Here is a 41,394-nt window from a genome sequence, read left to right as displayed (position 1 = left end):
AGGCCGGCGCGACTGAGCTCGGCGGCAGCCGAACACACGGGATCGTGGCACGCCGCGTGCATCCGCTCGATGAGCATGTGATCGAGGGCCGGTCGGGCCCACGGGCCCAGCGGGCGGCCGGTGCGCTGCGCGTAGCGCAGCAGATCATAGCCGAAATCGTGTGTGCGGCAAGCATTCTCAAACCGCTCGGGTAAGGGGATCGGCGATGAGCAGCCGCCGTCGGGGTTGGCCGGGTAGCCGTTCTCGAGCACTGGTCGATAACCCACGACGGCCGCGAAATCCGTGGGGAGAACACGCTGCACGCTCTCCGGATGGGGGCCGACGAGCACGCGAACCGTCTGCTCCGCGGCGGTGGCGTCGGTCGGGGAGTGATCGAGCACCGCCGATGCCCTTCCGGCGGCCATCACGTGCAACGCCATCACGGTCAGGCCGATCAGAATCCACATCACCGGACGGAAGCCACGTCGCCGCCGTGTTCGTCGAGCATCGTCAGAAGTCATGCCGCTGACGCTAGGAACGATGATCACGTGGGCACATCGCCCGCGCGAGCCGATCGGTGTCGGCTCCGTAGAGGGTGACTGTGGACCGGTCTGGCTCTTGGGTAGCGTGCGGATCCCACTCCGCAGTATGAGGACTTCGACCGATACGCCGCCTAGCGTGGAGGTCGAGGTGATCACATGATGGGACGGATGGTCCGAGCGGCGCGCGATGCGGCCGTGGATGAACTGCGCACGTTGCCGGTTGTTGCGCACCCGGGCGTGCGTGCCTGGGTGCGGTCTCCGGGTAACTGGTTCTTCGTGATCTTCGCGGTGGTGCTGTTCGCGGTGTCGTGGCCGACAATGCCTCTGACACTGGATGTTCCGGCGTACGCCTGGCCGATCCTGGCTGCGGTGGCGGCGTGGCCGGTGGCGATGGCGCGGAGTGCGCCGATGCTGGGCTGGGCGATCTCGGTGATCGGGGCGCAGCTCATCGGGCTGTTCATCCCCGCGGCACCGGGGTGGCCGTGGACGATTCAGGTCACCCACATCATCGCGTTCCTGATCCTGACGTTCATGGCGTATCTGCGCTGCCCGTTGCGGTTGCTCGCGCCGGTGTGGATCTGCGCGTCGCTGGTGATGGCGTTCGCGGCACCGCCGGGCGCGCGGGTCGGCTGGGTGGTCGGACTGACCTTCATGGCCGTCGTCGTGGCCCTGCTGCGCGGGTTGCTCACCTCGCGCAGGCAACTCGCCGTGCGCACCGAGGAGACCAAGGTCGCCGAGTCGACCAGTGCGGTGCTGCAGGAACGTGCCCGGATCGCTCGAGACCTGCACGACGTTGTGGCACATCGCATGTCGATGGTCGTCGTGATGGCCCAGACCGCGCGGTACCGGCTGCCCGACGTCGACGAGGTCTGCGCGGCCGAGTTCGAGGCGATCGCGCAGGCCGCGCGCACCTCACTCGACGAGGTGCGGCAATTGCTCGGCGTCCTGCGGGTGTCGGGAGCCGGCGATGGAGGGGAGGCGGCGCCCGCCCCGAGTCCCGGCCTCGCCGACATCGACGCGCTGATCAGCCAGACCCGCCGGGCCGGCGCGCGAATCGACTTCACCGACGAACTCGACCACCCGGTGTTCGCCGAGTCGTCGGCGCTGGTGATCTATCGCATCGTCCAGGAATGCCTGGCCAACGCGACGCGGCATGCGCCGGGCGGCGACATCGAGGTGCGTCTGACCCCGGTCGTCGGCGAGCCGTACGCGGGTCCCGCCGCACAGGTCAGCGTCGTCAACACCGCCCCGACCGAACCTCCCCTGCACCTGTCCGGGGCCGGGGTGGGTATCGCGGGCATGGGCGACCGGGCGCGGGCGGTGGCCGGATCCCTGACCGCCACACCCACATCCGACGGCGGATTCGCGGTGCGAGCCCACATCCCCGCCTCGGCACGGACTCCGGTGATGTCGTCGCTCGCGGTGTCGCATGGTGCGGTGCCGGAGCTCCCCGCCAACGGGTAACGTTGCGGCCGTGCCGATCACGCTCGTCGTCGCCGATGACCAGGCGATGGTCCGTCAAGGATTCTCGGCCCTGCTCGCCGCGCAACCCGATCTGTCGGTGCTCGGTGACGCCGCCGACGGCATCGAGGCCGTGGAATTGTGTCGCCGGGTCCATCCCGATGTGGTCCTGATGGATGTGCGGATGCCGCGCCGCGACGGGTTGTGGGCGGCCGCACAGATTCTCGGTGCGCGTGGCGCCGACGAGGTGCAACTACCCGCCGACGGCGTCGCAGGCCGCACGAAGGTGCTGATGTTGACCACCTTCGACATCGACGACTATGTGTACGAGGCGTTGCGGATCGGTGCGTCGGGTTTCTTGTTGAAGGACGCCCCCGCCGACGAACTCGTCCGGGCGGTTCGGGTGGTCGCCGCGGGCGAGGCACTGCTGGCGCCGTCGATCACCCGCCGCCTCATCCGTGAGGTCACCGGGCGCCGGGCGCGCCCCCGTTCCGACGCGGCGGTGGAGACGTTGACCCCGCGGGAGCGTGAGGTGCTCGATCTCGTCGCCGATGGCAAATCGAACCAGGAGATCGCCACCGACCTGTTCGTCGCCGAACAGACCGTGAAAACCCATGTGAGCAGCGTCCTGACCAAGTTGTCGTTGCGCGATCGCGCCCAGGCGGTCGTCTTCGCCTACGAGAACGGGCTCAAGTGAGGACCGCGAGCCCGCCGCGCGGGTCCCGACGGCGGGCACGAGGGCGCCGTCGGCACTAGATTGTGTGCAGACGCGGGGTCGCGCGGAATTCCGGCGATCCCGGCTCCAACGGGCAGGAGGCTCACAGCGGTATGGCCAAGAGATTCGGGATTCTCACATCCGGCGGCGACTGCCCCGGACTGAACGCGGTGATCCGCGGCGCAGTACTCAAGGGTGAGACGGTCTACGGCCACGAGTTCGTCGGCTTCCGCGACGGCTGGTACGGCCTCGTCTATGGCGACATCATGGAACTCGACCGCTCGGTGGTGCGCGGCCTGTCCAACCAGGGCGGCACCATCCTCGGCACGAGCCGCTTCGGCCCGTACTCCGAACCCGACGGTGGCCCCGACGCCATCAAGAAGGTTCTCAAGAACCTCGGGATCGACGGTGTCATCGCCATCGGCGGTGAGGGCACCGCATCGGCGGCCAAACGTCTCTACACCGACGGCATCAACATCGTCGGCGTCCCCAAGACGATCGACAACGACATCAACGCCACCGACTACACGTTCGGCTTCGACACCGCGGTCAACATCGCCACCGAGGCGATCGACCGGCTGCGGACCACGGGCAACTCGCACAAACGCTGCATGGTGCTCGAGGTGATGGGACGCCACGCGGGCTGGATCGCCCTGCATTCGGGGATCGCCGGCGGCGCGCACGCGATCCTGATCCCGGAGCAACCCGAGAGCATGAATCAGATCTGCGCGTGGGTGACCAGCGTCAAGAATCGCGGCCGCGCGCCGATGGTCGTCGTCGCCGAGGGCTTCAAGTTGCCCGACATGGGAGAAGCCCACTCCACCAAGGGGCTCGACGGTTTCAACCGTCCGCGCCTCGGCGGTATCGCCGAGGTGCTGGCACCGATGATCGAGGAGCGCACCGGCATCGAGACCCGCGCGACCGTGCTCGGACACATCCAGCGCGGCGGCACGCCCACCTCGTTCGACCGGGTGCTGGCCACTCGCATGGGTATGGCCACCGCCGACCTCGTCGCCGACAAGTACTGGGGTCACATGATCGCGCTGCGCGGCACCGAGATGCACCGGATCACCTTCGACGAGGCGCTGGCCAACCCCAAGACGGTGCCGCTGGACCAGTATCAGGAGATCCGGGTCATCTTCGGCTGAGGTGCGGCCCGGTTCACGCCGGGTCGCGGGGGATCACGATCCACAGCAGCAGATACAGCAGCACCTGCGGACCGGGCAGAAGGATCGAGGCGACGAACGCCGCGCGGACCAGCGTCGCGTCCCATCCATAGCGTGCGGCGATGCCGCCGCACACCCCGCCGAGCCAGGCGTCGCCGCGTGAGCGGGTGAGCCGCCGTGCCGGGGGAACAGGTGTGGTGTGCGGTGTCTGGTGAATGGTCATCGATCGTCCTCTCACTGAGTGTTCTGACACCTGAAACGATAGGAGTCGGCGGCGCCGATGGCATCGGGGACGTCCCTGCTTTCGTCCCCGAGATTTGTCCCGACCCGCGGCCGCATAAAGTGGTGGCCATGACTGCCGCAGCTGCCGAATTGATGGACTACGACCAGGTCATCGACGAATTCGATCCGGTGATGGGACTCGAGGTCCACGTCGAACTCGGTACCACGACCAAGATGTTCTGCGGCTGCCCCACAGCGTTCGGGGCCGACCCCAACACCCAGGTCTGCCCGGTGTGCATCGGCCTGCCGGGCTCACTCCCGGTGGTCAACGCCACCGCCATCGAATACGCGATCCGTATCGGTCTCGCACTGAACTGCTCGATTCGTCCCTCGAGCGTGTTCGCCCGCAAGAACTACTTCTATCCCGATCAGCCGAAGAACTACCAGATCAGTCAGTACGACGAGCCGATCGCCTACGAAGGTCACCTCGACGTCGCACTCTCCGATGGCACCACCTGGCGCGTGGAGATCGAGCGCGCACACATGGAGGAGGACACCGGCAAGTCGCTGCACATCGGTGGCGCCGGGCGCATCCACGGGGCCGATCACTCCTTGCTCGACTACAACCGGGCCGGGGTGCCACTCGTGGAGATCGTCACCAAACCCATCGTCGGTGCCGGAGCGCGCGCGCCCGAGGTGGCCCGCGCCTATGTGACCGCGCTTCGGGATCTGCTGAAGTCGCTCGGGGTCTCCGACGTGCGGATGGATCAGGGGTCGCTGCGTTGCGACGCCAACGTGTCCCTGATGCGCAAGGGCGCAAGCGAATTCGGTACCCGTACCGAAACCAAGAACGTCAACTCGCTCAAGAGTGTCGAGACGGCGGTGACCTTCGAGATGCGCAGGCAGGCCGCGGTGCTCACCGCCGGCGGACAGATCGTGCAGGAGACCCGGCACTACCACGAGACCGACGGCACCACCTCGCCCGGACGACGCAAGGAGACCGCCGAGGACTATCGCTACTTCCCCGAGCCCGACCTGCCGCCGGTGCAGCCGGCCGCGGAGTGGATCGAGGAGATCCGCGCGACCCTGCCGGAGTTGCCGTGGGTGCGCCGCGCCCGTATCCAGCAGGAGTGGGGCGTGTCCGACGAGGTCATGCGTGACCTGGTCAACGTCGGGGCGGTCGACCTGATCATCGCAACCGTCGACGCCGGCGCCGCACCGGAAGCCGCACGCGGGTGGTGGGTGTCGTTCCTGGCCCAGCAGGCCAACAGTCGCGGTAGCGACCTCGCCGATCTGCCCATCACCCCCGAGCAGGTCGCCGAGATCATCGGACTCGTCGACGAGGGCAAGCTGACCACCAAACTCGCCCAGCAGGTGGCCGTCGCGGTACTCGACGGCGAAGGCCAACCGGCACAGATCGTCGCCGATCGCGGGCTCGAGGTGGTACGCGACGACTCGGCGTTGCAGAAGGCCATCGACGACGCATTGGCCGCCAACCCCGACATCGTCGAGAAGATCCGCGGGGGCAAGGTGAAAGCAGCCGGCAAGATCGTCGGCGATGTCATGAAAGCTACGCGCGGACAAGCGGATCCGGCGCGCGTTCAGGAGCTCGTGCTGGCCGCCTGCCAGTAGGGGCCCGGGGCGGCTCGACTCAGGTGTTGCTCTCCGACCCCGCCGGCGGGATGAACCGTACGACGCGGTCGTCGGTGCTCACCGGCTGCCCGTAGGCGCGGTTCACCGTCGCGAATTGCACGACCCCGTTGTCCAGCGCGGTGATCCGGCCCAGCGCTCCGTAGCGTTTCTCCAGCACGACGGTCGGCGGAGTGATGGTCGGGCGCTGCCTGGTGGGTTCGTTGATCGCTTCGATGCGCTGGGTCCGCGTCTCGGTGACGAAGATCTGTCCGCCGGTCGCGGCGCAGCCGGCGATCTGCGGTTTGTCGGGCCAGGTCCACAGCACCGTCGTCGCCCCCGACTCCTCGACCGATTGCAGGCGGTCCTCGGTCGGACCCTGATCCGTCATGTACAGACCACCGGAGGCGCTCGGGCACAACGCGACATTCGCGCCGAGGCCGGAGGCCAGGATCTTGGGCCGGGTGGTCGATCCGGAGGAGAGGTCGGTGACCGCGAGGAGTTTGCCGGCGAGCGATCCGGGATCGCCGGCGGCCGCGGGGTTGCCGGCGTTTCCGGTCGCCACCAGCAACTCCGAGGGCGAGGCGAACAGCAGCGCGCCCATGTTTCCGGTGGCGCCCTTGGGGATTCCGGTCAGGATCGGTTTGGCGACGTCACCGGGGGCGAGGCGTACCACCCGATTATCGGTGGGCGTGGTGATCAACGCGTAGATCAGCTGATCCTGCTGATAGGTCGGGGAGAAGGCGAAGTCGATCAACCCCCCGTCACCCGATTCGTCCACGTCGAAGGACGCCAGGACCCGTTGTGGCCCATACCTTTTGGTGGTGATGATCTTGCCGGTCGTGCGTTCGGCGACGACGGTGACCGCGCCCTCGTCGTCGCCCGCGCGCACGCCGCCGGTGGAGGCGAGGCACGTCGCGATCACGGCGGGATCGGGATCGACGCAGGGTCCCGGCGGGGGAGGGCTCTCCTGTCCCGGGTTCTCCGGTGTCGACTGCGGAGGCTGGGTCGACTGCACTTCGAACGACTCGTTGTTCGGGCTGAACGGACCAGCGGCCTGATCACGATCCTGCTGCGAGAAATCCGCACAGGCGGCGACGGTCAGCATCACTGCGAGGACACCGACCAGCACGGTCACCCGGTGGCGACACGCGACGAGCATCCGACGACGCCGACCGGGCCCGGCCCCTCGTCGCTGCATTCGCCGCCCCTCTCGCATGCCCACCACAGTAGGCGATTGCGATGCGCCGACCGCGCGGCGATCGGCCGCCCGAGGGTCGGAAACCTTTAGCATCGGCCATGTGACCGATCGCGAACATCCCGACGCGCCGGACAAGACGTTCCAGCCACCGAGCCCCTACGACGAACCGACGGGAGCGTTTCGCCGACCCGAGGGCGCCAGACCCGAGAGCGCCACACCCGAGATCAGCGACGCCGACCGCGACGCCTTCTATGAGCGGCACCATCGTCGACCCGGACGGTTGTCGCGGGTGGATTCGCTCGACGACCTCGACCCGGGTGAGGTGGAGACCCGGCCGATCGGCATACCGCAGCAGCGCCCACCGCGCCGCAATCCCGTGCCGATCCCACCCGTGATGGCTGAAAACCCGGGGGCTGCAGCGGACGCGGAGACGGCGGCCATCGAGAAGCCGACCGGCGCGACATCGACTGGTGCGACATCGACCCAGCCGGAGCCGGCGACCGAGAAACTTCCCGCGACACCGATCCCGTCGGTGGAGGAGACGTTCCCCGAGCTGTCGCGCAAACGCGCGCAGCCGGCGGAGACGCCCACCCGAGCACTCCTGCACGGTGAGGAGCCGTTGCCGACCACCCGGGCGCTGGGTGAGCAAGAGCCGGCCGGCGACGATCTCGACGGCGACGTCGCGGGTACCGACGATGATGCGCGGGCCGGTACCGATCGCGACGATCAGCCCGAGACCGGCCGCCGGCGCCGGGGTCTGTTCGGCCGGCGCGCCGCCGACCTCGATGCCGCCGACCTCGATGCTGCCGACGCCGACCATGCCGACGATGCACCCACTGTCGAGGCCGCCCGTGCCGAACCGATCACCGTGACGGCCCCGCGCGGCACCCTCGATCTGGGCCTGCTGCTGCTGCGGGTGGCCATCGGCATCGTCGCCGTCGCGCATGGTCTGCAAAAGCTGTTCGGGCTCTGGGGTGGTCCGGGATTGTCGGGATATCAGGAGATGCTCGCCAACAATCCCAACCCGACGATCGGGTTCCACTCCGACGTCACCCGGCCGCTGGCGATCGTCGGCGCGCTGGCCGAGACCATCGGCGGCGCGATGGTCGTCCTGGGCCTGTTCACCCCGATCGGAGCGTGTGCGATCGTCTCGGTGATGCTCCTGGCCGCGGCCTACAAGACGACGCTGGCCGGTGGATTCGCCTTCTTCGCCGCAGCCGGTGGCATCGAGTACGAGCTCGTCCTCGCGGTGGCGGCCGCCGCCCTGGTGCTGACCGGTCCGGGGCTCTACGCCTTCGACGCCTCCCGAGGCTGGGCGCGTCGGCCGTTCCTCGGGTCCGTCGCCTGGCTGATCGTGGGCATCGCCGCCGCGGTCGCGGTGTGGATGCTGTTCAACGGGACCAACCCGCTCAACTCCGCCGGCAACCCGCGGTAGCGCGAACGACACATTCGTCCCCGAGCAGTCGGTTCTTCCCCGGGAAATCTCCCGAGGAAGAACCAAATGCTTCGGGAAGAACTGGATTCAGTCGACCTGACGGACCGCGCCCTTGTCGGCCGAGGTGGCCAGCTTGGCGTAGGCGCGCAACGCCGTGGTCACCGTGCGCTGCCGGTCCTTGGGCTGCCACGGCCGTTCGGAGGCCTCCATCTTGGCGCGGCGCTCCGCGAGCACCTCGTCGTCGACGAGAACGGCGAGCTGTCGCGTCTTGACGTCGATGACGATCGGGTCGCCGTCCTCGATGAGCCCGATGACGCCGCCGGCGGCCGCCTCCGGGGAGATGTGACCGACCGACAGACCCGACGAGCCGCCGGAGAACCGGCCGTCGGTGATCAGGCCGCACTTCTTGCCCATCCCGGTGCCCTTCATGAAGGCCGTCGGGTGCAGCATCTCCTGCATGCCCGGCCCGCCGGACGGCCCTTCGTAGCGGACGACGAGCACCTCGCCGGCCTGCAGCGTCTTGGACAGGATGACCTGCACGGCCTCCTCCTGGGATTCCACGACGCGCGCCGGGCCCTCGAAGTGCCACAGATCCTCGTCGATCCCCGCGGTTTTGAGGACGGCACCGTCCTGCGCGAGGTTGCCGCGCAGCACACAGAGCCCACCCTCGACGGTGTAGGCGTGGTCCTTGTCGCGGATGCAGCCGCCGTGGGCGTCGGTGTCGAGCTCGTCCCACCGGTTGGCGGTCGAGAACGGGGTGGTGGTACGCACCCCGCCCGGCGCGGCATGGAACAGTTCGATGGCCTCGTCGGTCGCCTTGCCGCCGCGGATGTCCCAGTCGTCGAGGAACGCCGCGATACTCGGGGAGTGCACGGTCGGCGCCGAGTCGTCGATCAGCCCGGCACGACGCAGTTCGCCGAGGATGGCCGGGATGCCACCGGCCCGGTGCACGTCTTCCATGTGATAGTCCGAATTGGGCGCGACCTTCGACAGGCAGGGCACCCCGCGGCTGATCTCGTCGATGACAGACAGATCGAAATCGGCGACCTCACCCTCCTGCGCGGCGGCGAGGATGTGCAGCACGGTGTTCGTCGACCCGCCCATGGCGACGTCGAGGGCCATGGCGTTGCGGAAGGCGGTCGGGCCCGCGATGCTGCGGGGCAGCACCGAGGCATCGTCGTCGCGGTACCACTTCTGGGCGGCCTCGACGACGACACGACCGGCTCGGGAGAACAGCGCCCGACGGGCCTCGTGGGTGGCCAGGGGCGAACCGTTGCCCGGCAGGGCCAGACCCAGCGCCTCGGTGAGGCAGTTCATCGAGTTGGCGGTGAACATGCCCGAGCACGACCCGCAGGTCGGGCACGCCGAGCGCTCGACCTCGCCGAGCCCGGCCTCGTCGACGTCGGTGTTGGCCGACGCCGAGATGGCGGTGATGAGGTCGGTGGGCGCATGCGCGACGCCGTCGACGACGACGGCCTTGCCCGCCTCCATCGGTCCACCGGAGACGAAGACCGTCGGGATGTTCAGGCGCATCGCGGCATTGAGCATGCCCGGGGTGATCTTGTCGCAGTTGGAGATACACACCAGGGCGTCGGCGGTGTGGGCGTTGACCATGTATTCGACGCTGTCGGCGATGATCTCGCGGCTCGGCAGCGAGTAGAGCATGCCGCCGTGGCCCATCGCGATCCCGTCGTCGACGGCGATCGTGTGGAACTCGCGGGGCACCCCGCCGGCGGCGCGTACGGCCTCGGCCACGATCTCACCCACGTCCTTGAGATGAACGTGCCCGGGGACGAACTGCGTGTAGGAGTTGGCGATCGCGACGATCGGCTTGCCGAAGTCGTCGTCGGTCATTCCGGTGGCGCGCCACAGGGAGCGGGCGCCGGCGGCTTCGCGTCCGACGGTGGTGGTTCGGGACCGCAAGGGTGGCATGGGGTTTCCTCGATCGGGTTCGCTTGGGCGCCCGCATTGCGGACGCACACGGCACTGACGTGGGGTCAGCGCGCGAACCGCTCGAGGGTGTTCGCGAGCGGGTCCGACTCAGGAGGTGGGGGTGGGCTTGTTTCCTCGCCGCCGGCGCTGACCGCGACCGTCGACACGATGGCGTGGACGATCAGCCGCGTCCACGGTACTCCTCGCTGACGTGCGCGAACAAAACAGTTCCCGCTCGCCTCAGCGTGCGTCGCGGGCGGCGGCGAAGGGGTCGGGAATCCGGCCGGCGCTGGCCGCCGAGAGTCGCGGCATGTCCTGGAAGGTGATGGCGGGCAGGCGGACACGATCGCCGTCGGTGAGCACCGCCCGCACCGGGCCCCACCGGCTGAACTGCAGGCCCTCGATGTCGGGCCACTCGACCTCCCTGGAACCGAAGGTGCCGACCGCACGCAGTCCGTCCTCGGTCACCACGGTCTTGATGCGCCAGATCCACACCGCGAGCAGGACCGGGACCGCGAAGGTCCAGCCGAACCACGCGAGGTTGGTGCCAGCCAGGATCAGTACCACCAGGAGCGTCGCAGGTACGGCGAAATAGGCGAGCTTGCTGAGCTTGAACTCCTGTGGCAACTCGAGCGCGTCCGACGTCGCCTCCGACGGTGTTGCCGTGGTCGACTCCGCCTTGGTCGACTCCGCCGGGGTCGACCGTGCCGAATCGGACGAGGACGGGGTGGACGACCGAGCGCCGGAGGAAGAACGAGTCACGATCCCATTGTGGCATCCGGGCGTCGGTGCTCTTGACGCGCGGGGGTGCCGAGGACCAGTGATTTCCCAGGATCTGGGACGCGGGGGAGACGAGTTTGACTCTGCACTATCTGCAGTCCTACCGTGATTGACGTGATGCACAACGAGCTTCTCGTAGTAATCGGCCGGCGCGTCGTCGCCTGACCGGTCACTTCATCGACCTCCCAGCATCGACGCGCCACCCTCGAACAGCAACCGCTGTCGGGGGTTTTTTGTTGCCCACCCCCATTGACCCCGAATCCCCGGTTGAGCGGTAGTACAGACCAGTGCGGCAGTCCACCTGCGACTGAGAACGACGACCGTCGACCACGAACACGAAGGACCGTGCAGTGAGCGCACCAACAGCACGTACGGACACGACCACTCCGGGCGCCGGGTCGCGTCAGGAATCGCCGGCGGCGGGCAGCCTCCGCGCGGTACGGCAGAACACCGTCGCCCCCGAGCGCGTCAGCGGCGCGCAGTCGGTGGTCCGTTCGCTGGAAGAACTCGGTGTCGAGGTGGTCTTCGGTATTCCCGGCGGTGCGGTGCTCCCGGTGTACGACCCGCTGCTCGATTCGCGCAAGGTCCGCCACGTGCTCGTCCGTCACGAGCAGGGGGCGGGACACGCGGCCACCGGTTATGCACAGGTCACCGGCCGCGCCGGGGTGATGATGGCGACGTCGGGTCCCGGCGCCACCAACCTCGTCACCCCGCTCGCCGACGCGCAGATGGACTCGGTGCCCGTCGTCGCGATCACCGGCCAGGTCGGTCGCGCGCTCATCGGCACCGACGCCTTCCAGGAGGCCGACATCTCCGGTATCACCATGCCGGTCACCAAGCACAACTTCTTGGTGTACAACGCGATCGACATCCCGCGGGTCATCGCCGAGGCCTTCCACATCGCCGAGAGCGGTCGTCCCGGTGCGGTGCTGGTCGACATCCCCAAGGACATCCTGCAGGCCCAGACGACCTTCTCGTGGCCGCCGCAGATCGACCTGCCCGGCTACCGGCCGGTGACCAAGCCGCACGGCAAGCAGGTGCGGGAGGCGGCGCGGATGATCAACGCCGCCAAGAACCCGGTGCTCTACGTCGGCGGCGGGGTCATCAAGGCCAACGCCTCGGCGGAGTTGCTCGAACTCGCCGAGCTCACCGGCATCCCCGTCGTCACCACCCTGATGGCGCGCGGCGCGTTCCCCGACTCGCATCCGCAGCACCTGGGCATGCCGGGGATGCACGGCACCGTCGCGGCCGTCGCCGCGTTGCAGCGCAGCGACCTGCTGATCACGCTCGGCGCCCGCTTCGATGACCGGGTGACCGGCCAGCTTTCGTCATTCGCCCAGGGCGCCAAGGTCATTCACGCCGACATCGACCCGGCGGAGATCGGCAAGAACCGCCACGCGGACGTGCCGATCGTCGGCGACTGCAAAGCGGTCATCCTCGATCTGCTCGACACACTGCGTGCCGAACGGGCCACCACCGGCACCACGCCGAAGCTCGAGGAGTGGTGGGACTACCTCGACGGCATCCGCCGTACCTATCCGCTGAGTTACGACCGTCCCGCCGACGGCTCGATGTCGCCGGAGTTCGTGATCTCCCAGATCGGCAAGCTCGCCGGCCCCGACGCCGTCTACTGCGCAGGCGTCGGTCAGCACCAGATGTGGGCGGCGCAGTTCATCTCCTACGAGAAGCCGCGGACGTGGCTCAACTCCGGCGGACTCGGCACGATGGGGTATGCGGTGCCGGCCGCGATGGGTGCCAAGATGGCCGCCCCCGACACCGAGGTGTGGGCCATCGACGGCGACGGCTGCTTCCAGATGACCAATCAGGAGCTGGCCACCTGTGCGATCGAGGGCATCCCGATCAAGGTTGCCCTGATCAACAACGGCAACCTCGGCATGGTGCGGCAGTGGCAGACCCTCTTCTACGAGGAGCGTTACTCCAACACCGACCTGGCGACCCACTCGATGCGCATCCCCGACTTCGTCAAACTCGCCGAGGCGCTGGGCTGTGCGGCGTTCCGGGTGGAGAACGAGGCAGAGGTCGACGAGGTCATCGCCAAGGCCCGCGAGATCAACGACCGTCCGGTCGTCATCGACTTCATCGTCGGTGCCGACGCGCAGGTGTGGCCGATGGTCGCGGCCGGAACCGGCAATGACGAGATCATGGCGGCCCGCGACATCCGGCCGCTGTTCGACGACGAAGCGTCGGCCTCCGATCCCGCCGACATCCACGAAGTGGTCAATCAGAGCACCAATCTCGGCCAGGAGGGCGAGCAGAAGTGAGTACCCATACCCTCAGCGTCCTCGTCGAGGACCGTCCGGGCGTCCTGGCCCGCGTGTCGGGATTGTTCTCCCGGCGCGGATTCAACATCGAGTCCCTCGCCGTGGGGCCGACCGAACTCAAGGGTGTCTCGCGGATGACGATCATGGTCTCCGTCGAGGACTTCCCGCTCGAGCAGGTCACCAAGCAGCTCAACAAGCTGATCAACGTGATCAAGATCGTCGAGCAGGACCCGTCGAGTTCGGTGTCACGTGAGCTGATGATGGTCAAGGTGCGCGCCGACTCCACGGTGCGCTCGGAGGTCATCGAGGTCGTGAATCTGTTCCGCGCCAAGGTGATCGACGTCTCCCCGGAGTCGCTGACCGTGGAGGCGACCGGCACCGCCGAGAAACTCGAGGCGCTGCTGCGGATGCTCGATCCGTACGGCATCCGGGAGATCGCGCAATCCGGCGCGGTCACCCTGGGGCGCGGCCCGAAGAGCATGTCGGCCAACCGCTGACGCACGCAAGTCACATCGCGCCCCACGCGGGATAACCGATTCGTTTGGGGCACAACATATATCGAAGGGAAGTCAACTGTGGCGATCGAATTGTTCTATGACGACGACGCCGATCTGTCGCTCATCCAGGGCCGCAAGGTCGCGGTGATCGGCTACGGCAGCCAGGGGCATGCGCATTCGCTGTCGCTGCGTGATTCGGGTGTCGACGTCGCGATCGGCCTGCGCGAGGGCAGCAAGTCGCGGGAGAAGGCCGCCGAGCAGGGCCTGAAGGTCATGACCGCCGCCGAGGCCGCCGCCTGGGCCGACGTGATCATGATGCTGGCCCCCGACACCAGCCAGGCGCAGATCTTCACCGAGGACATCGAGCCCAACCTCAAGGACGGCGACGCGCTGTTCTTCGGCCACGGTCTCAACATCCACTTCGGTCTCATCAAGCCCCCGGCCAACGTCACCGTCGGCATGGTCGCCCCGAAGGGCCCCGGTCACCTCGTGCGCCGGCAGTTCGTCGACGGCAAGGGTGTGCCCTGCCTGATCGCGATCGACCAGGACCCGAAGGGTGAGGGTCAGGCGCTGGCGCTCAGCTACGCGAGTGCGATCGGTGGCGGCCGCGCCGGCGTCATCAAGACCACCTTCAAGGAGGAGACCGAGACCGATCTCTTCGGTGAGCAGGCCGTGCTGTGCGGTGGCACCGAGGAACTGATCAAGACCGGCTTCGAGGTGATGGTCGAGGCGGGTTACGCCCCGGAGATGGCCTACTTCGAGGTGCTGCACGAGCTCAAGCTCATCGTCGATCTGATTTACGAGGGTGGCATCGCCCGCATGAACTACTCGGTCAGCGACACCGCCGAGTTCGGTGGCTACCTGTCGGGCCCGCGGGTCATCGACGCCGACACCAAGGACCGGATGCGCGCCATCCTCTCCGACATCCAGGACGGTAGCTTCGTCAAGCGTCTCGTCGCCAATGTCGAGGGCGGCAACAAAGAACTCGAGGACCTGCGCAAGAAGAACGCGGAGCACCCGATCGAGGTCACCGGCAAGAAGCTACGCGACCTGATGAGCTGGGTGGATCGCCCGATCACCGAAACCGCCTGAACACGAGCGTGATTCGTGGCCCCGTTCCCCGGTGGGAACGGGGCCACGGTCGTCTGCGGCGGCAGGCGAGTGGGCTGTGGATGAATTCTCGGCCCGTCGATGCATCAGTTCTACGCTTGGCCCATCGGTGTCGATCGTGCTGGGGGAGAGTCATGGATGTCAATCCGGAAGCGTTGCGGCAGTTCGCCACTCGGGTCTGTGGTCCGGCGTCGCCGCGCAGTCCGGTGAGACGGCGACCGACGTCGGCTGCCGGCGGGCCACCGCGCTGAGCGCCGCCGCGCGCAACTCGGCAATCGGTCTCGCCCGGACGTCACCGCGGCGGCGTCGAGGATCCCCACGCGCCCAAGGACTTCACCGACGCCCCGCACGGTGACAACACCGGCGGCACCAACTCCGGGTTCGGCCGCGGCGTGCAACGTGCGCGCCTCCTCGAGCACATGAGCGGTACGGTCGTCGAGACCGAGACCACCACCACCGCCGGTGACACCACGACGACGATGGTGAGGATGCTCGACGGCTCCCGGCAGACCTACACCAGCGGTCCCGGGGTGAACCGCGGCAGATGATTCGGCGAGGTCTCCCGCACGCCCGGCGCACAGACGAATGCGCCCCCTCCCGAGGTCGGGAGGGGGCGCACTCGATGCAGCGAGTTCAGGGTCAGTAGACCGAGAAGCCCTTGTACTTGGTGTGATTCACGTAGTTGAGGATCGGCCCGATGTTGGTGCCGGTCTCGGGGCCGAGGCAGCCGAGGAAGTAGTACGCATTGACCATGCCCACGAGTTTGTCGCCGACGACCACCGGGCTGCCGGAATCACCCTCGATGACGCACATCTGGGAGAAGTGCACGTCGCCGTCGGAGAACCATGCGACACCGCAGGTGCTACCGGTGGTGCGGCCTTCCTTGCACGCCACGGTCGGGAAGCCGATCGGGCGGGTGTCGATCCCGCGGATCGTCACCGACCGCACGGTACGCAGCGGTACGACGCGCGACGGGTCGAACTCGATGATCGCGACGTCGTCCTTCGGGTCGGAATAGGTCACCACACCGGCCTGACCGCGATCCTGGAACGTCTCGGAGAGGACCTGCTGTCCGGGCTGGCCGCAGTGTCCTGCGGTGATGCCGATCAGTTGACCTGTTTTCGCATGACCGATCGTGGTCAGGGTGCACGCCTTGGCGGAGTCACCGCCCTGCAGGATCAGGATTCCTGATCCACCGCCCAGGAAGATCTTCGCCGGGGCCGCCTGCGCGGCGCCGGGAGCCCCCCAGCCGGCGAGTACCGTCGCTGCCAGGACAGCCAACAGTACTGTCAGCTTCTTCTTCATCCACACTCCACTCTGCTACCCGACCGGCGCGGCTTCTCGACCGCCTGATCGATTGTTGACACATCACCCGAAGCGCCACCGTACCGGCGGATTCGACGGGTGCCGCGGTTCGGCGACACTCTGCCGCCGCATCGCAACACTTCCGTAATGCCGCTCACAATGTACACGTCCACCCTGTGCCTCCCGGTCGCGTCGACGCCCGGCTGTTCGTCGCATCGGGAGAGGTCTCTAAGCTGACTTGCGGATGCCGCTACGGCATCACGCCCGATCTCGCCACCGATTCTGGAGAAAAACTGTGACCTCAGCTGGCCTGCCGGTCGTTCTCATCGCCGACAAACTGGCCCCCTCGACCGTGGAAGCCCTCGGCGACGGGGTCGAGGTGCGCTGGGTGGACGGACCCGATCGCCCGAAACTGCTCGAAGCCGTCGTCGACGCCGACGCGATCCTGGTGCGTTCGGCCACCACCGTCGACGCCGAGGTCCTCGAAGCGGGCAAGAAACTGAAGATCATCGCGCGCGCAGGCGTCGGCCTCGACAATGTCGACGTGCCGGCTGCCACCGAGCGCGGCGTGATGGTGGTCAACGCGCCCACCTCCAACATCCACACCGCCGCCGAGCACGCGATCTCACTGATGCTCTCGGCGGCCCGGCAGATCCCGGCTGCCGACGCGACCTTGCGCGAACACACCTGGAAGCGTTCGTCGTTCAACGGCGTCGAGATCTTCGACAAGACCGTCGGCGTGGTCGGACTCGGCCGGATCGGCCAGCTCGTCGCGGCTCGACTGGCCGCCTTCGAGACCCACGTGATCGCCTATGACCCCTACGTGTCGCCGGCGCGTGCCGCCCAGCTCGGCATCGAATTGGTCTCGCTCGACGAGCTTCTCGAGCGCGCCGACTTCATCACGGTGCACCTGCCCAAGACGCCCGAGACCCTCGGCCTCATCGGCGCCGACCAGCTGGCCCGCACCAAGAAGGGCGTGGTCATCGTCAATGCCGCCCGCGGCGGTCTCATCGATGAGCAGGCGTTGGCCGATGCGATCGTCTCGGGGCAGGTCCGGGCCGCAGGCCTCGACGTCTTCGCCACCGAACCGTGCACCGACTCGCCGCTGTTCGAACTGCCGCAGGTCGTGGTGACCCCGCATCTGGGTGCCTCGACCAGCGAGGCCCAGGACCGTGCGGGCACCGATGTCGCCAAGAGTGTGCGGCTGGCACTGGCCGGGCACTTCGTCCCGGACGCGGTCAACATCGTCGGCGGCACCGTCGACGAAGAGGTCGCCCCGTGGCTGGAGATGGCGCGCAAGCTCGGTGTGCTGGTCGGGGCGATCAGCTCCGATTTGCCGACGTCACTGGTCGTCGACGTCCGCGGCGAACTCGCCGCGAGCAATGTCGATGTGCTCGGGTTGTCGGCGCTGCGCGGCCTGTTCGAGGCCGCCCTGACCGAGCCGATCACTTTCGTCAACGCCCCGAAGGTGGCGCAGGAGCGCGGTGTCACCAGTGAGGTGACCACCGCCACCGAGAGTCCCAACCACCGCAGCGTGGTCGACGTCAAGGCGGTCTTCGCCGATGGGTCGGTCCACAATGTGGCCGGGTCGCTGTCGGAGCCGCGGCAGGTGGAGAAGATCGTCAACATCAACGGACGCAACTTCGACATGCGCGCCGAGGGCCTGAACCTGCTGGTGAGCTACACCGATCAGCCGGGCTCGCTGGGCAAGATCGGTACGCTGCTCGGTGACGCGGGCATCGACATCCTGGCCGCGGCGCTCTCCCAGGACGCCGCGGGTGCCGGTGCCACGATGATCTTGCGGGTCAGCCGCGAGGTCGACGACTCGGTGGTCGAGGCCATCGAGTCGGCAGTCGGCGCAACTCTGATCGAACAGGTGGATCTGTCATGAAGCTCGCCGTCATCGCCGGGGACGGAATCGGTCCCGAGGTCATTGCCGAGGCACTCGAGGTGTTGCGGGTGGTGACTCCCGACGTCGAGACCACCGAGTACGACCTCGGTGCCCGGCGCTATCACCGCAACGGTGAATTGCTGACCGAGGCCGATCTGGATTCGTTGCGTGAGCACGACGCGATCCTGCTCGGTGCGATCGGTGATCCGTCGGTGCCGTCGGGGGTTCTCGAACGTGGACTGCTGCTCTCCATGCGTTTCGCGCTCGATCACCATGTGAACCTGCGGCCCTCGCGCCGGCTGCCCGGAGTGAGTTCGCCGCTCGCCGGCGACCCCGACATCGATTTCGTCGTCGTCCGTGAGGGCACCGAGGGCCCCTACACCGGCAACGGTGGCTCGATCCGCGTGGGGACCCCGCACGAGGTCGCCACCGAGGTCAGCGTCAACACTCGCTTCGGTGTCGAGCGCGTCGTGCGGGATGCCTTCGAGCGGGCGAGCCGCAGGCGCAATCACCTGACGTTGGTCCACAAGACCAACGTGCTGACCTTCGCCGGATCGTTGTGGAGTCGGGCGGTCGCCGAGATCGGTGCCGAGTACCCCGATGTCACCACCGACTACTGCCACGTCGACGCCGCGACCATCTACCTGGTCACCGACCCCGGACGGTTCGACGTGATCGTCACCGACAACCTGTTCGGCGACATCATCACCGACATCGCGGCGGCGGTCTCCGGTGGGATCGGGCTCGCGGCGTCGGGCAACATCGACGCCACGCGGACCAATCCGTCGATGTTCGAACCGGTGCACGGTAGCGCCCCCGACATTGCCGGTCAGGGCAAGGCGGACCCCACGGCCGCGATCCTGTCGGTGGCGCTGCTTCTCGATCACCTCGGTGACGCCGAGGGTGCTCGACGCGTCGAACAAGCCGTCGCCGACGATCTGCTCGACCGCGACGGCCAGGAGTTGTCGACCTCGGAGATCGGCAAGCGCATTCGAGAGCGCTTGTAGCGCAACGAATTCTGCACTGTCCGGTGGCCCGGCTCGGTGGTGTGTGGTCGAGGAGACCCCACCCCGGGACCGGGTCACCGTCATCTGTGGTCGTCGTGAGGGGTCTCCGACGGGGACCGTGGAATGGGGATCTCGGGCGTCACTTGTTCTAGTTTCAATAGAACTATACAATCAGGGTGTGTTCATTCGAGTCGATCCCACCGATCGCTCGCCGATCTTCGCCCAGATCGCGGCGTCGGTCCGCGGTGCCATCGTCCGCGGTGACGTCGGCGCCGGTGAACGGCTGCCCGCGGCTCGGGAATTGGCCGCCTCGTTGGACGTGAACGTCCACACGGTGTTGCGGGGCTATCGGATCCTGCGGGATGAGGGGCTCGTCGAACTGCGTCGCGGGCGGGGTGCGGTGGTGTCCGACCGCGCGCCGGAACAGGCCGAGATCGGTGAGGCCCTCGATCGGCTCATCGGGGTGGCGCAGCGCTGGGGACTCGGACCCACGGAATTGTCGGCAGAGATCACCAGGAGGATGTCATGACCGCGACAGCGTCGAAACCCACTCGGGAACAACGATTTCGGTGTGCACTGGTGGGCGTGGTCCCGCCGGTCGTCATGATGGGTGTCGCGGTGTCGTTGCTGTCGGCATGGCGTGGCGATCTTCCCGATCCGATGGCATCCCATTGGGGTACCGGCGGAGTCGACGGCACGAGCAGCATCGTCGGCGCGATCGTGACGGTGGTGGTCGTCTGTGTGCTCGCCGCTGCGCTGAACACCGTGGCGTCCCTTGCGATGTCCCATCCCCGGCAGGTCCGGGCGAGTGTGGTGCTGATCAACTTTCTCGTGGTGGTGATCGCCGGGGTGATCCCCGCGGTGGCGGCCGGTCAGCGGGGAGTGACCGAGGTTCACGACGTTGCCACGCCGGTGGTGCCGATCCTGCTCACCCTTGCGATCGCGGCGATCGTCGCGGCGGGCAGTTGGGTCCTCATCCCGCAGTGGGCCACCGCGGTCGGCGGGCCGGTGGGTGCGGTCCCCGCCGAAGACCTCGCTTCCGGAGAACGCTTCTATTGGCAACGCGCGGTGGGGAATTCGGTGGTGGCCGACGTCCTCTTGGCCGCCACCGCGGTGGTGCTGGTCATCATCACCGCGGTGACCGGGGTGTGGTGGCTGCTGGTGGTTCCCGCCCTGATCGTCCTCGGCGCCGTCCTGATGGGAACCGTGCGGGTGCGGATCGATCGCAGTGCGATGACGGTGCGCGGCGCGCTGCCGTGGCCGCGCCAGGAGATCGCCATGGCCGACATCGTCCGTGCCGAGGTCATCACGGTGCACGCGTTGCGCGACACCGGCGGTTACGGCCGCCGTCTGGCCATCCGGGGAGAGGGCAAGGGCGCGTGGGGATTCGTGGTGCGCTCCGGTGAGGCCGTGATGGTGACTCGCACCGACGGCCGGCGCGACTTCGTCGTCGTCGACGATGCCGCGACCGCGGCCGGCCTGATCAATGCAGTGCTCGCCCAACGTCTGCCGGGCTGAGCGACTCTCAGCCGGGCGTGTCGACCGACACCGGCTCCGGCTGCGGGAGTTGGTCGCGCGGAACCAACGGTGCCGCGATCACCGGAGCCACCGCACTCGCGGCGAAGGCCAGCGGGAAGCCGACCGCGGTGATGAGGGCGCCGAACAGCGGGGTGGTGGCGGCGGTGGCCAGATACTGTGCGGTGTTCTGGATGCCGAGACCACGTCCGCTCCAGCGCGGCCCGGCGAATTCGGCGATCGCGGTGAAGGCCAGGCCGTTGTCGGCGACGGAGACGATCGAGGCCACCATCATGACAACCACGCACACCGGACTGTCGGCCCAATCGGTCAGTGCCAGAACGCCCATCGCGACACCGGCGACCACGGCGATCAGCCGGATCGGCCGCATGCGGGACAACCATGCGTCCGACCATCGCCCGGCCGCGATGCGCCCCAGCGCGCCGAGCGTCTGAGTGATCGTCACGAGGACACCGGCCGTGGCCGGAGACCAGTGGCGGGCCACGATGAGCCAGGTCGGCACGAAGGTCCACAGCATCGACTGCGGGATCACCAGGAGCACGCTGACGGCGTGTACGCGTGCCAGGAACCAGCTGTCGCGGTACGGGTTTCGTGCTGGTGCGGCGGCGATCGTGCGAGCCGACGGCGGGTCGACGATGCCCAGGACGCATGCGAGCAACCCGAGCGCGGTCACCACGACGGGGACCACCAGCGCTGCGGCGATGCCGAGGTGTTGGGCGATCGCGGGCATGCTCAACGCGCACACCGCGATTCCCAGGGGTTGGGCCATCTGCCGGACGCCCATGGCCGTGCCGCGCTGGGCCGCGGGGAACCAGCCGACCACGATCCGGCCGCTGGCGCCGTTGGCGGCACCGGAGCTCAGTCCGCCGAGGAACAGTAGCGCCGCCAACACGGTGAATGGGGCCGATTGCCATGCCGCCAGTGCCGTCGCAATCGCCGCCATCAAGGTCAGCGACAGTGAGATCGTCAGGATCACGCGTTCGCCGTGGCGATCGAGCAGGCTGCCCCAACCGATGATGGCCATCATCAATCCGACCGTGGGAACCGCGGCGAGCACCGACGCCCGCGACACGCTCATGCCCTCGGCGTGCAGGGCGGGGATGAGGTAGGCGATCCCGGACACCACACAGGTGGTGGTCATCGCAGCGATCAGCGAGCACGCGAGCATCGTCCACCTGCGGGTGGTGCCGATGGTGTCGGGGGAATTCATGTCGCCTCCTCGAAGCTCTCTCGGGTCTCGTCGCGTCTCATTATCTGAGAATTGACTCCCATATTTTAGAACCCGTGGTGGTCGGGATGCCAATCGACGTCCCGAAGTGTGGACAATGCCGGTGCGATACCCTCGGGCCATGCGTCTTGGTCGAATCGCCAGTCCCGATGGTGTCGCCTTTGTCTCGCTCGAGGATTCCGGTGACGGTGTCGTCGCCAAGGAGATCGCCGAGCATCCCTTCGGCACCCCGACCTTCACCGGTCGGAGTTGGCCGCTGGCCGATGTCCGATTGCTCGCGCCGATCCTGGCGACGAAGGTCATCTGCATCGGCAAGAACTACGCCGCGCATGCGGCCGAGATGGGGGGCTCGGCACCCGAGAACCCGGTGATCTTCCTCAAACCGAACACCTCGATCATCGGGCCGGAGGTCCCCATCGTGCGCCCGCCGTCCTCGGACCGTGTCGATTTCGAGGGTGAGCTCGCCGCGGTGATCGGTCGTCCGTGCAAGGACGTCAAGGCCTCCGAGGCGGCCGGGGTCATCCTCGGATACACCGTCGCCAACGACGTCACCGCCCGCGATCAGCAGCAGGCCGACGGACAGTGGACACGCGGCAAGGGCTATGACACCTTCTGCCCGCTGGGGCCGTGGATCGACACCGCCTTCGATCCCTCGGATGCCGAGATCCGCACCGAACTCGACGGCGAGGTGCGCCAGCGCAGCCGAACCTCGTTGATGCTGCACGACATCGGCGCCATCGTCGAGTGGATCTCCCGGGTGATGACGCTGCTGCCCGGTGACGTAATCCTCACCGGCACCCCAGAGGGGGTGGGTCCGATGGTTGCCGGACAACGGGTTTCGGTGACCGTCGAAGGTCTGGGCACACTGAGCAATCCGGTGGTGGACAAGCCGTGACGGCACCGGTGAGCACCGCACGGATCAACGGGATCGACCTGTCCTACGAGGTCGCCGGCGAGGGTCCGCTCGTCGTGATGGTGATGGGCACCGGCAGCCCGGGCCGGGTGTGGAAGGCAAATCAGGAGCCGGCCCTGCGCAAGGCCGGCTATCGTGTCGCCCTGTTCGACAACCGTGGCATCGCCCCGTCCTCGGAGTGCGCCGCCGGGTTCACGCTCGAGGACATGGTGGCCGACACCGCCGGACTCATCGAGCATCTCGGTGGACCGGCTTTCGTCGTGGGGACCTCGTTGGGTGCCCGCATCACCCAGGAACTCACCCTGGCGCGGCCCGACCTCGTCCGCGGCGCGGTGATGTTGGCCACCTACGGCCGCAGCACGCCGCTGCAGGAAGCGATCTCGGCCGGCGAGCGCGCGCTCTACGACCAGAAGATCACCCTGCCTCCGGAGTACGAGGCCGCCATCACCGCGCACCTCAACCTGTCGCCGCACACCCTCGACGACGATCGGGCCGCACAGGACTGGCTCGACATCATCGGGTTCTCACCTCAGACCGTGACCCCCGGGGTGCGTGCTCAGCTCGGACTGCACCACCGGGAGGCCAATCGTCTCGACGCATACCGGCGCATCACCCGGCCCGCGCTCGTCGTCGGATTCGCCGACGATCGCACGTTGCCGGTCAAGCTGGCACGCGAGGTGGCCGAGGTGATCCCGGGAGCCGAGTACGCCGAGGTGGCCAAGGCCGGGCACTTCGGTTATCTCGAACAGCCGGCCGAGGTGAACCGGCTCATCGTCGACTTCTGCGACCGCCACCGGGACTGACTCCCCGGGTGGTCGGTTCGATACGCTGAGCCGCATGGCCAGTACCGATTCCGCCCGCCCCGATCCCGCAGGCTCCGACGCCGTGCGCGTCCGATTCTGCCCGTCCCCCACGGGTACCCCGCACGTCGGGATGGTGCGCACCGCGCTGTTCAACTTCGCGCAGGCGCGACACGACAAGGGCACCTTCGTCTTCCGCATCGAGGACACCGACGCCGCCCGCGACAGCCAGGAGTCCTACGACGCGATCCTGGAATCGTTGCGATGGCTCGGACTCGACTGGGACGAGGGCCCCGAGGTCGGCGGACCGTACGGTCCGTACCGGCAATCGGAGCGTCGTGGAATCCACCTCGACGTGGTGGCGCGTCTGTTGGCGGCGGGTGAGGCCTACGAGGCGTTCTCGACCCCGGAGGAGGTCGAGGCACGGCATCGCGCGGCCGGCCGGGACCCTAAGCTCGGTTACGACAACTTCGATCGCGACCTCACCGACGAACAGCGTGCCGCCTATCGCGCCGAGGGCCGCAATCCCGTTGTGCGCCTTCGCATGCCCGACCGTGACATCACCTGGGACGATCTCGTCCGCGGCGCCACGACGATCAAGTCGAGTACCGTTCCCGACTTCGCGTTGACCCGTGCGAACGGCGATCCGCTCTACACCCTCGTCAATCCCGTTGACGACGCGATGATGCGGATCACCCATGTGTTGCGCGGCGAGGACCTGTTCTCATCCACCCCGCGCCAGATCGCGTTGTACGAGGCGCTGATCCGGATCGGGGTGGCCGAGGCGGTGCCCGTCTTCGGGCATCTGCCGTTCGTCATGGGGGAGGGCAACAAGAAACTCTCCAAACGCGATCCGCAGTCCAACCTGTTCCATCACCGGGACCGCGGATTCCTGCCGGAGGGTCTGCTGAACTACCTCGCGCTGCTCGGCTGGGGGTACTCGCACGAGACCGATGTGTTCACCCTGGAGCAGATGATCGACAAGTTCGATGTCCGCGACGTCAACTCCAATCCCGCGCGCTTCGACCAGAAGAAGGCCGACGCGATCAACGCCGAGCACATCCGGATGCTCGAACTCGGTGACTTCGCCGCGCGGCTCAAGGCCTACCTCATCGACCGCGGTCACCTGTCGGAGCCGATCGACGACGCCACCTTCACCGCCCTCGCCGAACTCGTGCAGACCCGAATCCAGGTGCTGGGCGACGCGTGGGCATTGATGTCGTTCTGCTACGTCTCCGACGCGGAGTTCACCATCGACGAGAAGGCCGCCGCCAAGAATCTCGGTGCCGACGCGGTGCCGGTCCTCGACGCCACCATCGCCGCCGTGGAGGGTCTGTCGTCGTGGCAGACGTCCGCACTGCACGACGCCCTCGACGCCGCGCTGGTGGACGATCTGGGCCTCAAACCGCGCAAGGCGTTCGGTCCGGTGCGGGTTGCGGTGACCGGGTCGCAGGTCTCGCCGCCGCTGTTCGAGTCGATGGAACTGCTGGGCCGCGACGTGAGCCTCGCGCGTCTGCGCGCGGCCCGGGAGTTGGCGGCAAAGTAGCCACTGACCAGGCGATTTGTGGTCCAGGGGTAGTGCTCTGCTAATCTATCGCAGGTTCTTTTCCGAGAGGAAAAGAGAAAACCTTGGGGTATGGTGTAATTGGCAACACAGCGGTTTCTGGTACCGCCATTCTAGGTTCGAGTCCTGGTACCCCAGCGACCACCAAGGTCTATGGCCCCGTCGTCTAGCGGCCTAGGACGCCGCCCTCTCAAGGCGGTAGCGCGGGTTCGAATCCCGTCGGGGCTACAGAGAAAGGCGCCCTTCCCGGTAATCCCGGGAGGGCGCCTTTCGCTTGTGCAGCCGGGGATGTTATCGACGCCGGAGGCAGCGGTGCCTACAGATACTGGGCCGTCGATCCGGACACCGGCGTCTGTGGCAGACCGAGCTTGCGGTGATCCCAGGAGCGCGTCCGGCTTCCGGTGATGCGTACCGCGACGCGCTTGTTCATCATCTGCTCGACGAAGGGTTTGGATTCCTCGGTGTACGGGGCGGTGTAGCGCTCCCACACCGAGATACCCACCTGCAGGCAGGAATCGGCGTCGTCGAGGATCTCCGCGGTGCCCTCGATGGCCACGCCGCGCAAGGTGTCGTAGGTGTCGCCGTCCTCGATGAGAACCGAACACCGATTGTTGCGCCGGAGATTGACGGCCTTCTGCGACTTGGCCTTCGTCTCGAACCAGATCTCGCCGTCGATGATCCCGTACCACATGGCAACGAGATGAATGCTGCCGTCGGGTCCGGTCGTGGCGAGGGTGGCGGTTCGGCTGCGGGCGATGAACTCCTCGATCTCGTCGGGACTCATCACGATCTGGGTGCGCTGGTTTGTGCCCATTGCCCGGTCACTTCCTCCTCATGCCCGCGACCGGAAACCCGTCCGCGGATTCCTGTGGTTCATCTCTGTGTGGTTCGTGCCTGTGGTTCCTCACCGACGCTAACCCAGTGGCCCTATCGGGCCGACACCAACCTCTTGTGGATGGCGTCGGCGGCGGCGAGCAGATCCGCGGCCCAGCGGGCCCCGGGCCGGCGTCCCATCCGGTCGATCGGCCCCGAAACCGAGATCGCGGCAACGACTTCGCCTGCCGCATCGCGTACCGGGGCCGAGACGCTGGCGACGCCCGCCGCACGCTCACCGGCACTCTGTGCCCACCCGCGTCGTCGGATGTCGTGCAGTGAGCGGTCGCTGAAGGCACTGTCGGCCAAGAGGTGTCGCTGTGTGCTCGTGTCGGCCCACGCCGCGAGGACCTTCGCGGCCGACCCGGCGGTCATCGGGAACCGGGTGCCCACCGGGACGGTGTCCCGCAGGCCGGTCGGTGGTTCCATTGCCGCGATACACACCCGCTCGGAGCCTTCGCGGCGATACACCTGGACCGATTCGCCGGTGATCTCCCGCAGTCGCGGCAGCACCATCAGTGCGGCCTCGCGCACCGGATCATGTGCCGAGGAGGCGAGTTCGCCCAAGGCCGGCCCGGGATACCAGCGGCCGGCGGCGTTGCGTGCGAGCAGGCGGTGCGTCTCGAGTCCCACCGCGAGTCGATGCGCGGTGGCCCGGGGCAGGCTGGTGCGTTCGCACAATTCCGTGAGATTGCACGGGGTCTCGGCGATGGCGCGCAGGACGGTGACCGACTTGTCGAGGACACCGATTCCGCTGCTGGGCTCCGATGCGCTATCCTTTCCCATAGGACGATACTAGCTGTCCAAATACTGAGATGCACGTCGGTCGGTGATCCGCAGCCCATTCCGGTCGCCGACAGCGACTTTGCCAGAGACGGATGCGAGTGCAGCCATGACGAACAACCCAACCGGATCGAACAGCCCTGCGGGCGCGACATACAGCGCTGCGGACACCCACAACACCCCAACGGGGCCACGCACTCTCGCCGAGAAGGTCTGGGAGGACCACGTCGTCGTCCGCGGGGACGGGGCGTCGAAACCCGACCTGATCTACATCGACCTTCACCTGGTCCACGAGGTCACCAGCCCGCAGGCCTTCGACGGTCTGCGGCTCGCAGGCCGTCCCGTGCGCCGGCCCGACCTGACGATCGCCACCGAGGATCACAACGTCCCGACGATCAAGACCGATCTCATCGCCGACCCGGTGTCGCGCACGCAGGTCGAGACCCTGCGTCGTAATTGCGAGGAATTCGGTATCCGGCTGCACCCCATGGGAGATGCCGAGCAGGGCATCGTGCACGTCGTCGGCCCGCAACTGGGACTGACCCAGCCGGGTATGACGGTGGTCTGCGGCGACTCGCACACCTCGACCCACGGCGCATTCGGTGCGCTGGCAATGGGAATCGGCACCTCCGAGGTCGAGCACGTCCTCGCGACCCAGACGCTGTCCCTGCGTCCCTTCAAGACCATGGCCATCACCGTCGACGGTGATCTGCCGACCGGCGTCACGAGCAAGGACCTCATCCTGGCCGTCATCGCCGAGATCGGTACCGGCGGCGGGCAGGGCTACGTCCTCGAATACCGCGGCTCGGCCATCGAGAAACTGTCGATGGAAGCGCGGATGACCATCTGCAACATGTCGATCGAGGCCGGCGCCCGCGCCGGGATGATCGCGCCCGACGCCGTCACCTACGAGTACCTGCGGGGCCGCCCCAACGCCCCCACCGGCGCCGACTGGGATGCGGCGGTGGCCTATTGGGATTCGTTGCGCACCGATCCCGGCGCGGAGTTCGACGCCGAGGTCCGCATCGACGCCGCCACGCTCTCTCCGTTCGTGACCTGGGGAACCAATCCCGGCCAGGGCGCGCCACTGTCGGCGACGGTGCCCGATCCGGCCGACATGGGCGACGAAACCGCCTCCGGCGCAGCAGCCAAGGCGCTGCAATACATGGACCTCACGCCCGGCACCCCGCTGCGCGAGGTGGCCGTCGACACCGTGTTCGTGGGCTCGTGCACCAATGGACGGATCGAGGATCTGCGTGCCGTTGCCGAAATCCTCAAGGGCCGCAAAGTGGCAGACGGACTCCGGATGCTGGTGGTGCCCGGGTCGATGCGCGTGCGTGCACAGGCCGAGGAGGAGGGTCTCGGTGAGATCTTCACTGCCGCAGGCGCCGAGTGGCGTCAGGCCGGATGCTCGATGTGCCTCGGGATGAACCCCGACCAACTCGCCCCGGGTCAGCGCTGTGCCTCGACCTCCAACCGCAACTTCGAGGGCCGGCAGGGTAAGGGTGGGCGAACTCACCTCGTCTCACCGGCCGTGGCCGCCGCCACCGCGGTGCGCGGCACCTTGTCCTCGCCCGCAGACCTGTAGCGCCCCAGAAGTCTTGGCCTTCGGCGGGAACTCCCGGCGAGTCCCCGCCACACCTCTCATTCGCAGACCGGAGTCACATCATGGAACCCTTCATCGAGCACACCGGGATCGGCGTGCCGTTGCGCCGCAGCAACGTCGACACCGACCAGATCATCCCCGCCGTCTACCTCAAACGGGTCACCCGAACCGGATTCGAGGACGGACTCTTCGCCGGCTGGCGCTCCGATCCGGACTTCATCCTCAATGCCGAACCCTGGAATCGCGGTTCGGTCCTGGTCGCCGGACCTGACTTCGGGACCGGGTCGTCGCGCGAACATGCCGTCTGGGCGCTGTCGGACTTCGGTTTTCGGGTGGTCATCTCCTCCCGGTTCGCCGACATCTTCCGGGGCAACGCGGGCAAAGCGGGCCTGGTGGCCGCCCAGGTCGAGCAATCCGACGTCGAACTGCTGTGGAAGCGACTCGAGGAGCAGCCCGGCCTCGAAGTGACTGTGAGCCTTCCCGAGCGGACGGTGACCGCAGCAGACCTCGTGGTGCCGTTGACAATTGATGACTACACGCGGTGGCGTCTGATGGAGGGCCTCGACGACATCGGCCTGACATTACGGCAGGTAGACGCGATTTCCGAGTACGAGAACGGGCGGCCCGCCTTCAAGCCGGTGACCCTGCCGGCCTGAGTTCTGCTCCCGGGTTCGACCTCTCGGCAAGCCCCGAACGCCATCGACGGAACGTGTTAGCGGCCTGAAATTTTCGCAACACGTCCCGTCGATTGGCGTGGAAGATGGACGTTTTCGCCTCGGACGTTTACCGTGTGGGGTTAGCTGGCTATATCAGATACGGCCAGAACAGCTTGCGGAGGTATATCAATGAACAAGGCAGAGCTCATCGATGAGCTGACCAAGAAGCTCGACGCTGATCGCAAGACCGCGACCGAAGCGGTCGAGCTGATCGTCGACACCATCGTCCGCGCGGTGAACCGCGGCGAGAGTGTCACCATCACCGGGTTCGGTGTCTTCGAGAAGCGTCGTCGCGCACCGCGCGTCGCACGCAACCCGCGTACCGGTGAGACCGTGAAGGTGCGCGCCACCTCGGTTCCGGCGTTCCGTCCGGGCGCGCAGTTCAAGGCCGTCGTCGCCGGCAAGCAGAAGCTCTCGGCGACCGGTCCGGCCGTCAAGCGCGGAAGCGGTGCGGGCACCACCACCGCCGCGAAGAAGACCGCGGCGAAGAAGGCCCCGGCCAAGAAGACCGCGGCAAAGAAGGCTCCCGCCAAGAAGACCGCCGCCAAGAAGGCCCCGGCCAAGACCACTGCAACCAAGACCGCCGCCAAGAAGGCGCCGGCCAAGACCACTGCAGCGAAGAAGACCGCGGCGAAGAAGGCTCCCGCCAAGAAGACCGCGGCAAAGAAGGCTTCCGCCAAGAAGACCGCCGCCAAGAAGGCTCCCGCCAAGAAGACCACCCGGCGCTGAGCCCGCAACCGGGGCACACCCGGGGCGACCACGATCGCACTCACCCCTGACGAACTTCCCTCGTCAGGGGTGAGTTGCTGTGTGGGGCCCCGCCATCGACGAGTTGCGGTCGGCTCAGTGATCGAGTCGCCTTCGGCTCAGTGGTGACGAGTCGCCTTCGGCTCAGTGGTGACGAGTCGCCTTCGGCTCAGTGATCGAGACGCGGGAGAGGAGAATCGATGTGGTCGGCCGCCACCAGAGTGCCGGCGAGTGCCGAGAGCACCCACACACTTCCCTTGCGGTTGCGCGCCTTCGGCAAGGTGAGACCGTCGTGCTCGGCCCACCACTGCATCAGCGGCGGAATCACCTTGCCCTGACTACACACCGCACGCACCCGCCCATCCCCGGGCTCGGCGAGTTCCCTGATCCGCGCACGGGCCGGCGCCGGGTCGTCGGCATAGGCCGCCTCCGACAACGTGGGTTCCTCGATGATGGTGCCCCCGAGACGATCTCGGGTCGGGGCGAGAGTCTCGACGCAACGGACCGGGTTCGCACTGTGCAATTCGGTCACCCCGAACGCCGCCAGTAAGGGCACCAGCGCCCGCGCCTGCTCCCGACCCACCGCGTCGAGAGGGCGCGTCCGGTCCTCACCCCGATACCGAGAACGACTGCCCGCACGCGCATGCCGCACCAGCAGCAACGTCGTGAGCTCGACGGGTAACCGCGTGAACTCCTCCAGCACGGAACGATCCAGCCGATAGCTCAGGCGATCCGCCGCCTGCTCCGTCGACAACCAATCCAGCTCGTCGACCTCATGATTGGCCTCGAAGCGCCCACCCACCGACTCCGCCGACCAGTACCGGACATGCTTGCGGCCGTGCGGCAGATCGTAGGACACCGTCGTCAGCAGCCGACCCAGACGCACCACATGCCCGGTCTCCTCGTCGATCTCCCGGACAGCGGTATCGATCAGGGTCTCACCGGCGTCGAGCTTGCCCTTGGGCAACGTCCAATCGTCATACCGCGGGCGGTGCACCACCCCGATCTGCACCGTCCCCTTCGATCGGCGCCACAACACCCCACCGGCCGCCCAAACGGTCCTGGCGGGAGCGCTCTTCTGCGAATCCGACTTGCCCGACTTGGACATCGCCTCGTGTACACCTCTGCTCTTGTCGACACCCGTGAACCCCTGGGACGCGGGCGATCGTAACCGACCACGGTTACCGGACGGTGTCGACCCACCCCGGCAGGATCATGCGCCCGAGTCCCGGCGGGGTCATGCGCCCGAGTCCCGGCGGCGATTCCGCCGCATCATCTGGCGCTGATGATCGCGCACCTCTTCACCCGCGGCGGGGGAGGCCACCCAGCTACCGTCGGAATGCAGCACCCAGCACCGGGTTCGCGGATCGAGGGCGGAGGAGAAGATGTCGGCGAGTTCACCGGTGAGGCGCTCATCGCGCACCTGCACCATCACCTCGATCCGACGATCGAGGTTGCGGTGCATCATGTCCGCGCTGCCGATCCAGTACTCGTCCTGCGCCCCGAAATGCATGATGCGCGAATGCTCCAGGAACTGTCCCAGGATCGAGCGCACCACGATGTTGTCACTCACGCCCGGCATCCCCGGCCGCAATGCGCAGATTCCGCGTACCACGATCTCCACCGGAACCCCGCTCTGCGAGGCCCGATACAGGGCGTCGATGACCTGCTCGTCGACGAGTGCGTTGGCCTTCAAACGAATCCGCGCGCGCTCGTCGCCCTCGTGATGAGCGAGGATCTCCCGATCGATCCGATCGACGATTCCCGAACGGATGCCGTTCGGGGCGACCAAGATGTTGCGGTACTCGGTCTTGCGCGAGTAACCGGTCAGCGTGTTGAACAGATCGGTCAGGTCGGCGCCGATATCCGGTGCGGCGGTGAGCAACCCGACGTCCTCGTACAGCCGGGCGGTCTTCGGATTGTAGTTGCCGGTTCCGATGTGGCAGTAGCGCTTGATCGTCGAACCCTCACGCCGCACCACCAGGCAGGTCTTGCAGTGCGTCTTCAGGCCGACGAGACCATAGACGACGTGGACACCGGCCTGCTCGAGTTGACGCGCCCACTTGATGTTGGCCTGTTCGTCGAAACGTGCCTTGATCTCCACGAGCGCCACGACCTGCTTGCCCGCTTCGGCGGCGTCGATGAGCGCGTTGACGATCGGCGAATCACCCGACGTGCGGTACAGCGTCTGCTTGATCGCCAACACGTGCGGATCGGCAGCAGCCTGTTCGATGAACCGCTGAACGCTGGTCGAGAACGAGTCATAGGGATGATGGACGAGCACATCGCCTTCGCGCAGGGTGGAGAAGACACTCTTGGGCGTCTCGCGTTCACCGAACGCCGGATGTGTTGCGGGAACGAACGGACGATCCTTCAGGTGCGGACGATCCAGACCGTAGATCTCGAACAGCGAGGACAGGTCGAGCAATCCGGGTACCTGGATGACGTCGGCCGGATTGACGTCGAGTTCCCGCAGCAGCAACTCGAGCATGTGCTCGCTCATGTCGTCGGCGACCTCGAGACGCACCGGTGAACCGAAACGGCGACGGGCGAGTTCGCGTTCGAGAGCCTGCAACAGGTCCTCGTCGCGATCCTCCTCGACCTCGAAATCGGCGTTGCGGGTGATCCGGAAGACGTGATGCTCGACGATCTGCATCTCCGGGAACAGATGTTCCAGATTCGCGGCGATGAGGTTTTCCATCGGCAACAGCACGGCGGGGTGGTGGCCGCGGCCGTCGGCCACCGCCGACCCGGGAGCGAGCTGGTCGACGCGGACGAAACGATTGACGTTGTCGGGCACCTTGACTCGCGCGAAGTGCTCGCCGCCCTCGTTCGTGTCCTTCACCGTCACCGCCAGATTCAGCGACAGCCCGGAGATGTAGGGGAACGGATGGGCCGGATCGACGGCGAGCGGGGTGAGTACCGGGAAGACCTGCTCGTGGAAGTGCTCCACCATCCGCTTCTGCTGATCGGCATCGAGCTCCGACCACGACACCACGTGAATTCCGTTGTCCGCCAAGTCGGGTCGTACCGAATCGAGGAACACGCGGGCATGCCGGTCGGCGAGGGTCTGGGTGCGCCCGGCGATGCGCAGCAACTGCTCGCGGGGGGAGAGGCCGTCCGCGGACCGCACCGACAAACCGGTCTCGTCGCGGCGTTTGAGCCCGGCGACCCGCACCATGAAGAACTCGTCGAGATTCGAGGCGAAGATCGCGAGGAACTTCGCGCGCTCGAGCAACGGCAGCGACGTGTCCTCGGCGAGTGCGAGCACACGCGAATTGAAGTCGAGCCAACTGAGTTCGCGATTCAGATAGCGGTCCTCTGGCAGATCGGCCGATTCGTCTGGTGCCAGGGTGGCCGCCGGCGGGGCGCCGGGGATCGCGGTGAGTGGCTGGGTCGAGGTGTCGTCTGCGGGGCTCACCGCTCAATCATGACGCATCGGTCCGGCGAGCCGCAGCCTCACCGCCCGGCCCGGGACCACCACGACGCCCGACGTCGCGTAATCGGTCCGTCGAGACCGAGAACAGCTCGCGTGTGCGCTCCCACTCCCAGAGCGACCGCGGCCTCGAGGTCGGCAGCGGTGTCGACATCGGTGCGCAGATCCGGCCAGCGCCGGTGCGCCGGATCGATCTCGAGTGCTCCGTCGGCGCGATGCGCGGCGGCCGAACCGATTCCGAAGCGCGGCAGTCGAACATCGTCGGCGGGACGCAGGAGAAGCGCGGTCCCGTCGCCGCCGGCGTCGGTGACCAATGCGTACGGGATCTCGGCGCATTCGTCGAGTACGGTGCGGATGCTGGCGGCGTCTGCGGCCGGGAGATCGGCCTGCACCATCAGCACGCCTCGGATGTCGCGCCGGTGGGCGCGTATCCACTCCGCCCCCTGCGCGTAGGCATGATTCAGTGACGAGTCCGGGCGTGCGACCTCCGGCAAGGCCAGGGCCCCGGCGGCGGCGACCGCACGCAGAACGTCGTCGTCGGGGCTGACCACGACGATCGGGCCCAGTCCCGCCGACCGCACCGCCGCCAGGGTGTCGAGCAGCATCGAGAGCACCAGCTCGCCGTGCTCACCGATCCGTGTCACCGGCGATGCCGGGGCTGCTGGTCCGGGTGCCGTGCTCGGTGGGTTGCGGGACGCGGCGAGACGGGTCTTGGCGGCACGGAGGTGTTTGACGACCAGAACGGCGGCCACCGCCGGCGTCTGCACGTGATCGTTGCTGTTCTCGCCTCCCACGCTCCCATGATGGACGACGCGGCGCAGTCGGCGCCGACCGCGTGCCCACCGGACACCCCAATCACGGTGGATGGGCATCGGCCGCGGGCTAGGGTGAAGGCCACAATCGATCGGTGAAGGGGAGTGGACGTGCGCGCGGTGGTCATGGGTGCCGGGTCGTGGGGGACCGCGACGGCGAAGGTTCTGGTCGACGCGGGAACCGACACCGTGTTGTGGGCCCGCCGGCCCGAGCTCGCCGAGACGATCAACGCCGAGCACACCAACCCCGACTATCTCACCGGCATCGCCCTGCCCGAGCAACTCCGTGCCTCCAGTGACCTCGAGGAGGTATTGCCCGACGCCGACATCGTCGTGTGCGCGGTGCCGTCGCAGTCGTTGCGCGACAACCTGACCGCGTGGAGGCCGCATCTCGGCTCGGACGCGACGCTGGTGTCGCTGGCCAAGGGGATCGAGACGCATTCGTTGATGCGGATGAGCGAGGTGATCGCCGAGGTCGGCGAGGTGTCAGAGGATCGGATCGCGGTACTGACCGGGCCCAACCTCGCGCGGGAGATCGCCGAGGGACAGCCGGCGGCAACGGTGATAGCCTGCCGCGATGAGCAACGCGCAGAAGCGTTGCAGAGCGCCTTCAACACCGGTTACTTCCGTCCGTACACCAACACCGACGTCGTCGGTTGTGAGATCGGTGGCGCGGTGAAGAACGTGATCGCCCTGGCATGTGGGATGGCCAGCGGTGTCGGATTCGGACAGAACACCCTGGCAACCATCATCACCCGAGGCCTGGCCGAGACGATCCGGCTCGGTGTCGCCGTCGGCGCGCACATCGAGACCCTCGCCGGTCTGGCCGGCATCGGTGATCTGGTGGCGACGTGCTCATCTCCGTTGTCGCGCAACCGAACCTTCGGTGCGCGACTCGGCGAGGGGGCGACAATGGAACAGGCGCAGGCCGCCACCAACGGGCAGGTCGCCGAAGGCGTGAAGTCGTGTACGTCGGTGCGTGCGCTCGCCGAACGTCACGAGGTGTCGATGCCGCTGACCGATGCAGTCCACGGTGTGTGCCATTCCGGGATGTCGGTCGCCGACGCGGTCGCGTCGTTGCTCGGCCGTACCACCAAGCCCGAGGTCTACCGGGACTGATCCGGGTACGGCTCGCCGATCACCCGAAATCCAAAGGCCCGGTGGGTAATACGCGACCGATCGCGGCCGAGACGTCGGTGATCGAGGAGTTTCCGCCACTGACCGGAACCCACAGCGCCACATAGGGTCGGTGATCGACACACACATAGGCCTGCCCACGGTTCTCGATCGTGTCGGTGATGAACCACTGCACACCGTTGACCGTCTGCAGTCGGCTCGACGGGGCGAGTTCGCTCGGCCGGTCCACACCACAGCGCACGGTCACCGGGTCGCCGCCGTCGGACCCCTTCCAGGTTGCGGTGTCACCGTCGACCTGCTTGGCGCCGAACCCCTCGAACGACTCCGGTAGCGCGGCCATCAGTGTCGCGCACCGGCCGGCATCGGCGGACGTGGCCGCCGTGTACGAATCGACCGGGGTCTGCTGCTGATCCGACGACTTGAGTGCCGCATAGGTGATGAATCCGACGATGACCATGATCGGGATGGTGACGAGCGTGGCGATCAGCGCCGGGCTCAATCGCGGCCCCGAGCCGCCCTCGTATCGAGCGTGATCGGGCTCGCCGGTGGTCGTCTCGGTGGGCTCGGATTTGTCGCGCCCATCGCCGGCGGAGTCTTCGGGGCTACTCACACGCCTCACCCTAACCGTGCCGGGACCTGCACCCCGCGCTGCCCGTGCCGAGTCGTCTCAGTGCGCGGTGGTCACCACCGGGCAGGTGAGGGTTCGGGTGATGCCGTCGACCTTCTGGATCTGCGGGACCACATCGTTACGCAGATGCGCGGCGTCGGCGGCGTCCACCCGGACGATCACGTCGTACGGTCCGCTGACCTCTTCGGACGAGGCGACCCCCGAGATCTCTGCGATGGTCGCTGCGGCCAGAGCCGCACGTCCGACCTCGGTCTGGATCAGTATGTAAGCCTGAACCACGGCCATCCTCTCCACATCTGCCACGTCGCGGGAATCGGGCTGATGACCCCGCAGGCGGTGCCGCGGCGACCGGGCTCACAACGCCCGAACCACTACACTGCTGGGACACATTGTCGCTGACAACCCCGTGGGTGGCGAGTCGGCACCGCGAGGGAGGGGAGTCGAGGTGGGCACCGAGCCCCTCGGTGGTCGGCCCGATCACGGTGTTGACCACGGCCGGCACGACGTCGGCCGGCACGAGGTCGACAGGTCGGAGGTCGACAGGTCGGCGGTCGACAGGTCGGCGACGCTCGGCGAGGTGGGGGAGCGAGCGATCATCGCGATGTTCACCTCAGCGGTTGCGCACCGGCCCGAATCGTCGTCCGGCAGCGACATCGTGATCGGGTCCGGTGACGACGCGGCGGTCTTCGACGTCGGGCCGACCGTCATCAGTACCGACACCGCGGTGCAGGACCGCCACTTTCGACTCGAATGGTCCGGTGCCGCACAGATCGGTGCGCGTACCGTCGTGCAGAGTGCCGCCGACATCGCCGCGATGGGCGGCCGGACGACCGGAGCGGTTGTGGCGCTGGCCTGTCCGCCGCAGACCACGGTCGGTTGGCTGGCCGATCTGAACACCGGCATCGTCGATGCCGCGCATCGCCTCGGGGCGCGGGTGCTCGGCGGTGATCTCGTGGCCGCCGACGAGATCGTGGTGAGCATCACCTCGGTCGGCGCCCTCGACGGTCTCGCACCGGTGACATTGTCCGGGGCGCGTGCCGGCGATCTGCTGGCGGTCAGTGGTCCGCTGGGATCGGCGGCGGCCGGGTTCGCGGTGGTCTCCCGATCCGGTGTCGCGCCGATGGCGCGGTGGCAGCGCGACGCCGATCCGCGTGCGACGGTGGTCTCGGCGTTCCTGTTGCCGGCGCCGGATCTCTCCCAGGGTGTCCTCGCCGCGCGCGCGGGGGCCCACGCCATGACCGACATCTCCGACGGCCTGGTCGAAGAACTCCGCACGATGGCCGCCTCCTCCGGGGTGTCGCTGGCCGTCACCGGAGATGCGGTGCCCAGATGCGCGGAGGTCGACCAGGTCGCCGCCCTGCTGGGTGCCGACGCACGGACCTGGGCGCTGACCGGTGGGGAGGACCACGAACTGTTGGCGTCGTTCGCGCCCGGCGCGGTACCGCCCGGGTGGACCGAGATCGGCGAGGTGCGACCGGGACCGGCCCGCGTCACCATCGACGGCGCCGACATCGCCGGGCTCAGCGGGTGGCGCGCATTCGATCGGTGAGGCACCCGGCGGTCGGTGCTCGACGGTCGGTGCTCGCCACGGGCATTCGCGGGGTGGCGGACCGCGACGAGTCCCGGCGGTGATTAGATCACCACCATGGCGATCTATGCGCTCGACGACCGAGAACCGGAACTGGGGGAGGACGTCTACGTTCATCCCGATGCGACCGTCATCGGCGCGGTGACACTGGCCGACGGCGTCTCGGTGTGGCCCGGCGCAGTGCTGCGCGGTGACTACGGCACGATCACCATCGGTCGGCGCACCAACATCCAGGACGGCACCGTCATCCATTGCACGCCGATCCATCCGACCGTCATCGGTGCGGGCTGCGTCGTCGGCCACAATGCCCACATCGAGGGCTCGACCATCGGTGACGATGTGCTGATCGCGTCGGGGTCGGTGGTGCTCAATGGCTCCACGGTCGGAGCGGGTGCGATCGTCGGGGCCGGCGCGGTGGTCCCCTTCGATGCCGAGGTGCCCGCACACCGGATGGTGCTCGGCATCCCCGCGAAGTTGCGTGAGGGATACGAGGTGCCGCCCGGACATCTCGAGATGAACGTCGAGATGTATTTCCAGAACGCCCAGCACTACCGGACATCGCTACGGAGGCTCGACTGATCATGGCGCCCAAGCCACTTGCCGAACTCCTCGATCCCGGTTGGGCACACGCACTGGAACCGGTGGCCGACGTCATCACCGAGATGGGGCAGTTCCTGCGTGCCGAGAACGAGTCCGGGCGTGGTTACCTGCCCGCCGGACAGAATGTGTTGCGCGCCTTCACCAGTCCTTTCGACGATGTTCGGGTACTCATCGTCGGTCAGGACCCCTATCCCACACCGGGGCACGCGGTGGGTCTGAGTTTCTCGGTGGCGCCGGAGGTTTCGCCGATTCCGCGGTCGCTGGCCAACATCTACACCGAGTACTGCGAGGACCTCGGCTATCCGCGCCCGGCCAACGGTGACCTGACACCGTGGGCCCGCAATGGTGTCCTGCTGCTCAACCGCGTGCTGACCGTGACGCCCGGAGAACCGGCCTCACACCGCGGAAAGGGTTGGGAGAAGGTCACCGAATGTGCCATCAAGGCGCTCGTCGACCGGGACGAACCGCTGGTGGCCATTCTGTGGGGGCGTGATGCCGCGGGCCTGCAGCAGTGGATGCCCGACGTGCCGGCCATCGTCTCGGCGCACCCCTCACCGTTGTCGGCGAGTCGCGGGTTCTTCGGGTCACGGCCCTTCAGTCGCGCCAATGCCGAACTCGAGGATCTCGGCGGCGAGCCGGTCGACTGGCGCTTGCCGTCCTGAGCGTCTGAATCCCTGAGCCCCCGCGCCCGAGACCTCACCGACGGCGCCCTTCATTTCGCCGACGGCGCCCGATATTTCGCCGACGGCGCCTGCCGGGGTGCCGATGGCGCCCGCTGCCGTCGGTGCCGAGCGCGGTCGGCGTCGGGGAGAGCGCTGTCGGCGGAAATCCGAGCGCTGTCGGCGGGGTCGAGGCTGTTGCCCGACGCCGGCAACTCAGCGGGAGAAGCGCCGCGCACCCGGATCGGTACGTTCCTGCCAGCCGACGCGCTCGAGTTCGGGGACGTCCGTGATGGTTTCGGGGTATCCCAGGCACAGATAGGCGGTGAGTGACCAGGTGTCGGGCACCTCGAGAGTGCGGTGCGCGGCCGCGGCGTCGAGGATCGAGACCCATCCGACGCCGACGCCGTGTGACCGTGCGGCGAGCCACAGCGCGGTGACGGCCGCCACCGTCGAGTAGTCGAGCGTCTCCGGCATGGTCGCTCGCCCGAGACCGTGCCCTTGGGGCAGTTCATGATCGGTGAACACCGCGAGGTGGACGGGGGCGTCGTGGAGCCCGGCGAGCTTGAGCCCGGCGTAGAGCCGGGCACGTTCGCCGTCGTAGCCGTCGAGGGCGTCGGCGTTGCTCCGCGCGAAGTTCTCCCGGATCTGTCCACGGCACCGCGGTGATCGCACCTCGACCCATCGCCACGGCTGCGAGTTGCCCACCGACGGAGACAATTCGGCGCGATGCAGGATTGTGTCGAGCAGGTCCGCATCGATCGGGTCGGTGCGGAACCGGCGTACATCACGCCGCAGGGCGAACAATCGATCGAGCTCGTCGCGGAAGTCCGGGCCGAACTCGGCTGCGATGTCAGTTGTCGCGTGCGGCAACGAAATCCGGGCTTCGCTTGGCGATGAAGGCGTCGATTCCCTCGATCCCCTCGGGCTCACCACTGCGCTCGGAGATCGACCGGGCCTCGGCGAGAAGGTGTTCCGGCAGTGACGTGGTCGCCGACGCGGTGAGCAGGTGTCGGGCCGCCGAGAGCGCAGCGCGCGAACCGGAGGCGAGGGTCTGCGCCACCGCTTCGGCCTCGGTGACGATCGCGTCGTCGTCGACGACCCGGGACAGGATGCCGATCGAGAGCGCCTCCTCGGCGCGGATCACGCGGTTGGTGAGGATGATCTCGCGAGCACGGGCTGCGCCAACCGCCCTCGGCAGGGTCCAGGACATGCCGCCGTCGGGGGTCAGACCGATTCCGCCGTAGGCGGGTCGCAGAGCCGTCGAGGTTCCGCCGATCGCGATGTCGGCGTGGAGCACGATGCTCATGCCGGCACCGGCGGCCCAGCCCTTCACGGCCGCGACGACGGGGCGGTCGGCACCGGCGAGCGCGAGTACGAAGGCATGGAAGTTGTCGGCGACCTCGCGGAGGTAGGCCGGACGGTCCGGCGCGTCGGCGAAGGCGCGGACATTGCCGCCGGCACAGAAATTGGCGCCGGGACCGGTGAGGAGGATCGCACCGACCTCGCGCTCGCCGCGGGAGATCTCGTTGAGTGCCGCGGTGGCCTCGCGCAGTGCGGTGTCGTCGAGGGGGTTACCGGCCGAGGGGCTCGAGACGGCAATGGTCAGGATGGCGCCGTCCTGGGTCACGGGAGAGCGGCCTGCGGCGTCAAGGGTGGCAGTCATGACCGTCACCTTAGCCGGGACACGAAAAAGACCCGACCCCGGCCCGAGCGTTCGCTCGGTGGGTCGGGTCTGCTCGCCGACGGTCGCAGGTCGAACGACCCGAGGGTCGGTCAGACCAGGGAGGTCTTGCCGGCCTTCAGGCAGGAGGTGCAGACGTTCTTGCGCTTCCGGTTACCCGGGGCGACCTCGACGCGGACCGACTGAATATTCGGATTCCACCGGCGGTTGGTGCGGCGGTGCGAGTGCGAAACGGACTTGCCGAAGCCCGGACCCTTGCCGCAGACGTCACAGACGGCAGCCATAACGAACTCCTCGGGGGTGAGTGGTGTGTGGTTCTCGGTCAGCCCGCCGTCACAAGCTCCGAACGGGCGCGACGACAGCGCGCGCCGTATACCGGAGCCACGTTGGCGGCAAGGCAACCGTGCAAGGATAGCGGGCCCGGCGGCCGCCGACCAAATCCGTGCCGGACCCCATGTCGGCGATCCGGGGAAGTCCCCAGCCCTGCGGAGTCCGATCCGACACCGTCGGTCCTCGCGAGTAACCTCGACCACAGTTGTCGGCGAAGCCGGCAGCTGCGGTGATTCGGTGCTCTCGCGGGTCGAGGACGCGCGTTGTCGGTGGGAGGTGGTCGTGGCGGCATTCGATGGTGGCATGACCGATGGTGTGGGCAGCGAGGGGGCTGCAGAGCACGGGGGCATGGCGCACGGGGGTGCGACACATGGGGGTATGACACAGACGATGAGCCCGGCGCTGCTGCGTGACTGGGCTGCGGCGAGCGCCGACGGGCTCGAGGCGGCGCGCGGAGAGATCAACGACCTCAACGTCTTCCCCATCCCGGATTCCGACACCGGCAGCAACATGGCCTACACGATGCGCGCCGCCGCCGATGCCGCCGCGGCCCTGCCCCACGATGCCGACATCGCAGCGGTGGCCCGCACACTCGCCGAC

At 67.6% G+C, this 41,394-nt stretch carries 41 protein-coding genes and 2 tRNA genes; 26 read left to right on the top strand and 17 right to left on the bottom strand.

Translation table 11 applies throughout. The annotated features are described in order from the left end of the window. The coding region (locus B1964_RS14590) for a hypothetical protein (protein WP_253194003.1) at positions 1–500 on the bottom strand (500 nt) is incomplete at its 3' end. 177 nt (positions 501–677) lie between these two features. Between B1964_RS14590 and B1964_RS14585 the strand changes: the two genes are divergently transcribed. From B1964_RS14585 to B1964_RS14575, 3 genes are all read left to right on the top strand, one after another. Beyond that, positions 678–1,985 (top strand): histidine kinase, encoded by a 1,308-nt coding sequence (locus tag B1964_RS14585; RefSeq protein WP_079930282.1) that lies wholly within the window; start codon positions 678–680, stop codon positions 1,983–1,985. 10 nt (positions 1,986–1,995) lie between these two features. Beyond that, on the top strand, positions 1,996–2,679 hold the full coding sequence (locus tag B1964_RS14580; protein WP_006371008.1) for a response regulator transcription factor: 684 nt from the start codon (positions 1,996–1,998) through the stop codon (positions 2,677–2,679). A 131-nt stretch (positions 2,680–2,810) separates the two neighbouring features. After that, positions 2,811–3,845 (top strand): 6-phosphofructokinase, encoded by a 1,035-nt coding sequence (locus B1964_RS14575; protein WP_006371009.1) that lies wholly within the window; start codon positions 2,811–2,813, stop codon positions 3,843–3,845. Between the two features lie 13 nt (positions 3,846–3,858). On the opposite strand, the gene B1964_RS14570 is transcribed toward B1964_RS14575, so the two are convergent. Then, positions 3,859–4,086 (bottom strand): PspC domain-containing protein, encoded by a 228-nt coding sequence (locus tag B1964_RS14570; RefSeq protein ID WP_079930281.1) that lies wholly within the window; start codon positions 4,084–4,086, stop codon positions 3,859–3,861. Between the two features lie 128 nt (positions 4,087–4,214). Here B1964_RS14570 and gatB point away from each other — a divergent pair, with 128 nt between their 5' ends. Further along, positions 4,215–5,717 carry an Asp-tRNA(Asn)/Glu-tRNA(Gln) amidotransferase subunit GatB gene (gatB, locus tag B1964_RS14565; RefSeq protein WP_026920012.1) on the top strand — a complete coding sequence of 501 codons (1,503 nt, stop codon included), beginning with the start codon at positions 4,215–4,217 and terminating at the stop codon, positions 5,715–5,717. A gap of 19 nt (positions 5,718–5,736) precedes the next feature. Here the strand turns inward: gatB and B1964_RS14560 are convergent, their stop codons facing one another. Then, positions 5,737–6,876 (bottom strand): PQQ-dependent sugar dehydrogenase, encoded by a 1,140-nt coding sequence (locus tag B1964_RS14560; protein WP_079930280.1) that lies wholly within the window; start codon positions 6,874–6,876, stop codon positions 5,737–5,739. 139 nt (positions 6,877–7,015) lie between these two features. On the opposite strand from B1964_RS14560, the gene B1964_RS14555 reads away from it, so the two are divergent. Beyond that, a complete protein-coding gene (locus B1964_RS14555) occupies positions 7,016–8,350 on the top strand; it encodes a DoxX family protein (protein ID WP_079930279.1) in 1,335 nt (444 codons plus the stop codon). An 87-nt stretch (positions 8,351–8,437) separates the two neighbouring features. Here the strand turns inward: B1964_RS14555 and ilvD are convergent, their stop codons facing one another. Then, entirely contained in the window at positions 8,438–10,282 is a 1,845-nt protein-coding gene (ilvD, locus tag B1964_RS14550; protein ID WP_079930278.1) for a dihydroxy-acid dehydratase, read from the bottom strand. A gap of 240 nt (positions 10,283–10,522) precedes the next feature. Further along, on the bottom strand, positions 10,523–11,044 hold the full coding sequence (locus tag B1964_RS14545; protein WP_079930277.1) for a PH domain-containing protein: 522 nt from the start codon (positions 11,042–11,044) through the stop codon (positions 10,523–10,525). 368 nt (positions 11,045–11,412) lie between these two features. On the opposite strand from B1964_RS14545, the gene B1964_RS14540 reads away from it, so the two are divergent. From B1964_RS14540 to B1964_RS31430, 4 genes are all read left to right on the top strand, one after another. Then, positions 11,413–13,344: an acetolactate synthase large subunit gene (locus tag B1964_RS14540; protein WP_079930276.1), complete on the top strand. Its 1,932-nt coding sequence runs from the start codon at positions 11,413–11,415 to the stop codon at positions 13,342–13,344. After that, positions 13,341–13,841: an acetolactate synthase small subunit gene (ilvN, locus tag B1964_RS14535; RefSeq protein ID WP_006371017.1), complete on the top strand. Its 501-nt coding sequence runs from the start codon at positions 13,341–13,343 to the stop codon at positions 13,839–13,841. Before B1964_RS14540 ends, ilvN begins: the two co-directional genes overlap by 4 nt. Positions 13,842–13,919: 78 nt before the next feature. Continuing rightward, the gene (gene ilvC, locus B1964_RS14530; RefSeq protein WP_006371018.1) at positions 13,920–14,933 is read left to right on the top strand and encodes a ketol-acid reductoisomerase; all 1,014 of its coding nucleotides are present in this window, start codon (positions 13,920–13,922) and stop codon (positions 14,931–14,933) included. Between the two features lie 437 nt (positions 14,934–15,370). Then, complete coding sequence (locus B1964_RS31430; protein ID WP_290440705.1) at positions 15,371–15,499, top strand: hypothetical protein; 129 nt, start codon at positions 15,371–15,373, stop codon at positions 15,497–15,499. Between the two features lie 91 nt (positions 15,500–15,590). Here the strand turns inward: B1964_RS31430 and B1964_RS14525 are convergent, their stop codons facing one another. Next, entirely contained in the window at positions 15,591–16,256 is a 666-nt protein-coding gene (locus B1964_RS14525) for a hypothetical protein (RefSeq protein ID WP_006371022.1), read from the bottom strand. A gap of 295 nt (positions 16,257–16,551) precedes the next feature. On the opposite strand from B1964_RS14525, the gene serA reads away from it, so the two are divergent. From serA to B1964_RS14505, 4 genes are all read left to right on the top strand, one after another. Then, positions 16,552–18,147 carry a phosphoglycerate dehydrogenase gene (serA, locus tag B1964_RS14520; protein WP_079930275.1) on the top strand — a complete coding sequence of 532 codons (1,596 nt, stop codon included), beginning with the start codon at positions 16,552–16,554 and terminating at the stop codon, positions 18,145–18,147. After that, a complete protein-coding gene (locus B1964_RS14515; protein WP_079930274.1) occupies positions 18,144–19,154 on the top strand; it encodes a 3-isopropylmalate dehydrogenase in 1,011 nt (336 codons plus the stop codon). Before serA ends, B1964_RS14515 begins: the two co-directional genes overlap by 4 nt. 178 nt (positions 19,155–19,332) lie before the next feature. Next, complete coding sequence (locus B1964_RS14510; RefSeq protein WP_079930273.1) at positions 19,333–19,683, top strand: GntR family transcriptional regulator; 351 nt, start codon at positions 19,333–19,335, stop codon at positions 19,681–19,683. Next, positions 19,680–20,672 (top strand): hypothetical protein, encoded by a 993-nt coding sequence (locus B1964_RS14505; RefSeq protein ID WP_079930272.1) that lies wholly within the window; start codon positions 19,680–19,682, stop codon positions 20,670–20,672. Before B1964_RS14510 ends, B1964_RS14505 begins: the two co-directional genes overlap by 4 nt. A 7-nt stretch (positions 20,673–20,679) precedes the next feature. On the opposite strand, the gene B1964_RS14500 is transcribed toward B1964_RS14505, so the two are convergent. After that, a complete protein-coding gene (locus B1964_RS14500) occupies positions 20,680–21,900 on the bottom strand; it encodes an MFS transporter (RefSeq protein ID WP_079930271.1) in 1,221 nt (406 codons plus the stop codon). A gap of 139 nt (positions 21,901–22,039) precedes the next feature. Here B1964_RS14500 and B1964_RS14495 point away from each other — a divergent pair, with 139 nt between their 5' ends. From B1964_RS14495 to B1964_RS14475, 5 genes are all read left to right on the top strand, one after another. Next, positions 22,040–22,813: a fumarylacetoacetate hydrolase family protein gene (locus tag B1964_RS14495; protein ID WP_006371028.1), complete on the top strand. Its 774-nt coding sequence runs from the start codon at positions 22,040–22,042 to the stop codon at positions 22,811–22,813. After that, positions 22,810–23,634 (top strand): alpha/beta hydrolase, encoded by an 825-nt coding sequence (locus B1964_RS14490; RefSeq protein ID WP_006371029.1) that lies wholly within the window; start codon positions 22,810–22,812, stop codon positions 23,632–23,634. The genes B1964_RS14495 and B1964_RS14490 overlap by 4 nt, the downstream gene beginning before the upstream one ends. Before the next feature lie 34 nt (positions 23,635–23,668). After that, positions 23,669–25,177 carry a glutamate--tRNA ligase gene (gene gltX, locus B1964_RS14485; RefSeq protein ID WP_079930270.1) on the top strand — a complete coding sequence of 503 codons (1,509 nt, stop codon included), beginning with the start codon at positions 23,669–23,671 and terminating at the stop codon, positions 25,175–25,177. Between the two features lie 84 nt (positions 25,178–25,261). Continuing rightward, positions 25,262–25,333 (top strand) — tRNA-Gln (locus B1964_RS14480). Between the two features lie 17 nt (positions 25,334–25,350). Beyond that, positions 25,351–25,423 (top strand) — tRNA-Glu (locus B1964_RS14475). An 88-nt stretch (positions 25,424–25,511) separates the two neighbouring features. On the opposite strand, the gene B1964_RS14470 is transcribed toward B1964_RS14475, so the two are convergent. Further along, on the bottom strand, positions 25,512–26,009 hold the full coding sequence (locus B1964_RS14470; RefSeq protein WP_006371031.1) for a PPOX class F420-dependent oxidoreductase: 498 nt from the start codon (positions 26,007–26,009) through the stop codon (positions 25,512–25,514). Positions 26,010–26,122: 113 nt separating this feature from the next. Then, complete coding sequence (locus tag B1964_RS14465) at positions 26,123–26,854, bottom strand: IclR family transcriptional regulator (protein ID WP_006371032.1); 732 nt, start codon at positions 26,852–26,854, stop codon at positions 26,123–26,125. Between the two features lie 106 nt (positions 26,855–26,960). Here B1964_RS14465 and leuC point away from each other — a divergent pair, with 106 nt between their 5' ends. From leuC to B1964_RS14450, 3 genes are all read left to right on the top strand, one after another. Continuing rightward, positions 26,961–28,439 carry a 3-isopropylmalate dehydratase large subunit gene (gene leuC / locus B1964_RS14460; protein ID WP_079930269.1) on the top strand — a complete coding sequence of 493 codons (1,479 nt, stop codon included), beginning with the start codon at positions 26,961–26,963 and terminating at the stop codon, positions 28,437–28,439. A gap of 80 nt (positions 28,440–28,519) precedes the next feature. Continuing rightward, positions 28,520–29,113, top strand: coding sequence for a 3-isopropylmalate dehydratase small subunit (gene leuD / locus B1964_RS14455; RefSeq protein ID WP_006371034.1), 594 nt, complete (start codon positions 28,520–28,522; stop codon positions 29,111–29,113). A gap of 189 nt (positions 29,114–29,302) precedes the next feature. Continuing rightward, positions 29,303–29,902, top strand: coding sequence for an HU family DNA-binding protein (locus B1964_RS14450; RefSeq protein ID WP_079930268.1), 600 nt, complete (start codon positions 29,303–29,305; stop codon positions 29,900–29,902). Positions 29,903–30,089: 187 nt separating this feature from the next. On the opposite strand, the gene B1964_RS14445 is transcribed toward B1964_RS14450, so the two are convergent. The 3 genes from B1964_RS14445 to cofC form a co-directional block, all read right to left on the bottom strand. Beyond that, positions 30,090–31,028, bottom strand: a complete 939-nt coding sequence (locus B1964_RS14445; RefSeq protein WP_006371036.1) for a bifunctional NUDIX hydrolase/histidine phosphatase family protein — start codon at positions 31,026–31,028, stop codon at positions 30,090–30,092. Positions 31,029–31,157: 129 nt separating this feature from the next. Then, on the bottom strand, positions 31,158–33,341 hold the full coding sequence (locus tag B1964_RS14440; RefSeq protein WP_079930267.1) for an RNA degradosome polyphosphate kinase: 2,184 nt from the start codon (positions 33,339–33,341) through the stop codon (positions 31,158–31,160). Positions 33,342–33,379: 38 nt separating this feature from the next. Beyond that, positions 33,380–34,150 carry a 2-phospho-L-lactate guanylyltransferase gene (cofC, locus tag B1964_RS14435; protein WP_079930284.1) on the bottom strand — a complete coding sequence of 257 codons (771 nt, stop codon included), beginning with the start codon at positions 34,148–34,150 and terminating at the stop codon, positions 33,380–33,382. A 129-nt stretch (positions 34,151–34,279) separates the two neighbouring features. Between cofC and B1964_RS14430 the strand changes: the two genes are divergently transcribed. Then, positions 34,280–35,287, top strand: coding sequence for an NAD(P)H-dependent glycerol-3-phosphate dehydrogenase (locus B1964_RS14430; RefSeq protein ID WP_026920014.1), 1,008 nt, complete (start codon positions 34,280–34,282; stop codon positions 35,285–35,287). Positions 35,288–35,306: 19 nt separating this feature from the next. Here B1964_RS14430 and B1964_RS14425 read toward each other — a convergent pair whose 3' ends face one another. Next, positions 35,307–35,915 (bottom strand): DUF3515 domain-containing protein, encoded by a 609-nt coding sequence (locus tag B1964_RS14425; RefSeq protein WP_079930266.1) that lies wholly within the window; start codon positions 35,913–35,915, stop codon positions 35,307–35,309. 57 nt (positions 35,916–35,972) lie between these two features. Continuing rightward, a complete protein-coding gene (locus B1964_RS14420) occupies positions 35,973–36,218 on the bottom strand; it encodes an Lrp/AsnC ligand binding domain-containing protein (RefSeq protein WP_014360508.1) in 246 nt (81 codons plus the stop codon). Positions 36,219–36,378: 160 nt separating this feature from the next. On the opposite strand from B1964_RS14420, the gene B1964_RS14415 reads away from it, so the two are divergent. From B1964_RS14415 to B1964_RS14405, 3 genes are all read left to right on the top strand, one after another. Beyond that, positions 36,379–37,482 carry a thiamine-phosphate kinase gene (locus tag B1964_RS14415; RefSeq protein WP_079930265.1) on the top strand — a complete coding sequence of 368 codons (1,104 nt, stop codon included), beginning with the start codon at positions 36,379–36,381 and terminating at the stop codon, positions 37,480–37,482. 96 nt (positions 37,483–37,578) lie between these two features. Beyond that, positions 37,579–38,100, top strand: a complete 522-nt coding sequence (locus B1964_RS14410; protein ID WP_006370592.1) for a gamma carbonic anhydrase family protein — start codon at positions 37,579–37,581, stop codon at positions 38,098–38,100. Between the two features lie 2 nt (positions 38,101–38,102). Then, the gene (locus B1964_RS14405) at positions 38,103–38,783 is read left to right on the top strand and encodes a uracil-DNA glycosylase (RefSeq protein WP_006370593.1); all 681 of its coding nucleotides are present in this window, start codon (positions 38,103–38,105) and stop codon (positions 38,781–38,783) included. A 213-nt stretch (positions 38,784–38,996) separates the two neighbouring features. Here the strand turns inward: B1964_RS14405 and bluB are convergent, their stop codons facing one another. From bluB to rpmB, 3 genes are all read right to left on the bottom strand, one after another. Continuing rightward, positions 38,997–39,653, bottom strand: a complete 657-nt coding sequence (gene bluB / locus B1964_RS14400) for a 5,6-dimethylbenzimidazole synthase (RefSeq protein ID WP_079930264.1) — start codon at positions 39,651–39,653, stop codon at positions 38,997–38,999. Beyond that, positions 39,634–40,446, bottom strand: coding sequence for an enoyl-CoA hydratase-related protein (locus tag B1964_RS14395; RefSeq protein ID WP_172398843.1), 813 nt, complete (start codon positions 40,444–40,446; stop codon positions 39,634–39,636). Before B1964_RS14395 ends, bluB begins: the two co-directional genes overlap by 20 nt. 110 nt (positions 40,447–40,556) lie before the next feature. Then, the gene (gene rpmB / locus B1964_RS14390; RefSeq protein WP_006370596.1) at positions 40,557–40,748 is read right to left on the bottom strand and encodes a 50S ribosomal protein L28; all 192 of its coding nucleotides are present in this window, start codon (positions 40,746–40,748) and stop codon (positions 40,557–40,559) included. Between the two features lie 424 nt (positions 40,749–41,172). Between rpmB and B1964_RS30715 the strand changes: the two genes are divergently transcribed. After that, positions 41,173–41,394 (top strand): DAK2 domain-containing protein (locus B1964_RS30715; RefSeq protein ID WP_366664286.1); only part of this gene is annotated, 222 nt, incomplete at its 3' end.

The organism is Gordonia sp. i37 (assembly GCF_002043085.1).
Classification (GTDB): domain Bacteria; phylum Actinomycetota; class Actinomycetes; order Mycobacteriales; family Mycobacteriaceae; genus Gordonia; species Gordonia polyisoprenivorans.
Note: the sequence above shows the minus strand (reverse complement) of the source record. Positions and strands in the feature narration are given on the sequence as shown.

What these genes read in the sequence shown, in the direction of transcription:
- B1964_RS14585 (WP_079930282.1), top strand. Translation starts at nt 678, where the DNA reads ATGATGGGACGGATGGTCCGAGCGGCGCGCGATGCGGCCGTGGATGAA.
- B1964_RS14575 (WP_006371009.1), top strand. Translation starts at nt 2,811, where the DNA reads ATGGCCAAGAGATTCGGGATTCTCACATCCGGCGGCGACTGCCCCGGA.
- B1964_RS14570 (WP_079930281.1), bottom strand. Translation starts at nt 4,086, where the DNA reads ATGACCATTCACCAGACACCGCACACCACACCTGTTCCCCCGGCACGG.
- gatB (WP_026920012.1), top strand. Translation starts at nt 4,215, where the DNA reads ATGACTGCCGCAGCTGCCGAATTGATGGACTACGACCAGGTCATCGAC.
- B1964_RS14560 (WP_079930280.1), bottom strand. Translation starts at nt 6,876, where the DNA reads ATGCTCGTCGCGTGTCGCCACCGGGTGACCGTGCTGGTCGGTGTCCTC.
- ilvD (WP_079930278.1), bottom strand. Translation starts at nt 10,282, where the DNA reads ATGCCACCCTTGCGGTCCCGAACCACCACCGTCGGACGCGAAGCCGCC.
- B1964_RS31430 (WP_290440705.1), top strand. Translation starts at nt 15,371, where the DNA reads ATGAGCGGTACGGTCGTCGAGACCGAGACCACCACCACCGCCGGTGAC.
- B1964_RS14525 (WP_006371022.1), bottom strand. Translation starts at nt 16,256, where the DNA reads ATGAAGAAGAAGCTGACAGTACTGTTGGCTGTCCTGGCAGCGACGGTA.
- B1964_RS14515 (WP_079930274.1), top strand. Translation starts at nt 18,144, where the DNA reads ATGAAGCTCGCCGTCATCGCCGGGGACGGAATCGGTCCCGAGGTCATT.
- B1964_RS14505 (WP_079930272.1), top strand. Translation starts at nt 19,680, where the DNA reads ATGACCGCGACAGCGTCGAAACCCACTCGGGAACAACGATTTCGGTGT.
- B1964_RS14500 (WP_079930271.1), bottom strand. Translation starts at nt 21,900, where the DNA reads ATGAATTCCCCCGACACCATCGGCACCACCCGCAGGTGGACGATGCTC.
- B1964_RS14495 (WP_006371028.1), top strand. Translation starts at nt 22,040, where the DNA reads ATGCGTCTTGGTCGAATCGCCAGTCCCGATGGTGTCGCCTTTGTCTCG.
- gltX (WP_079930270.1), top strand. Translation starts at nt 23,669, where the DNA reads ATGGCCAGTACCGATTCCGCCCGCCCCGATCCCGCAGGCTCCGACGCC.
- B1964_RS14470 (WP_006371031.1), bottom strand. Translation starts at nt 26,009, where the DNA reads ATGGGCACAAACCAGCGCACCCAGATCGTGATGAGTCCCGACGAGATC.
- B1964_RS14465 (WP_006371032.1), bottom strand. Translation starts at nt 26,854, where the DNA reads ATGGGAAAGGATAGCGCATCGGAGCCCAGCAGCGGAATCGGTGTCCTC.
- leuC (WP_079930269.1), top strand. Translation starts at nt 26,961, where the DNA reads ATGACGAACAACCCAACCGGATCGAACAGCCCTGCGGGCGCGACATAC.
- leuD (WP_006371034.1), top strand. Translation starts at nt 28,520, where the DNA reads ATGGAACCCTTCATCGAGCACACCGGGATCGGCGTGCCGTTGCGCCGC.
- B1964_RS14450 (WP_079930268.1), top strand. Translation starts at nt 29,303, where the DNA reads ATGAACAAGGCAGAGCTCATCGATGAGCTGACCAAGAAGCTCGACGCT.
- B1964_RS14445 (WP_006371036.1), bottom strand. Translation starts at nt 31,028, where the DNA reads ATGTCCAAGTCGGGCAAGTCGGATTCGCAGAAGAGCGCTCCCGCCAGG.
- B1964_RS14420 (WP_014360508.1), bottom strand. Translation starts at nt 36,218, where the DNA reads ATGGCCGTGGTTCAGGCTTACATACTGATCCAGACCGAGGTCGGACGT.
- B1964_RS14410 (WP_006370592.1), top strand. Translation starts at nt 37,579, where the DNA reads ATGGCGATCTATGCGCTCGACGACCGAGAACCGGAACTGGGGGAGGAC.
- B1964_RS14405 (WP_006370593.1), top strand. Translation starts at nt 38,103, where the DNA reads ATGGCGCCCAAGCCACTTGCCGAACTCCTCGATCCCGGTTGGGCACAC.
- B1964_RS14395 (WP_172398843.1), bottom strand. Translation starts at nt 40,446, where the DNA reads ATGACTGCCACCCTTGACGCCGCAGGCCGCTCTCCCGTGACCCAGGAC.
- rpmB (WP_006370596.1), bottom strand. Translation starts at nt 40,748, where the DNA reads ATGGCTGCCGTCTGTGACGTCTGCGGCAAGGGTCCGGGCTTCGGCAAG.